General features: G+C 40.0%; 43 protein-coding genes (1 of these 43 running past the window's edge). 12 read left to right on the forward strand and 31 right to left on the reverse strand.

Annotation, left to right across the window (positions count from 1 at the left end; genetic code table 11):
- A partial coding sequence (locus C4S38_RS11970; protein WP_146059482.1) for an Lcl domain-containing protein occupies positions 1 to 1,473 on the forward strand: 1,473 nt, incomplete at its 5' end.
- Between the two features lie 289 nt (positions 1,474 to 1,762).
- On the opposite strand, the gene C4S38_RS11975 is transcribed toward C4S38_RS11970, so the two are convergent.
- The 4 genes from C4S38_RS11975 to C4S38_RS11990 all read right to left on the reverse strand — a co-directional run bounded on the left by C4S38_RS11975 (position 1,763) and on the right by C4S38_RS11990 (position 5,956).
- A complete protein-coding gene (locus tag C4S38_RS11975) occupies positions 1,763 to 2,254 on the reverse strand; it encodes a GNAT family N-acetyltransferase (RefSeq protein WP_103983909.1) in 492 nt (163 codons plus the stop codon).
- 19 nt (positions 2,255 to 2,273) lie between these two features.
- Positions 2,274 to 2,774, reverse strand: a complete 501-nt coding sequence (nrdG, locus tag C4S38_RS11980) for an anaerobic ribonucleoside-triphosphate reductase activating protein (protein WP_099464542.1) — start codon at positions 2,772 to 2,774, stop codon at positions 2,274 to 2,276.
- Between the two features lies 1 nt (position 2,775).
- Positions 2,776 to 4,983: an anaerobic ribonucleoside triphosphate reductase gene (locus C4S38_RS11985; protein ID WP_103983910.1), complete on the reverse strand. Its 2,208-nt coding sequence runs from the start codon at positions 4,981 to 4,983 to the stop codon at positions 2,776 to 2,778.
- Positions 4,984 to 5,176: 193 nt separating this feature from the next.
- Entirely contained in the window at positions 5,177 to 5,956 is a 780-nt protein-coding gene (locus C4S38_RS11990; RefSeq protein WP_103983911.1) for an inositol monophosphatase family protein, read from the reverse strand.
- A 118-nt stretch (positions 5,957 to 6,074) separates the two neighbouring features.
- On the opposite strand from C4S38_RS11990, the gene C4S38_RS11995 reads away from it, so the two are divergent.
- Complete coding sequence (locus tag C4S38_RS11995; RefSeq protein ID WP_103983912.1) at positions 6,075 to 10,694, forward strand: translocation/assembly module TamB domain-containing protein; 4,620 nt, start codon at positions 6,075 to 6,077, stop codon at positions 10,692 to 10,694.
- Positions 10,695 to 10,734: 40 nt separating this feature from the next.
- Positions 10,735 to 13,014: a translocation and assembly module lipoprotein TamL gene (tamL, locus tag C4S38_RS12000; RefSeq protein WP_234999365.1), complete on the forward strand. Its 2,280-nt coding sequence runs from the start codon at positions 10,735 to 10,737 to the stop codon at positions 13,012 to 13,014.
- 23 nt (positions 13,015 to 13,037) lie between these two features.
- On the opposite strand, the gene rocF is transcribed toward tamL, so the two are convergent.
- The 17 genes from rocF to C4S38_RS12085 all read right to left on the reverse strand — a co-directional run bounded on the left by rocF (position 13,038) and on the right by C4S38_RS12085 (position 34,495).
- Entirely contained in the window at positions 13,038 to 13,934 is an 897-nt protein-coding gene (gene rocF, locus C4S38_RS12005; protein WP_099464547.1) for an arginase, read from the reverse strand.
- A gap of 15 nt (positions 13,935 to 13,949) precedes the next feature.
- Entirely contained in the window at positions 13,950 to 15,161 is a 1,212-nt protein-coding gene (gene rocD, locus C4S38_RS12010) for an ornithine--oxo-acid transaminase (protein WP_103983914.1), read from the reverse strand.
- A gap of 194 nt (positions 15,162 to 15,355) precedes the next feature.
- Positions 15,356 to 16,519, reverse strand: coding sequence for a 1-acyl-sn-glycerol-3-phosphate acyltransferase (locus C4S38_RS12015; protein ID WP_103983915.1), 1,164 nt, complete (start codon positions 16,517 to 16,519; stop codon positions 15,356 to 15,358).
- Positions 16,520 to 16,602: 83 nt separating this feature from the next.
- A complete protein-coding gene (locus C4S38_RS12020; protein WP_103983916.1) occupies positions 16,603 to 17,595 on the reverse strand; it encodes a D-alanine--D-alanine ligase in 993 nt (330 codons plus the stop codon).
- Between the two features lie 2 nt (positions 17,596 to 17,597).
- Positions 17,598 to 18,689: an RluA family pseudouridine synthase gene (locus C4S38_RS12025; protein ID WP_103983917.1), complete on the reverse strand. Its 1,092-nt coding sequence runs from the start codon at positions 18,687 to 18,689 to the stop codon at positions 17,598 to 17,600.
- A gap of 8 nt (positions 18,690 to 18,697) precedes the next feature.
- On the reverse strand, positions 18,698 to 19,327 hold the full coding sequence (locus C4S38_RS12030) for a PASTA domain-containing protein (protein ID WP_099464552.1): 630 nt from the start codon (positions 19,325 to 19,327) through the stop codon (positions 18,698 to 18,700).
- Positions 19,328 to 19,476: 149 nt separating this feature from the next.
- Entirely contained in the window at positions 19,477 to 19,629 is a 153-nt protein-coding gene (gene rpmH / locus C4S38_RS12035; protein ID WP_099464553.1) for a 50S ribosomal protein L34, read from the reverse strand.
- A gap of 103 nt (positions 19,630 to 19,732) precedes the next feature.
- Complete coding sequence (locus C4S38_RS12040; protein ID WP_103983918.1) at positions 19,733 to 20,980, reverse strand: MFS transporter; 1,248 nt, start codon at positions 20,978 to 20,980, stop codon at positions 19,733 to 19,735.
- Position 20,981: 1 nt separating this feature from the next.
- Positions 20,982 to 21,836: an N-acetylglucosamine kinase gene (locus C4S38_RS12045; protein WP_099464555.1), complete on the reverse strand. Its 855-nt coding sequence runs from the start codon at positions 21,834 to 21,836 to the stop codon at positions 20,982 to 20,984.
- A gap of 1 nt (position 21,837) precedes the next feature.
- Positions 21,838 to 23,766, reverse strand: a complete 1,929-nt coding sequence (locus tag C4S38_RS12050) for a hypothetical protein (RefSeq protein ID WP_103983919.1) — start codon at positions 23,764 to 23,766, stop codon at positions 21,838 to 21,840.
- Between the two features lie 12 nt (positions 23,767 to 23,778).
- The gene (locus tag C4S38_RS12055; protein ID WP_103983920.1) at positions 23,779 to 25,128 is read right to left on the reverse strand and encodes a DegT/DnrJ/EryC1/StrS family aminotransferase; all 1,350 of its coding nucleotides are present in this window, start codon (positions 25,126 to 25,128) and stop codon (positions 23,779 to 23,781) included.
- A 20-nt stretch (positions 25,129 to 25,148) separates the two neighbouring features.
- A complete protein-coding gene (locus C4S38_RS12060) occupies positions 25,149 to 25,964 on the reverse strand; it encodes an N-acetylmuramic acid 6-phosphate etherase (protein ID WP_099464558.1) in 816 nt (271 codons plus the stop codon).
- A gap of 521 nt (positions 25,965 to 26,485) precedes the next feature.
- Positions 26,486 to 28,246, reverse strand: a complete 1,761-nt coding sequence (locus C4S38_RS12065) for a RagB/SusD family nutrient uptake outer membrane protein (RefSeq protein ID WP_099464559.1) — start codon at positions 28,244 to 28,246, stop codon at positions 26,486 to 26,488.
- A gap of 12 nt (positions 28,247 to 28,258) precedes the next feature.
- The gene (locus C4S38_RS12070; RefSeq protein ID WP_200817970.1) at positions 28,259 to 31,594 is read right to left on the reverse strand and encodes a TonB-dependent receptor; all 3,336 of its coding nucleotides are present in this window, start codon (positions 31,592 to 31,594) and stop codon (positions 28,259 to 28,261) included.
- A 231-nt stretch (positions 31,595 to 31,825) separates the two neighbouring features.
- Positions 31,826 to 32,839, reverse strand: coding sequence for a FecR family protein (locus C4S38_RS12075; RefSeq protein ID WP_234999366.1), 1,014 nt, complete (start codon positions 32,837 to 32,839; stop codon positions 31,826 to 31,828).
- Between the two features lie 75 nt (positions 32,840 to 32,914).
- Entirely contained in the window at positions 32,915 to 33,511 is a 597-nt protein-coding gene (locus C4S38_RS12080; protein ID WP_103983922.1) for an RNA polymerase sigma-70 factor, read from the reverse strand.
- A 24-nt stretch (positions 33,512 to 33,535) separates the two neighbouring features.
- A complete protein-coding gene (locus C4S38_RS12085) occupies positions 33,536 to 34,495 on the reverse strand; it encodes a tetratricopeptide repeat protein (protein ID WP_103983923.1) in 960 nt (319 codons plus the stop codon).
- A gap of 426 nt (positions 34,496 to 34,921) precedes the next feature.
- Here C4S38_RS12085 and C4S38_RS12090 point away from each other — a divergent pair, with 426 nt between their 5' ends.
- The 9 genes from C4S38_RS12090 to C4S38_RS12130 all read left to right on the forward strand — a co-directional run bounded on the left by C4S38_RS12090 (position 34,922) and on the right by C4S38_RS12130 (position 47,212).
- Positions 34,922 to 36,211 (forward strand): serpin family protein, encoded by a 1,290-nt coding sequence (locus tag C4S38_RS12090; protein ID WP_103983924.1) that lies wholly within the window; start codon positions 34,922 to 34,924, stop codon positions 36,209 to 36,211.
- Positions 36,212 to 36,450: 239 nt separating this feature from the next.
- Positions 36,451 to 36,723 carry an OadG family protein gene (locus C4S38_RS12095; RefSeq protein ID WP_103983925.1) on the forward strand — a complete coding sequence of 91 codons (273 nt, stop codon included), beginning with the start codon at positions 36,451 to 36,453 and terminating at the stop codon, positions 36,721 to 36,723.
- A gap of 22 nt (positions 36,724 to 36,745) precedes the next feature.
- On the forward strand, positions 36,746 to 38,635 hold the full coding sequence (locus C4S38_RS12100) for a biotin/lipoyl-containing protein (RefSeq protein WP_103983926.1): 1,890 nt from the start codon (positions 36,746 to 36,748) through the stop codon (positions 38,633 to 38,635).
- The gene (locus C4S38_RS12105) at positions 38,635 to 39,870 is read left to right on the forward strand and encodes a sodium ion-translocating decarboxylase subunit beta (RefSeq protein ID WP_099464565.1); all 1,236 of its coding nucleotides are present in this window, start codon (positions 38,635 to 38,637) and stop codon (positions 39,868 to 39,870) included. Before C4S38_RS12100 ends, C4S38_RS12105 begins: the two co-directional genes overlap by 1 nt.
- Positions 39,871 to 40,073: 203 nt before the next feature.
- Positions 40,074 to 41,036 (forward strand): phosphatidylinositol-specific phospholipase C, encoded by a 963-nt coding sequence (locus tag C4S38_RS12110; RefSeq protein WP_103983927.1) that lies wholly within the window; start codon positions 40,074 to 40,076, stop codon positions 41,034 to 41,036.
- Between the two features lie 82 nt (positions 41,037 to 41,118).
- On the forward strand, positions 41,119 to 42,294 hold the full coding sequence (locus C4S38_RS12115) for a BamA/TamA family outer membrane protein (RefSeq protein ID WP_103983928.1): 1,176 nt from the start codon (positions 41,119 to 41,121) through the stop codon (positions 42,292 to 42,294).
- The gene (locus tag C4S38_RS12120; RefSeq protein WP_103983929.1) at positions 42,281 to 43,981 is read left to right on the forward strand and encodes a lipid A phosphoethanolamine transferase; all 1,701 of its coding nucleotides are present in this window, start codon (positions 42,281 to 42,283) and stop codon (positions 43,979 to 43,981) included. Before C4S38_RS12115 ends, C4S38_RS12120 begins: the two co-directional genes overlap by 14 nt.
- A 107-nt stretch (positions 43,982 to 44,088) precedes the next feature.
- Positions 44,089 to 45,933, forward strand: a complete 1,845-nt coding sequence (locus tag C4S38_RS12125) for a DUF349 domain-containing protein (RefSeq protein ID WP_103983930.1) — start codon at positions 44,089 to 44,091, stop codon at positions 45,931 to 45,933.
- Positions 45,934 to 45,958: 25 nt separating this feature from the next.
- The gene (locus C4S38_RS12130; RefSeq protein WP_394340852.1) at positions 45,959 to 47,212 is read left to right on the forward strand and encodes a hypothetical protein; all 1,254 of its coding nucleotides are present in this window, start codon (positions 45,959 to 45,961) and stop codon (positions 47,210 to 47,212) included.
- A gap of 4 nt (positions 47,213 to 47,216) precedes the next feature.
- Here C4S38_RS12130 and C4S38_RS12135 read toward each other — a convergent pair whose 3' ends face one another.
- The 10 genes from C4S38_RS12135 to C4S38_RS12180 all read right to left on the reverse strand — a co-directional run.
- Positions 47,217 to 47,723 (reverse strand): cupin domain-containing protein, encoded by a 507-nt coding sequence (locus C4S38_RS12135; RefSeq protein ID WP_234999368.1) that lies wholly within the window; start codon positions 47,721 to 47,723, stop codon positions 47,217 to 47,219.
- A 32-nt stretch (positions 47,724 to 47,755) separates the two neighbouring features.
- Entirely contained in the window at positions 47,756 to 48,460 is a 705-nt protein-coding gene (locus C4S38_RS12140) for a LytR/AlgR family response regulator transcription factor (protein ID WP_103983931.1), read from the reverse strand.
- The gene (locus C4S38_RS12145) at positions 48,447 to 49,481 is read right to left on the reverse strand and encodes a sensor histidine kinase (RefSeq protein WP_103983932.1); all 1,035 of its coding nucleotides are present in this window, start codon (positions 49,479 to 49,481) and stop codon (positions 48,447 to 48,449) included. Before C4S38_RS12145 ends, C4S38_RS12140 begins: the two co-directional genes overlap by 14 nt.
- 13 nt (positions 49,482 to 49,494) lie before the next feature.
- Complete coding sequence (locus C4S38_RS12150; protein WP_103983933.1) at positions 49,495 to 51,687, reverse strand: outer membrane beta-barrel family protein; 2,193 nt, start codon at positions 51,685 to 51,687, stop codon at positions 49,495 to 49,497.
- A 103-nt stretch (positions 51,688 to 51,790) separates the two neighbouring features.
- Positions 51,791 to 53,179: an aldo/keto reductase gene (locus C4S38_RS12155; protein WP_103983934.1), complete on the reverse strand. Its 1,389-nt coding sequence runs from the start codon at positions 53,177 to 53,179 to the stop codon at positions 51,791 to 51,793.
- A 22-nt stretch (positions 53,180 to 53,201) separates the two neighbouring features.
- Positions 53,202 to 54,710: a 4Fe-4S binding protein gene (locus tag C4S38_RS12160; RefSeq protein WP_103983935.1), complete on the reverse strand. Its 1,509-nt coding sequence runs from the start codon at positions 54,708 to 54,710 to the stop codon at positions 53,202 to 53,204.
- A gap of 231 nt (positions 54,711 to 54,941) precedes the next feature.
- The gene (locus C4S38_RS12165; RefSeq protein WP_103983936.1) at positions 54,942 to 55,697 is read right to left on the reverse strand and encodes a LytR/AlgR family response regulator transcription factor; all 756 of its coding nucleotides are present in this window, start codon (positions 55,695 to 55,697) and stop codon (positions 54,942 to 54,944) included.
- Between the two features lie 23 nt (positions 55,698 to 55,720).
- Positions 55,721 to 56,743, reverse strand: a complete 1,023-nt coding sequence (locus C4S38_RS12170) for a sensor histidine kinase (protein ID WP_103983937.1) — start codon at positions 56,741 to 56,743, stop codon at positions 55,721 to 55,723.
- A gap of 178 nt (positions 56,744 to 56,921) precedes the next feature.
- The gene (gene folE, locus C4S38_RS12175; RefSeq protein ID WP_103983938.1) at positions 56,922 to 57,518 is read right to left on the reverse strand and encodes a GTP cyclohydrolase I FolE; all 597 of its coding nucleotides are present in this window, start codon (positions 57,516 to 57,518) and stop codon (positions 56,922 to 56,924) included.
- Positions 57,519 to 57,540: 22 nt separating this feature from the next.
- On the reverse strand, positions 57,541 to 57,671 hold the 3' end of the coding sequence (locus C4S38_RS12180; protein ID WP_103983963.1) for a cell division protein. Its footprint extends 370 nt past the window's final position; the window shows 131 of its 501 coding nt (coding positions 371–501); its start codon lies beyond the right edge, outside the window; its stop codon occupies positions 57,541 to 57,543.

Here is a 57,671-nt window from a genome sequence, read left to right on the forward strand (position 1 = left end):
AAAGTAACGGTAGTGAATCAGACCTTCTCCATACCCTACAGCTCACAAGGCGGAGGAAACATACCGCGCACAGGAATCCAACTCGTAAACGCAGGAAAAAAGTGCTTCGGAACAAAAAACAACTACGACGGAACAGGAAACAACACAAACCCTGTTGGCATAGAAAACTCCACCTCCCTAAACACAAACACCGCAACCTGGTATGTAGGAGAGAATGTACAATCCGGCTACTCGGCCACTAACGCCACCGAAAGAAACAGGCTGAAAGCACCCGATGCTGCGAGGGTAACGCTGACGGGAAGCAAAACCCTCGCAACAGACGATGCCTACACATGCCACTTCGACGTCTTTATAGGCAAAAGCAGCGATGTAAGCGACTTCTCGCTACGCCGACACACAAACTACACGCTGACAGTAAACGTAAACAATTCACTCGAATTCATTAGAAACTATGTAACGAATAGTAGTGGCAACCTATATTATAAGAATGACGATCCCCGGATATGGCACAGCGTGGCTTCTGTGTGGGTATCGGTTAATCAACCGTTGGCCAATACATATAAAACTTGGACAGGAAGTGATTTAACTAATTATCCACCTTTCAATTACGATGGTGGCGCTTCTTCCGGTACGACGGGTTCCGATTATATGGGCGTTTCTTCTACCGCTACTATAAGTACGCCTTATTCTTTCGAGGTTGAGAAAACAGAGCGTGGCAGTGCTTCTACTCATCAGCCTGCTACTGATTATTGTAAAGGATTAGGTACAGGTTGGCGTATTCCAACAATAATAGAGTTATTCGCTATGTATCAGAATAAGGCGGCATTAGAATCCGTATCTGGCTTCGCTGCATTCCTCAGCCAGTGGTATCGGAGTAGTTCGGTCTACAATGGTGATGACCTCGGACGCTGCATATTGTACTTCAACAATGGCAATTTCAGTGACAACAACGCGGGCTACGACCTCTATGTCCGCTGTGTCCGGGATAACTTGCCACCAAATAAGGTCACTATCAACCAGGCCGTAGCCGATACATATAAAACTTGGACAGGAAGTAACACCGCTTACCCTCCATTCAATTACGATGGCGGCGCTTCTTCCGGTACAACGGGTTCTGATAGGAACGGTAGTTCTTCTGCGTTTACAGTCAGTAAGGAGTATTCCATCGAGGTGTCTAAGACTCAGCCTTCGGGTACTTATTATTACGGTACTGGTGCAGCTAAGGCAGAATGTACTAAGCTCGGTAGTGGTTGGCGTCTTCCTACTCAGATCGAGTTGTTCGCCATGTATCAGAATAAGGCTAAACTAGAGTCCATATCCGGCTTCGCTGCGTTCATCAGCAACTACTACTGGAGTAGTTCGGTCTACAATGGTAGTGCCGGTAGCCGCTGCAGGCTGGACTTCAACGATGGCGGTTTCAATTACAACTACACGATCGGCAACGACTTTGTTCGCTGTGTCCGGGATATCTGATTGGTAGATAGAATATGGCTTTAGCCTGGTTTCAATTGCCGTCGGTTTCAACCGACGGATAGTAGAGCCATCCCCTTTCAAGGGCTTTAGCCCAACCGGAAAGAAATTTGGCTAAAGCCAACAGGAATGTACATCCCTTAATCCGTCCACTAAAGTAGACGGCAACCGAACTTAAGCTAAAGCCAACAAAGAGAATATACTTTAGGCCGTCCGCTTAACTTAATGACATTGCGCTTCAGCGGACGGTAACTAAACTTAGGCAATAGCCGTTTCCTTTCGGAGCAGGGTATCAAGCATGAAATATCAACTGCCAATCTCCCACATCCTGCCATTGGCCGAACTTAAAGCCTACTTCTTTATAATGGCTGACCTTCCGGAAACCAAATGCTTCATGTATCTTCACGCTCGATTCGTTCGGCAAAGTGATACATGCCATAACAGTATGGATTTCGTCCGGATCGACATTATCCAGCACATGACGAAGCAATGCTTTTCCTATTCCCTGCCGTCTATAGTCCTTATCTATATAAACAGATAACTCGGCACTCTTGCTATAGGCCTTACGGGCTTTCCACTGGTTCAGATAACAATATCCGACAACTTTCCCGTCAGCCTCATACACAAAATAAGGATACCCCTTCGTGACGATGCCTTCAATACGTTTCTCCATTTCCGCAACATCTACAGGCTCTGTCTCAAAAGTAATGGCCGTATTCAGAATATAATAATTATATATCCTGCTGATCTGTTGTGCATCAATGGCACAAGCTTTCCGTATCATACTATTTTATCAGATATATTTACAAAAAAGGATTGTATTCAAAAGGAACTACTTTGTTACGTTTTAACGATGCTTTGACATCGATAAGCCGCTGGTTGGCACTGCCCCGAAACAGCAGGTTCTCGTCACGCAAGGCCTGCTGGTATTTTCCGTCTACCAGAACGTCGATGTAATTCAACATCGCTGCCTGCCGGGGATTGTTCAATATATTCTCAAACTTATATCCGGTATAACACCAGATATTCTTACCGCTCCGGGTCTTTATGGCACGTGCCAGTTCGGTGAATCCTTCGGGCTGAAACATCGGGTCGCCGCCGCTAAACGTAACATTGGCAAAATCATCGGACATAACTTTGTCCAGCAACTCATCCGTAGACATGGCACGCCCTCTGTTTATGTCCCACGATTCAGGATTATGGCAACCCGGGCAGGCATTCGGACAACCGGCGGCATATATTGCCGTACGAAATCCCGGACCGTCTACAGTAGTGTCTTCTATAACGTCAATGATGGACAACATATCAATTATGTATTACTCTATCGTTTAACTCGGCCAGCTTTGCACTATTCCAACGGTCGGTTGTACCAACCAGGTAACCGGTAATGCGTTGCAGTTTATCAAGATGTTTACTGCCGCACTTCGGGCATACTTCCAGATCGGGAGCTGCATCTTCGTAACCACATTCCAAACAACGGTTGCGGTTGTGGTTTACCGAACCATATCCGATATTATATTTATCCATCATATCTACCACCTGCATGATTACTTCGGGGTTGTGGGTTGCATCGCCATCCATTTCAACGTAGAAGATATGACCTCCGCGCGTCAGATCGTGATAAGGAGCTTCGACTTCGGCCTTATGGCGGGCGCTGCATTTATAATATACTGGGATATGATTTGAATTAGTATAATAGTCGCGGTCCGTGATGCCCGGCAACAAGCCGAATTTCTTCCGGTCTTTACGAGTAAACCGGCCGGACAAACCTTCTGCCGGAGTAGCCAGCACACTATAATTATGTTGATACTGTTCGGAGAAATCGTTCACCCGGTCGCGCATATACGTTACAATTTTCAGTCCTAATTCCTGTGAAGCCTCATCTTCACCGTGATGTTTGCCGGTCAATGCCACCAGGCATTCTGCCAGGCCGATAAAACCGATACCCAGTGTTCCCTGGTTGATCACGGAAGCAATCGTATCATGCGGCCCGAGCTTTTCGCTACCCAACCAAAGGGATGACATAAGCAACGGGAACTGTTTTGCATAAGCCGTCTTCTGAAACTCCATACGTTCGTGCAACTGGCGGGCTGTTACTTCCAACATATTGTCGAGTCTGGCAAAGAAACAGGCAATCCGTTCCTCCTTGTTTTCAATAGGCATACATTCTATCGCCAGACGGACAATGTTTATAGTAGAGAATGAAATATTGCCACGCCCGATCGAAGTCTTCGGCCCGAATCGGTTTTCAAACACGCGCGTGCGGCATCCCATCGTTGCCACTTCGTGCACATAGCGCTGCGGGTCATCTTCCCTCCATTCTTCACTCCGGTTAAAGGTCGCATCCAGATTCAGAAAGTTCGGAAAGAAACGACGTGCCGTTACCTTGCAAGCCAATTGGAAAAGGTCATAATTACGGTCTTCCGGCAAATAGCTGACTCCACGTTTCTTTTTCCATATCTGAATCGGGAAGATGGCCGTCTCTCCATTCCCTACTCCGCGATATGTACTTCTAAGTATTTCACGGATGATACAACGTCCTTCGGCTGAAGTATCCGTACCATAATTAATGGAACTGAATACTACCTGGTTTCCACCGCGGGAGTGGATGGTGTTCATATTATGGATAAAAGCCTCCATGGATTGGTGCACACGGCTGACCGTTTTATTTATGGCATGCTGCACAATCCGCTCTTCTCCTTTCAGGCCATCTAAAGAACGATTGATATAATCATCCAGACTCTTTTTATATAAATGAGAATAGTCTTCCCCGTTTAAATCTTCCAAGTTCTTTATTTCTTCAATAAAACTATTACGTACATAGGGAGCCAGATAGAAGTCGAAAGCAGGAATAGCTTGCCCTCCGTGCATTTCATTCTGGGCAGTTTCCAAGGAAATGCAACCTAAGATACTGGCTGTTTCGATACGTTTTGCCGGACGGGACTCGCCGTGCCCGGCAGAAAAGCCATACTTTAAAATACGGTCTAACGGATGCTGTACGCAGGTTAAACTCTTTGTAGGATAATAGTCTTTATCATGAATATGAAGATAGTTATTTGCAACAGCATCTTTAACATCTTCGCTCAATAAATAGTCATCAACAAAGGGTTTGGTTGTTTCACTGGAAAATTTCATCATCATGCCGGCAGGAGTATCGGCATTCATATTGGCATTTTCGCGGGTTATGTCGTTGGATTTAATATTAATAATTTCCAAAAACATATCTCTCGTTTTAGCCTTTCGCGCTACACTGCGCTGATTACGGTACGCAATATATTTCTGCGCCACATCTTTACGGCTACTATTCATCAGTTCCAACTCAACAGCATCCTGAATAGCCTCCACTGTCATTTGCGAATTCCCCTTAAAAGAGATATGGTCTGTAATCTGCCGTATCAATTGCATATCTTCCCCCATATCGGTATGCAACATGGCTTTTCGTATGGCTGTGGCTATCTTCTCTTCATTAAAGCCAACAATACGTCCGTCTCTTTTGACAACTGTCTGAATCATGTCGAATAGTATTTATCTTATTGTATTATTTCCCAACAAAGGTATACACATACAACACATGTTATCCAAAAAGGAAAACTTTTGACGAGTTAAAATAAATTAATCATCAAGCAAACAGCATATTACAAAATATTTTGGAAAACTTTTTATACAATTTGGCAAAAACTGTTGACAAATTAGAAAAACAACCCTATCACAAAAGAGCTAATATTGTATCATGAAGACTTCCGTTGCTCGCTACTACCTGCTCTCCGGAAAACCAGTTATTTCCATTATTAAAGTCTGTCACTTTTCCTCCTGCCTGTTGAACAATAAGGCTTCCGGCTGCCACATCCCATGATCCCAGATATGCTTCGATACGTGCATCAAACCGGCCGGCTGCTACATAGCACAATTCGGCTGCGGCAGAACCCAACAAACGCGTTCCTCCGGCAAAACCATACAAATTCTTAATCAGACGATAAGCCACCGGACGGTAAGCATCCGAATTATAAGGAAATCCTAAAGCAATAAAAGCATCCGTTAAGGCCGAAACCTTCGAAACATGTATTTCTTTACCGTTTAAATATGCCGCACTATCGGCTGTAGCGTAAAAACATTCATCCCGGTGTACTTCATACACAACACCCAACAAAACGCCAGTCTTATCGCATAGTGCAATACTAACACAATAGGGAGCCATATCATGAATATAATTAGATGTCCCATCCAAAGGATCAATTACCCAATAATAGCCGCTATCATTCATACTGCCTGTTCCTTCTTCGGCAAGAAAACCGGCTTCGGGTAATAATGCAGATAATTTATCGACAAGCATCCGCTCCGACTGCTTGTCTACGTATGAGACGTAATTATGTGCACTTTTTTCTTCCACCTTATCAAAATCAAAAGTTTCACGTTCTTTTTTAAGAAAAGAACCCATCTCACGTGCTATAACCTGCACTTTCTGACAAAGAGATTCCATATCTGCCATAATTCTATGATTTATTTATATCAAAGGTACATTCTTTATTTGTACTTTTGCTAATAAATCATCAAACAAAACTCATTGTTTAAACGTTATGAATATAACAATATACCCGGAATTATAAATGAGGAGATGGATTAAACGGATAGGAGTTATATGTCTGATACCCGTAGCACTGGTTCTGCTACTTTCAATACTATTATACATACCTCCTTTTCAGGATTTTGCAATAAAACAAGCAACGAAATACGCTAGCAATGCCACCGACATGCGGATTGGAATAAAAAAGATACGTCTTTCATTCCCCCTCAACCTTACGGTACATGGTGTAGAGATTATTGCTGTGCCTAACGATACGCTTCTTACACTAAAAAGCCTGATGGTCAGTATCCATCCGTTGCCTTTATTGAAAAAAGAAGTACTTGTAGAAGCTATCGACCTACGAGGCGTAACAGCTAATACAGGAACATTTATTCCGGGAGTAGAAATAAAAGGTGCTCTAGGCAAACTTTACGTACGTGCCGACCGGATAAATCTATCCGATGAAAAAGCCCGCTTAAACGCAATTAAGCTATCTGATACATCTATAACCGTCTTATTAAATGACTCTACATCAGAAAAAGATTCTGCTTCCGCTCCGGCAAACTGGATATTTAATATTGACAAAGTAGAATTGAGTAAAGTGACTTTCGGTCTGCAGGTGATGAGCGACTCGCTGCGTCTGGCAACATATATAGACAATGCAAATCTGACAGACGGCATTGTTGATTTAGGCACTACGCGATATAGTGCCAAACGCTTCGGCTTATCCGGCTCACGCTTGAACTACGATAATGGCTACGATACTCCATCCGAAGGACTGGACCCTTCACACATTGAGCTAGTAAACATGAATCTGGCAGTCGATTCCATACTCTATCAAGATAAAAACATGAACGCTCTTTTCAAAGAGTTGACAATGGAAGAACGTTCAGGAATTGCCATTACGGAATTAGCCGGCAAAATCCAAAGTGACAGCGTGGCTATACATGTGCCCGAGCTAGCATTGAAAACAGCCTATTCTGAAATAAAACTGCAAGCATACATACCGTGGAGTACTCTTAGCAATACGCCCGAAGGAAAGATGAAAGTAGATTTCTCGACCCGCCTTGGAAAAGAGGATTTATTGATTGCCGCAGGACAATTACCGGACGACTTCAAGAAGGCTTTCCCAAACAAACCTTTAACTCTGACAACCAGAGCAGAAGGCAATCTTGCCTCGTTACATCTCCGTGACTTATCCGGAGAACTGCAAGGAGCCTTCAGCATACAGGCAACCGGAGATATGGAATCTGTTACAGACAACATACGGCGTTCCGGGCAAATCAAGTTATTAGCCCAAACCGGTAATCTGGATTTTATTCTCGACCTTTTGCCAAAAGCGCAACGCGAACAATTTAATATACCAAAAGATATCAAATTAAATGGTATTGCCACTCTGGGAAACGGAGAATACCGTACCCGTATGCTACTAACCGAAGGAGCAGGCAAGGTAGACTTAAATGCCAGTTATCATCCAACCCGGCAAACATACGCAGCATATCTGAATGTAGACAGCTTAGAACCTATTCATTTTATGCCCAAAGATTCTTTACTCTGGCTGACAGCTTCTATCCAGGCTGAAGGAAAAGGGACAGACCCGTTTTTGTCGTCTACCTGGAGTAAGTTGAATGGCAAAATCACGGATATAAAATACGGAACATCCTCTATATCAGATGTCACATTAAAAGGAGATTTAGAAAAGAATCTGCTGAAGTTTGACCTGATCAGCAAATATCCGCTAGCCCAAATGGACGTTTCGCTAAATGCTTCACTCCATAAAAATGAGGTGAAGGCTATGCTGATAGCCGACGTAGGAAATCTGGACTTATACGGCCTTCATCTTATACAAAAGCCGCTCGCAACCTCCTTCCAACTTTTTGTAGAAGGAAAAAGCGACCTGGACGAAAATAACAATCTGGATGTTTCATTAGGAAACTGGGAGCTTATTAACCCTGACGGGAAATACAGGCCCAAAATGCTGACCTTAAAAGCACGTAGCGATAAAGACACGACACAAGTTTCGTTCCACGCAGGAGATTTAGGGATTATCTTAACCGGAGATGCCTGTATACATACAATAAAAGATAAACTGATAAAAGTGTCCGACGATCTTTCTATCCAGTTAAAACGAGATTCCTCAATAAACTTGGCATTACTACGCCCATTGCTTCCCGAAATGCACCTCGAAATTAAAGCAGGGCAAGATAATCCGATATATAATTACCTGCAAGCTTATTATATGCAATTCAAATCGCTTGCCATAAATGCCTATACCTCTCCAGAGAGCGGATTCCGGATGGACGCCGGCTTATATGGGTTAATGCGCGACACAACCCTGATAGATACCGTAAAGGCCACTATCCACCAGGATTCGTTAGAACTTATTTATCATGCTGAAGTGATAAAGAATAAATATCGTAAACAAGAACCTTTCTCGGCTGGTATAGAAGGAAAAGTAAGGTACAAATATGCCGATGCACAACTGTTTTATAAAGACGGGAAAGGTAAATTAGGTTTGTTACTAGGGCTCGAAGCACATAAAATACCGCAAGGATTAAGACTCCACATGTTCCCGGAAGACCCGATTATCGCTTTCCGACCTTTCAAGCTGAATAAAGATAATTTTATAGAAATAAAAAGCGAAAAAGATATCAGTGCTAATCTTCGTTTATCGGGGGATGACAATGCTGCTCTCTGGATTCACTCAAAAGCAGAGAATCAAGGAATGGAAGAAGTTCATGCGGAGTTAAACCATATAAACCTGGACGTAATATCAAGTGGATTCAGCACTTATCTTCCGCCGATGAAAGGTATCTTAAACGCCGATTTTCAATACGCACCTTCGGATAGTGCCTTTATGGTAATTGCCGACGTCAATGTAGATGATTTATACTATGAGAACGACCGGGTAGGAGAAATCATGTTTAATGCCGTTTATATGCCAATGGCAGGTGGAAACCATCAGGTGGATATGCACTTCTTCCGGGACCGGGAAGAAGTTACCTCTGCGACAGCATTCTACCGGGTGGGAAAGCCGGATGCTGTAGAAGGAAACATAGATATTATGCACCTTCCGCTTGAGATGGTTAATCCGTTCATTCCTGATGACATGGCTAAACTTAGCGGTGCTTTAAACGGTAATATGAAGATAACAGGTTCAAGTGAAAAGCCAGTTATCGGAGGTTATCTGCAGTTGGACACAGCTTCCGTATTTGTAGGAACAATAGGAAGTTCTTACCGTTTTGACGAAGAGAAAATTGAAGTAAAAAACAACCTGATTACATTCAATAAATATAATATATATGCCGCCGGAAAAAACCCGTTCATAATTGACGGAACCATCGACTTCCATCAAATAGACCATATGATGGCCGATTTAAAACTACACGCCGACAACATGCAATTACTGGACGTAAAACGCAATGACCAGAGTATGGTGTACGGAAAATTGTTTGTCAATCTGAATTCTACGGTCAAAGGTCCTTTAAATGCTTTAATGATGCGGGGAGACATACAATTATTAGGTAATACAAACGTGACTTATGTATTGCAGGATTCTCCGCTAACTGCACAAGACCGTATGTCGGACATGGTTACATTTGTATCCTTTGCCGATACGATCCGCAGCCGCATGCCAAAGAAACCTCCATTGCCGCTGGGAGGAATGGATATGCTAATGACAGTACGTATCGATCCGGCGGTACGGCTGAATGTAGATCTCACCCCCGATCAATCCAACCATGTATATCTGGAAGGAGGCGGTGACTTATCATTCCAATATACCTCGCAAGGGGATATGGTATTAAATGGCCAGTATACTCTTTCGGGCGGTACGGTAAAATATTCACTTCCCATAATCCCGCTAAAAGAGTTCAATATACAGTCGGGTAGTTACGTCCAATGGACGGGAAATATCATGAATCCGACATTGAACCTTACAGCTACCGAACGCATTCGTACCTCGGTAAACCTTGACGGGCAGTCGCCACGTATTGTGAATTTTGATGTTGGTATCATGCTCACACAGCAATTAGAAAACCTGGGTATGCAATTCGTAATCTCGGCTCCTGAAGACATGGCCGTACAAGAACAACTCACCCGCATGGGACCTGAAGAACAACAGAAACAAGCCGTTAGCATGATAATCACAGGTATGTACATGGCCAGCAACGGAAGCGGGAAAACAAACATGAATATGGGCTCTGCATTGAACAGCTTCCTGCAAAGCGAGATTAATAACATTGCAGGAAGTGCATTGAAGTCTATAGATATAACATTCGGCATGGAGAGTTATGACGAAAACGGAGACGAAGGAGGTGGCAAACGCACGGATTATTCATTCAGTTTTGCCAAACGTTTCTATAACGACCGCATACGCGTTGTACTGGGAGGACGCATTTCCACAGGAGGCGATGTCAACAACGGACAAGCCCAACCGTTCATTGATAACATTTCCGTAGAATACCGGCTCGACACAAGCGGTTCACGGTACATAAAGCTATTCTATGACAAAAACTATGAAAGCCTTCTTGAAGGCGAAATAACAGAAACCGGTGCAGGTATCGTTTTACGAAAAAAGATGATGCACCTACGCGAATTATTCAATTTCAAGAAGAAAAAAGTAAAACCGGTTAGTGAAGAAATAAAAAATGCGAACGAATAACAAGTATAAACCGATAGCGAATAGAATTCTTTTCATTTTAATGATAACTTTTCTATTTACAGCCTGTTCCACGACGAAGAATCTTCCGGAGGGACAAGTGCTATATACCGGTATCAAGAAGATAGAGGTAACAGCAGAAGATAAAACCCGGGCAGGGCAAGATGCGCTGGAAGAAGTGGAAGGAGCCCTTGCCTATCCTCCAAACAATGCATTATTAGGCAGTTCATCCATACGTGTACCGTTACCTTTCGGACTATGGATATACAATGCCTTTGTAAACAAAAAAGGAAAAATAGGGAAATGGGTATTCAAGAAACTGGCTGCAAAGCCTGTATTCATAAGCACTGTTAACCCCGAAGTACGTACCAAGGTTGCACAGAACCTGTTGAATGAATACGGCTATTTCAACGGGGCAACGTCTTATGAATTAGAACCAAACCCCAAGAATCCCCGAAAAGCTAAAATACGATATAACATTGAGATGAACAATCCTTACACGATCGATAGCATTCGGTTTGCACGTATACGACACCGGGCTTACTTGCTGATCCAGGAACATATCGGAAAAAGCCTGCTAAAAAACGGGAACAATTTTAATGTTGTACAATTACAGGCTGAACGTCAACGTATTTCTTCCATGCTACGCAATAATGGTTATTATTATTTCCGACCGGACTTTATCAGCTATCAGGCAGACACGACAATAAATCCCGGCAAAGTGGCATTGCGCATTGTCCCGAAAGAAAACCTCCCGTCCACAGTGCTTCGTCCCTGGAAGTTAGGCGATATCTCTGTGTGGCTCAATGGATATAACAACGAAGCGCCTACAGATTCGATCATGTACAAAGACCTTAAAATCCATTATCAGGGAAAGCTACGCGTACGCCCATCCGTACTTTATAACCGTTTGTATTTTAAGACCGGCGATCTTTATTCGCAACAAGAACAGGAAAGGACTCATACAGCCCTTTCCCGCCTGGGCATTTTCAGATATGCGGAAATGCAATACTCACCCAAAGATACTACACGTAGACAAGATACCTTAAACCTCCGTATCAATACAGTCTACGATCTTCCTTTAGACGGAGAACTGGAGTTGAATATTACTGCTAAGAGCAATGACCAGATTGGACCGGGCGCTATTTTCAGTGTAACTAAAAAGAATGTATTCGGAGGAGGCGAAACGTTCGGCGTAAAACTGCGCGGATCATATGAATGGCAAACCGGAAACAGAATAGAAGGTTCTTCATCCACCATCAACAGCTATGAACTGGCATTAACAACAACACTGACTTTTCCACGTGTATTATTCCCCACTTTCGGGAAACTCGACACCAAATATCCGTCCAGCACATCTTTCCGGCTATACATCGACCAGATGAACCGGGCACGTTTCTTTAAACTATTGGCTTTCGGAGGAGATGCCTCTTATGAGTTCCAACCTACAACAACAAGCCATCATACCATAACACCCTTCAAGCTTACATTTAATTTACTACAACACAAGACACATGAATTTGACAGCATAACGACAGCCAACCCAGCATTGTATAAAAGTTTACAAGATCAATTCATCCCATCCATGGGGTACACCTACACATATGACGATTCGCCTATTACTACAAAAAGAAACCATCTATGGTGGCAGGCTTCTGTTACCCAGGCCGGACTTATTATGGACGGAATCTATGCCCTCGCCGGCAAAAAGTTTAACGAAAAAGACAAGAAACTGTTAGGGAATCCTTTTGCCCAATTTATCAAAGGAACGGCAGAGATACGTTACAACTACCTGTTAGGTAAAAAGCAGCATCTCGTAGGCCGCTTAATGATAGGGGCTGCTTATAGTTACGGAAACGCAGTCACAACTCCTTACAACGAGCAGTTTTATATTGGAGGTGCTAACAGTATTCGTGCTTTCACGATCAGAAGCATAGGTCCCGGACGTTTTCGGCCTGATCCGGACAACAAGTATGCATATATCGATCAGACAGGTGATTTAAAATTTGAGGCCAACCTTGAATATCGTTTCCCTATATTGGGTGATTTACATGGTGCCACATTTCTGGACAGCGGCAATATCTGGTTAATCCGAAATGACCCGAACCGTCCGGGAGGTCAGTTAAAATGGGGTAGTTTCTTAAAAGATTTAGCTCTGGGAACAGGTGTAGGATTACGCTACGTATTACCTTTTATCGTTATTCGTCTGGATATGGGGATAGGCTTGCATGTTCCTTATGAAACAGACAGGAAAGGTTATTATAATATCCCGAAATTCAAAGACGGATTAGGATTACACCTGGCAATAGGTTATCCGTTTTAATAAAACAGCATGCCCCTTCTAATCTACAATCTGGATGTAATATAATCAATAATTTGCAGACACAGAGAAGATGTTTGCTCATTGACGTCCAAATCCGGATTCAACTCTACCAAATCCAACGACTTCACCAGATTGGTGGACAACATCTGATCTACAAAACTTTTAAATTCATCGGGCATCAACCCTTCGCTAACGCGGGTGCCTGTTCCGGGAGCAAAGCGAGGATCTATGCTGTCTACATCAATACTAAAATGGATATTACGTATCTTACGTTCTTTCAATTTGCGTTTTATGTCTTCTGCAACGAAGCCGACCCCTTTTAAGCGGATAGTTTCCATTGTGTACACACTCAACTGTTCTCGACGAATCAAGTCAGACTCTCCTTCGTCAAGACTCCGCGTACCAACCAAAAACACATTTTGAGGATTGACCTTATTTCCCGGCGAATAAATATTAACCAGTTCCTCGCTTCCCATACCCATCAAAGCACTTAAAGGCATGCCGTGTATATTACCGCTCGGAGAAGTTTCACTTGTATTAATATCGCCATGCGCATCCAACCATATAATACCGAAATCATCAAAACATTTACCCACCCCGGAAGCACTGCCCAGTCCTAAGGAATGGTCTCCACCTATCACCAACGGAAAAGCACTCCCCCGTAAGGTATCATATACCAGCTCCGCCAGGTTATTATTAACCTCCACAATCGCATCCAGATATTTCAGACCCTTTCCGCGCGTAAACTTATCCGCCTCACTTACCGGCGGTACGTAAAGATTGCCCAAATCAAAAGCCCGGTGTCCGTTATTTCGTATTATTTGCATCAGGCCCCGTTCCCTTAAATGATTCGGAGCTCTCTCCACTCCCACTCTATCACAACCCAGATTTAAAGGGACGCCTATTACATTTATCTTCATACATTTAATTCTTAATTATGTAAACAAAGCAAATGTTTCACGTATAATATCCACAGCTTCTGTCATCTGCTCTTTAGTAATAACAAGCGGCGGAGTAAAACGGATAATATGGTCATGTGTAGGTTTAGCAATCAATCCGTTTTCTTTCAATGCCAGGCATATATCCCATGCAACCTTTCCACCATGGGGTTCGGTTACAACAGCATTAAGTAATCCTTTGCCCCGCACATTCTTTATCATAGGATTATTTATTTTCTTAATTTCCGAACGGAAAAGTTCTCCCATCGCGTACGCTTTCTCCGAAAGATGCTCATCTCTTACTACCTCCAAAGCTGCGACACCAACACTGGCGGCCAACGGATTCCCACCGTATGTGGAGCCATGTTCACCCGGGGCAATTGTCAGCATAATTTCGTCATTCGACAAAACAGCAGATACAGGTGTTACGCCTCCGGACAAAGCTTTACCCAAGATCAGAATATCCGGATGAACATTTTCATAATCACAAGCCAGCAGTTTGCCTGTACGCCCAATGCCGGTTTGTATTTCATCTGCAATAAAAAGGACATTGCGGGCATGGCAAAGATCATAGCATGCACGTAAATAACCCTCATCAGGCACCACTACCCCAGCCTCTCCCTGGATAGGTTCAACCAAGAAACCAACAATATCCGGATCATCCAATGCTTCTTTCAATGCTTCTACGTCATTATATTGTATTTTGATAAATCCGGGAGTATAAGGTCCAAAATCCAAATACGAACTCGGATCCGTACTCATCGATACAATTGTGATCGTACGTCCATGGAAGTTTTCACTGCATACAACAATCTTAGCACATTCCGAGGCAACTCCTTTTACACGATACCCCCAACGGCGAGCCAGTTTAAGAGCAGTTTCCACAGCCTCTGCACCGGTATTCATCGGTAATAATTTGTCGTAGCCGAAATAGTTGCAGACAAACTCCATATACTCACCCAGCACATCCGAGTAGAAAGCCCGGGAAACGAGTGTCAGTTTATCGGATTGTTCTTTCAGCGCTCTGATAATTTTAGGATGGCAATGCCCCTGACTCAGGGCGGAATAACCTGACAGGAAGTCAAAATAACGCTTACCTTCGACATCCCAAACAAATACGCCTTCTCCTTTTTGAAGCACCACAGGCAGCGGGTGATAATTATGTGCTCCGTACTTCCCTTCGCGGGTCATGTAATCTTCCGGTTTCATACTGTTATAGATTTAATTGTTTAGCATACTGTCAACAACACTGGCAGCCTTTGCTTCAAAGATAACAAATCCGACAACAATATGTCAGCAAAGAATACATGTTAAGAAACACACCGGTCTTGTAAAACAACAACGGTTGCTATCCCAAAAGATAACAACCGTTGTTGTTTTACAGTATCTATGTACTCTATTATTTATTCTTTATTAGCCCAATGGTTTTTCAATGGGTTTGAATACATTTCCAGCATTTTGGTACGAAGGAATGCTTCGTCTTTATTAGGCAATACAATTTTGTCCAACTGTCCCTGCAAGTAGTTTTCAAAATGTTTCTTGTCCTTCAGGCCATAGTTCTCACTAAACCGCTTGGTTCCTGTAAGCATGTCGTAAGCCACATAGTTACAAGGATAGAAACGGTAATGCTTGTAAATTTCCTTATCAATGACAGAAGCAACGGCGGCAATCAATTCGTTCTTTTCCATTGCAGGATCCAGTTCGGATAAAGAATCATTAATAGGATTTCCAATGGTAAAATGCACACGCCCTTTATTGTTTAATATGCCTGTTTCCATGCTCAGAAGATCATCCCGCTGGCATTTCACAAAATCAGGGTCATCCCGCTTCTGTTGGAATTCTTTTGCTTTCAAATAATCACAGGGGTCATATTCATAAGAAATAGCAACCGGCACAACATTCAATTCCATCAGGTTACTCAGAATATCTTTCTTCCCGCTCATATTAAGCATTTTCAATACACTTCCCTGTGTACGGTCGTCCGAATCCTTAGCCCGGCCTTCACGCTGTGCAATCCAAACAGATTCTTTCGTATCGGTAATAGTGTGGCGGATGTAAGCCGAAAGAGTACCACTCACCTCAAGCATCTGGCGTACCGATACGCCACGCTTCACAATAAAGCTATTGTTCAGACGCACCAATGTCTTGATCCAGGGACGAATTAACAAGTTATCGCCTATGGCAACCTGTGTCATTCCATATCCGACGTCATACAACATCACATTAAGGAAAGAAGCGTCCAGTACAATATCTCTATGATTAGACATAAAAGTGCAAGCAGGTTTACCTTCTGGCAAACGACTACGGCCGGAAATTGAAAGGGAGAACGTTGTATGCTTGGCTACTATCATTACCGCATCACGCGAAAGAGTGGATTTAAACTCCTCTTTCGTTTTGCATGAACGCATGGCAGCAACAAACTGATCCCATGTCAAATCGGACTTTATATACTGATAAGCCCTTTCAAAATCTTTATTTGCAACCAGTTCTTCTATTGCGTCCTTCACCTCATCATTATTCAGCGGACGGATGTCGTCGAAATTAGGGGAAACTGTTTCTGTATCCATATCTTTATAATTGATAATTGGGAATTGACAATTGGGAATTGAACGGACTTCTCACCTATCAATTCTCAATCTTCAATTTTCAATTAATTAAATTCGTTTTCTATAATATCAGTCATAACATCTTTTATATCTAATCCGGCGGCACGTACTTGCTGAGGGATAAAGCTGGTAACCGTCATTCCCGGCGTAGTATTTACTTCCAGCAGTATCGGTTCTTCATCAGCCGGAATAATATAATCTACACGTATCAGTCCTTTGGCGCCCAATATATCATATATCCTGGATGTTTCACGTTGTATTTTCTCCGTTAACCCGAGAGAAATACGAGCCGGTGTAATTTCTTGTACTTGCCCGTTATACTTTGCATTATAATCAAAAAACTCATTTGATGTTACTACTTCAGTGACCGGAAAAACAACCTCTTTTCTCAAATCACCATAACCACCGACTTTATAACATCCGCAAGTGACTTCCGTCCCTGCAATAAAACTTTCCAACAGAACTTCATTTCCCTCTTTAAAAGCTTTCTCTATAGCAGGTTGCAATGCTGATGCCTCTTTTACCTTTGTGACACCAAAACTACTGCCGCCATCATTAGGCTTTACAAAAACAGGAAGTCCCAATTCGGCTATCGCTTCTTCATCCGAAACAGATTGTCCCTTAAACAAGCGAATAGAACCGGCAATCTTCACGCCAAAGTTATGCAAATAATTCTTACAAGCATACTTATTAAATGTTATTGCACTAACTAACATTCCACATGAAGAATAAGGCATTCCTATCATATCGAAATACCCTTGCAAACGTCCATCTTCCCCCGGTGTTCCATGAATCGTTATATAAGCAAAATCAAAATGTTTTACAATCCCTTTTTCATGAAAACTAAAATCATTCTTGTCTATCGGCACATGTTCTCCATCAGGAAGTTGTACTGTCCATTCCCCTTTTTTAACGATGGCAATATATAAATTATATTTGTCTTTGTCAATAAAAGAGTAAATTCCTTCCGCACTTTTTAATGAAACAACAATTTCGGAAGAATCTCCTCCGGCAATAATAGCAATGTTCCTTTTCATTTCTATAATTCTTTAGTATTTGCATATAAACGCCATCTTTCTATCAATTGCTCCATATCGGAAGGTATTTCAGAATCAAAAAACATTTCCTCTCCGGTTGTAGGATGAATAAAACCCAGCGTCTTGGCATGTAATGCTTGCCGCGGGCAGATAGCGAAACAATTTTGCACAAACTGTTTATATTTAGTAAAAGTTGTTCCTTTCAATATTTCATGACCACCATAACGTTCATCATTAAACAAGGTATGTCCAATATATTTCATATGTACACGTATTTGATGCGTACGTCCGGTTTCAAGCCGGCACTCAACTAACGTGACATATCCCAAACGCTCCAATACTGTGTAATGAGTAACTGCATGTTTTCCCTGTTCTCCCTCGGGGAAAACAGCCATTTGCATACGGTCGCGTAAATCACGACCGATATTTCCTTCGATACGCCCTTCGTCATCCTGTACAATACCCCACACCAAAGCATTGTACTTACGTTTAGTCGTTTTATTAAAAAACTGCATACTCAGATTCGCTTTCGCTTCAGGCTTTTTGGCAACTACCAATAGTCCTGATGTATCTTTATCTATACGGTGTACTAATCCTAAGCGAGGATCGGAAGGATCATAATAAGGATCATCTTTCAGATAATAGGCCAGTGCATTCACTAATGTACCTGTATAGTTACCATGCCCGGGATGCACAACCAAACCTGCCGGTTTATTTACAACCAGCAAATCATCATCTTCATAAACTATATTTAATGGAATATTTTCAGGTATAATTTCCAGTTCACGGCGAGGACGCGCCATTACAAGAGAAACTACATCCAGGGGTTTCACCCGGTAGTTGCTCTTTACCGGTTTTCCGTTTACCAGAATACAGCCGGCTTCAGCAGCCAATTGTATGCGATTGCGAGTAGCGCTAAACATGCGATCAACCAAAAATTTGTCTACACGCAATAAAGATTGCCCTTTATCTGCTACAAAACGGAAATGTTCATACAGACCGGGGACTATTTCAGCCGGAGTTTCTTCACTGTCTTCAGGCAGCAACAGATCGTCCACCTGTTCGTCATCCATATCCTCCAAAAACTCGTCCATATCTTTATTTAAAACCAGTTTTCTTCTTCACTATTCAAATCTTCCACAGGGATTTCATCCAAACCTAACGAATCGGCTGGAATAACTTCCGCATCTCCGCTGCTAACTTCCAATAATAATTTTGCAGCCAGCGGAATTTGTTCTCCTTTATGCAGACTACGGTCATTCATCGATACGCCCAACGCCAGATCTTTAAAGTCTCCTGGGACATATTTTATTTCTATATTATTGAATCCACGCGCTTTAAGTAAAGCATAAGCCTGACGGAAAGATAAATCTTCTATTTCGGGAACCATTCCCATTTGTGAAGACAAGGCATTGATTGTTACAAATACAATACGGCCTTCCTTTACTTTCGAACCAACAGAAGGGACTAATTCGACAATCGTTCCTGGAGCTACGTCTTTGGAAAACACCGAATCTATTACGCTATACCGCAAACCATTATTTTCAAGAAAAGAAACAGCCTCTTCCATTTTCAACCCTTTTACATCCGGCACTACCACAGCTTCATTATGACGGGTATAGCCATCCAACCATACTAATACACCATAAATCACTACGCAAGTAATTACTACCATCAGCAGTAAATTTACGATAATCGGATTCTTTATTAGCTTAACCAAAAAGTTATTCATTTCAGTTTCGTATTTATAGGCGGGTCAAAAGTATGAAAAAAACCTCATATAGACATAATTCCATCGTATACATTACTACAAAAACAAAGAAAGTAAAGGCTTTTTAGCAAAACCTCTACTTTCCTTATAAATCTTACGAACCGGATTTCTTATCCGTTGTATTCGTCTGAAACTGTTAATTTAGCTCTTCCTTTTGAACGACGGGAAGCTAATACTCTGCGGCCATTAGCAGTAGCCATTCTTGAACGGAAGCCATGCTTGTTCTTTCTTTTTCTGTTGGAAGGTTGGAATGTTCTTTTCATTTCTCTATATTATTATTTATTATTTCATACCAATTCGGGCTGCAAAGATATAGGCTTTTTTTTAATAAACAAACAGTTGACATCTTTTTCTTTCTTCCGCGCTTCATCTTCCAATCCTATGTCCGCTTAAAGCATAAAATAAAATATACAAATAACACGGAACAAAAATAATATATGCTTCCTGATAATCGCAAGGGGTAACCGGCCCTACTCTTTTCACTATATCCAAAATAAAACCAAACAAAACAGGAATAACAGCTCCTCCCACCATTACCACAACCAACAAAGAAGATGCAGGTTTCGTAAACTTCCCTAAATTATTGATCGTCAGCGCCCACAGACATCCCCACATGATAGAATGTGCAAAACCAAGACCTGCTACACAATAAATAGCCCGTGCCGCCGGTAAAAAAACGACTAAAAGCGACATAACCAAAGCCAACAAAGCAAATAATGCCAAAGCTCTATTCTGTCGCATCACCTGCAAAACAAATATACTAACAACATATCCTGTAATCATACCTATCGGACCTATTGCCGAGTAACGTGCTGGATCGTCTACTCCTATCACATTTGCAAAATCAATAACTGATGCCATCGGAAGTGTTTCTACTCCAACATATAAAAACAGAGCGACTGCACCCAGCAACAGATGCGGGAACTCCCAGATACTTGTTTTTGCATTTGCCTTAGCTATTGCCTCCTTATGATTTACATCCTCTATCTGTTCATCAGTTTCTCCTTCTGCTTTTACTTCCGGCAACGGAAGAAAATATATGCATACAGCCAACAAGGCAATAACACCTCCTGCTATTCCAAAGGGGATATTAGCATTAGCAATTATAGGGTTCTTTATGTCAATAAATAAACTCAAGAAAATAGGACCTAAAAACCAGGCAGATTGATTCATAATGCCCATCATACACATCCGTTGAGCCGCTTTTTCCAAAGGGCCACATATTGTTACATAAGGATTTATTCCTGTCTGTAAAAGAGTATTTCCTATCCCTCCTATAAAAGACGCTACCAAAAACATGTAAAACCCAGCTATAGAAGTACTCATCCGGGCGGATAAAATAAACAAAAACATCCCCGCGCTCATTATGCAAAGTGCAACTAACAATGATTTTTTATATCCAATCCTTTTAATCACCCATCCGGCAGGAATGCCAAACATAAGAAATGCTGAAAAGGTTGAAGCCAATACCAAATATGACATTCCTTTACTCAACGAAAATGTACCCTCCAAAATAGGTACCATGATGCCATTGATACCAACTCCAAAGCCTATGATAAAAAACACAAAAGCTATAATAATTAATGGAAACAGATATTGTTGTGTTTGTTTCATATTAAATAGAATTAGGATTATTACTATGATACTCTACCAGCCCTTCCATGGGCTCTCTAATAATACGGCCCAATTTCATATTATATTCTTTTACTATTTCACATAAGATATCCTGGAATACCCATCCGATAGATCCTATACAATTAAAGGTAAGAGATTCATATCCGGGATATTTACAAACTATATTTTTAAAAAAATCACGGAACGCTTCCGCTACCAATTTTACGGCATATTCATTTTCTTTACATTGCATCGTTAGGAAACGTGTAAAATTTGCACAGTACCGGTTAGGCATCTTATCCATATATATACGATGCACCAGCTCTTCTCCCGATAACTGATATTGATTTTGAAAGAACCGTCTTATTTCTACAGGCATATCTTCTCTTATATAATCACGTATTATACATTTGCCTATATAGCCTCCACTACCTTCGTCACCCAAAAGAAACCCCAGCGAATCGATATTGTGAGTTACGTTTACTCCATCATACAGGCAAGAATTGGTCCCGGTTCCCAAGATTGCAGCAAAACCGGGTTTGTTTCCTAAAAGAGCTCTGGCAGATCCCAACAGATCCATTGCTACAAACAACCGAGCTTTTGGGAAAACAGGCTGCAGACCTCGGCGTATAATTAAAAACTCTTCCTCATAACAACCTGCACCATAAAAATGCACTTCTCTCACTTCATCCCATGAAAAACAGGGAGGTAGCGCCCCTCGCAATGAGCGGGTGATATAATCCTCGCCAACATAACAAGGATTATATCCTTCAGTGGAAAATTCAACGATTTTTTTTCCGGAATCTACCAAACACCAGCTTGTTTTCGTTGATCCGCTATCCGCAATTAATATCATATCAATAATTATTTTCTTTTATTTTGTTTATGATAAACGGAAATGTTTCCTTCGAGAAACAGGTAGGCTGCGCATACCAGAAAAAAGATTCGTATCCTTCATAGTCTTTTGCCCGGATATGCGGTGGTGTAGCCAAATAGCTGGAAACATCATTTGAATATGCCACCACAGATACCTTCTGTTCCGGCCAGATAGCACGTATAGCTAATCCATATTCCGTAGTAACTTCTCTGGATAATGCCACTAATTTCCAATCACCCACATTCAGTGTTTGGTAGTAAACCGGCATTTCCGGCAACTTTCCGTTTTCTTCCAGAGAAGCCAACTGTATATTTGCCCAATTCACATCCCGTTCTGCTGCTATATCATTCTCAATTTTCAGACTTCGCTCTCTAAACTGTAAAATCTGTTCCTTTGTCCAAGGAGCAACAACCGGCGGTATAATCGTATCAAAACTATAAGATACAGCTCCTTTTATTGGTTTTAAATCAGCCTTCATTATAGTTGCAACAGCACCTGCCAGTTTTCGAGCCGTTGTCCGAAACGGATCAACCGGATTGACGTCTCCTGCAAAAGCTTGTAGAAAAATACTATTCCGTATATCCCCATCCTGTTCCAGTAATTCCTTTGTATAACCCGGATAATTTGCATTCAGGGTATACCTACCCACCTCCGGATCAGGAAAAACAGGATGGCAACCGGCCATAAATAAAACTGTCTTTTTCTTATCTTTATCGGCTACAGAAACAATAACATCTACCACATTATCATAAATAACATCTTCTCCAGTCAAGCTTCTGTTTCTTCCGATACTACATGTGTCTCTGCCAAAATAAAGTGAAGAAGGTTCCATATTATCAAGCGACTCTTCGATAGCTTGTACAATTCCTTTATACACTACATTCAGTAAATAAAGACTATCAGGGTATTGATTCGGCTTTTGCCATGTAGCCCAACTTTGAGTAACAGGAGCGTAATGGGTATGTGAAGCATTGATCAATATGGCATTCTCATCGACTCCTCTTTTTCTTCTTATTTCAGCTTTAATGTCATCTGTCAATGATTTATTAAGGCCACAAACATCGACACCTACAATCACAACGGTTTTACCATCTTTTCTTATGCTCATGGCTTTTGCCTTTATATCACCTACGGAAGAATGTTTATTGCTATACAAAAAACCATCATCAGATACGACATATAAATGACCATCCAGACAATTAAGGTGTGCCACATCAATAGTAAATGTTTCATTATTTTTGTAGCCTATCCGTTGCCAACGTTCATCCGCCTTATCCAGCGATCGTTGGTATAAAATAGTATCTTTTGTCAAAACATACAGTCGCTTATTATCAGATGCTATTTCTACAATTTCCGGAGCAAAACCTATATCATTCCATTCAATAACAGTTCCATTCAGAACACCTTTGTATAAATGATCCTGCAAGTCTACTGCATACAGATTACCATTAGAAGAAGTTATACCTTTCACCTGTGGTACAAACCGTACGTCTTCCCATACAGCAATACCACTCTCCAATAATGTTCGTACCAAACGATTGTTCATTGTTACGCCATACAAGTATCCGTCACAAAACGCAATTTGTTTTATTGAGGGGGCTTTGCCAATTTCCCGAGCAGGCAGCAATTGCTTTTTGTCTCCATAATACAACCTCTTTTCTCTGTCAAGAATCACAACCGAATCTTTACAAGCTGTAACCGACAAAAGTTTATTCTCCCCTAAACAATCCCAAGTAAGAGAAAAGCGACCTTCCCAAGGACTTGCATAGCCCCCCAACGTCACAGAAACAGTTTCATCTGTCGGCTCCAAACTTACAGAAGATGTACCAACTTCATATCCGGAACTACAAGCTCCCGCAAATAGCACCACCATTAACAGGATGCCTATATTATTAATAATCGACCTCATGCCCCCTCCTTTTTATTTATTCAATTGCTTTGCATATTTCTGTATTTTACGGATAGCTTCTACGATCTGGTCCATATCCTCCCTAGAACCCAAAAGCATGTATTGAAGAAGCCATACACCTTGTTCAGCCAATTTGTCATTTTGTGGACATTCATTGCGCTCCAGCCATTCTTTCATAGCTTTTTCACCGTATATCTTCAAATAATGTTTATTTGCAGCCAACTTCTGTACATATTCACTCTTGTTCATCGAACCATAGCCAGCGGAACAAGGAACTCCTTCTTCAGAAAGTGCTTCCAGAAATTTCTCACGGCTCATACCTGCAAAATGAGACGGATCATATCGGAACATATACAAATGATAAGCTCCCATAGTTACACCGTCATACAACTTTGCAGGAGTAATTCCCGGTATTTCACTTAACGCTTTATTCAAATAGGACGCATTCTTATCCCGTATCCTCGCTTGTTCTTCCAAACGACTCATTTGGGCAAGCAATAAGCCCGATTGGAATTCCGTCAATCGCATATTAACACCACGGGTACCTTCACCACCAACAGCAAAAGAAGTACGGGCTCCTCCTTGGCCTTGATTATGAAAAGCATAGCAACGTTGTATAAATTCTTCATTATTAGATGTAATGGCTCCTCCCTCCGCACAATTCAGATTCTTTGAAGATTGAAAACTAAAGGCTCCTCCTAAACCATAAGAACCAACTTTTTTACCTCTCCATTCTGCCAAATGAGCCTGGCAAGCATCTTCAATTATCGTAATATTATGCTTTTTGCCAATATTCAATATAGTATCCAAGTCTGCAGGAAGGCCACCAATATGTACAGGCATAATCACTTTAGTCTGAGAAGTAATAGCAGGTTCTATTTTGCGTGCGTCAATCTGGAATGTTTCAATATCAGAATCAACAAATACAGGCAATGCATAGTTAAGAGTTACAACATTATAAGTCGCAACAAAAGTATAAACCGGAATAATCACTTCATCGCCCGGACCCAGATTTAGTGCCCCAAGCATTGAATATAAAGCAGCCGTACCGCTAGATACACCTAACGAATGTTTTACACCCAGCATTCTCGCATACTCTGTTTCAAAAGTGGCAGTTGTATTCCCATCAAGACGTCCCCATTTTCCGGTTTTCAGTGTATTTACCAATGCTAATTCTTCAGATCGGCCATAAATCGGCCAACTTTGAAATCCTTTCGGATGCGCTTTAGCTCCTCCCAGCCTGGCAGGTTTAACATCCGATTTCAAAGAACCGGCAATTGAAAATGACGGAGCAAACAATAAACTTCCTCCTAAGAGGCTTGTAGTCTCTAAAAATCTTCTTCTGTTCATTTTATTTTCCATGGCATGTATATTTAAATGTTTTATTTAATAGTTTTCAGGTAATCAAGCGCTTTGCGTACATTCTGATATTTAAGGATCAATTGTTTGGCTTCTTCATAATCAGTTAATCCCGCTTCTTCCATCAGCATCCGGACAGAGCGGTCCACAACTTTATTATTAATAAGCCGGACATTTACCATTTTATTATCCTCCACTTTCCCTAACCGGATTAAGACTGATGTACTTATCATATCAAATATCATTTTTTGAGCCGTCCCACACTTCATACGTGTACTACCAGTCACAAACTCCGGTCCTAAAATCAATTCAATCGGATAATCACAATTAGCAGCAATTGGCGAATCAAGGTTGTTTACCAAACATCCGCAAGGAATACCCAGTTCCCTGCATCTTTTCATTCCTGCCAGAACGTATGGTGTTGTTCCACTGGCAGAGATACCCAACACAAAATCACTCCCGGAGACTTCAAATAAATCCAACTGCCGCACAGCGTCTTCTTCGCTATCTTCCATTGCTTCCAGCACTTCCAGCAAGCGTTCTTCACCTCCGGCCAGCAAACAGTTAAATATTCCATGTTCAATTCCATAAGTATTAGGCAATTCTACTTTATCCAAAACAGACAACCGGCCTCCGCTTCCGGCTCCCAGATAGAACATCCTTCCTCCCTCTCTTAATTTAAGCTCAATCATCTCCACAACTTTTGCAATCTGAGGCAATACCCTTTGAATAGCAACCGCCACTTTCTGATCTTCTTTATTTATATTACTAACCAACTCCATCACCGACATTTTTTCCAGATGATTATATAAAGACGGCAACTCTGTAATCTTTTCCATTTTATTTCAGTATTAATTTATTCGTAACATATAATTATTTATCCAGTAATTTTCCCGAAACTTGCAGGGCATAATTTTCGACAGCCATAATAACCAGGCACAATCTCATTCTTCATCATGAATGACAAAAATTATCAATAATAGAATGGAGATAGAAAATGTATGTCCGACTGGAGCTTAAAACAGAAAGGCCGTAAATTTTTAATGTTCAGTTTTTCAATTGTCCAAATCCAGATATAGTAATGGCTTGCCGCTCAATATGTATATATTTGCAGTCCCTTATTAAGCTATTAATATCAGGTATTGATTTATCTGAAAACCAGGAATGTTGGCCCATACCCCAGTCATATGCAATCTAATTATTTCTGTTTTTTATCCATAAGCAAATGAGATTTTAGTTTAACAATTGTATTCTTTCTCTTTCTATAAATATGACAACTCAGAAAAGAAATCAGGTGAAAAAACTTGTTTTTTTTCACCCGATTTACATTTAATATTAATCAATAATTTTCATTATCCTGTTATTCAATCTGAGTTAATGGCGGTACATTATTGTCAGCTCCGTCATATCCTATATTCTGGTTAATAACTCCTTGTGTATTGGCCGTAATTACACTTTGAGGTATAGGCCAAAGCACGTGATGAGGATCCATTACCACATAATTTGCCAACACATTAAGTTCCGTTTGATAATACGTATTATACTTCATTACCCTATCATAAAACCAGCTCTTTTTACTAAAATCCTGCAATGTATACCCGTTCATACCTGCTTTTGCCATCATATAAGATACGCGTACCAATTCGGAATGCCTAGGTTCTTCTGCGAATAACTCACGAGCACGTTCATCAAATATAAAATCAATCGTTACTTCACCTGCAGTGACAGGTTTAGCCTTTGCCCTAAGTCTGACTTTATTTATATCATCTGCGGCAGCTCCCATATTTCCTTGCCAATAGTATGCCTCCGCCCTCAGCAAGAATGTTTCAGCCAGTCGGAAAATATACCAATCACCGTTACTTCCCATAGGATTTATTGCCGGGTCGGGAGCCGGAACATACGTTATATAATGTGGAAAAGCAAATGTATAATAAAATGTATCTGCTAATGCCGCAAAATATTCGGGGTTTACCGGTTTCCCATAATCTACCGATTTTGGGTTATTATATTTCAACTCATGCATATCCACCCAATTTTCATCAGCCCGACGCATATCGGATGTGTTTTCCCAGGTATCTCCCTTATAAGACCAGATATCAAACCTATAATAGGGTGTATTTACCAGATTCGGATTTGCTTCTCCATATAAAGCCTTATATTCGCCTCCATAAACCATACCCTGCTTTCCTTCACTATCTAATACAGCCGGATACCACCAGCCACAATTGTAGTTTCGCATGGTACGAAGTCCGGCAGTTTTAGCCTCAGCCGGGGCCTCAAAACGGTCGATACAAGCCAGGATTGTTTCAGTATTTTCACTCAAATTAAAATTTTCAGGACGATGCAAATCCCACATTAAGTTATATTCCGGCATATCCAGGTCTTTTCCAAACCGATGCTCCATTAATGCATACGAATAGTCATTAATGACATGATCGGCAGCTTCTATGGCTTTATCATACTTCATATTTGCCAGATAAACCTTTGTCAGAAGGTGGTACCCGGCTCCTGCAGAAACACCACCTGCCGGCGTAGATTCCGGTGTTGGAAGATATTTAACTGCAAATTCCAGATCTTGTTCCAACTTTTCCAGGATTGTCCATCTGCTATATGTTGCAAAATCCAGTTTCGGCCCGAACAATTCTTCCAGAATCAAAGGTACATCTCCATAGTTGTTCACCAACCGATAATACCAATAAGCCCTATGCCACAAAGCTTCAGCAACTAATGCATTTTTTTCGTTTTCGTCTTTCCACTCAATATTATCAATACGGGATATTAAGACATTTGAATTTTTAATAAATTCATATGCACGGGTAAACATTGTCAGGAAAGGATAATAAGTAGAACTGCTAGGTGTCAATTTCCTAAAATCCAATTGAACCAATGGAACACCTAAATCGGACGCAGCCATCTCAGAACAAATAAAATGTCTCTCTCCTGTGTTATCAGCCCTCAAATCCTTACGCATGGTCAGGATCAAAGATTCAAAACCGCCCTTGTCTGTATATACATTTTCAGGTGTGTAGAAAGAATGCGGCTTAGGGTCCAACCATTCGTCCGAACAAGATGTGTGGAAAAAAGCAGCAAAAAATGATAAAAATATAATTATACGTTTCATATTACTCTGTTTTTAAAGTGAAACATTCACGCCAAAAGTATAAGTCCGGGGAAGAGGAGTATTCAATGATTCAGGATCCCATCCCATCCAGTCTGTAAAGCAATAAAGATTACGGATAGAAAATGAGAAACGTGCACTATTTACAAACAGCTTTTTCGCAATCGCTTCCGGTAAATTATAGCCGACCGAAACATCTTGTATCCTCAAAAACGATGCAGGTTTATAAACCTGGAAATCTCCCCCGTATGAACTTGTACTCATCCTGAGTCCACCCCATTCCTGATTACGATTTTCCGGTGTCCAATATGGAAAATCAAATTCATTAATACGATTATACTCATAACCATCTCTACGTTCGGCCAAAGATGCACGGGCTATATGGCCTAAATCCGCACGAAGAAAAATTGAAGCCGTAAAATGTTTCAGAAACGTGAAATCGTTACCAAATCCCAAGCGAAAACGTGGACTGGTATACCCGATAAACTGTTTATCCATCTTATCTTCGTATTTTCCGTTATCATCCAGATCTTCACTCTTAAAATCGCCCGGTGCCAAATTATACTCTTTAGCAGCCTCAGCCTCTTCCATCTGCCATACACCTACGATATTATATCCCCATACCCGGTCGATAGACTGTCCTGGAAACAATCCATTTGTATAATCAGGTAATTCGCCATTGTGTTTTTTCCCCATCAATATATACTCGCCATAATCGCCAAATAACTTTTTAATTTTATTTCGATTTAAGGAAAAAACCAAGTTACTATTCCAACTAAAGTCCGGATTGTCTATATTCTGTGTATTTACAGTTAATTCAAAACCTTTGTTACCCAATTCACCTAAATTTGTAGTAATATTGGAGAAACCTGTCAATTCCGGAAGCTTACGGTCCATTAACAAATCGGTTGTTGTCATTGAGTAAAAATCCGCAACAACAGAAATTTTATCATTCAACAAAGACATATCTATTCCAAAATTGAAAGATTCCGTACGTTCCCATTTCAAATTCGAGTTTGCCAGGGAGGTATTGTATACATTTGAAACAGCATTTTTCCCATCATAATACAAACTGGAAGTTACTGTAGCCAATGCAGAATATTGTCCGATGGATCTATTTCCGTTTACTCCCCACGAAGCCCTTAGCTTCATTGCATTTACATATGGGACTTTAAAAAACTTTTCGTCAGATACTCTCCATGCCAAAGCAACTGCAGGGAAAACAGCGTACGGATTTTTTTGTCCGAATGCAGAATATCCGTCCTTTCTAACAGAAGCTGTCAACAAGTATTTCCCCATCAAAGTATAGTTTAGTCTGGCCATTGCAGCATTTCCCGTCAATTCTGTATCATTATTTTTCACTGAAACTTTTTGTGCCTGTTGCAAAGCGCTCCATCCAAGATTAGCATTCGGGGCAAAAGTTTCTCCGGTCATATCCGACCCCCAATCCCTGAATCGCTCAGCACTATATAATAATGTCAAATCAAAATTGTGATCACCAAACTGTTTATTCCAACGAATGATATTATCTAACATCCATTCAAATTGGGAATACTCTGAACGAGTACCGTATCCTTTAGAATAAGCTATTGATCCGACATAAGTTTCGGGACCCCAGAAATTATAATCTTTCGAAAATTCATAACGAGGCTGAAAATTCATTTCATATTTGAAGCCAAAAGGAAGGTTTATTTTCGCAAACAAAGACGAGAACAATGCGTTTGCCTTTTTATTCCGTTCTTGCTCTTTACTTAAGAATGGATTTTGTACGCCCTGATAGCCAGACGGATACCACACCAGCGATTCATCTTCTTTATAAATAGAGCAGAATGGGCTAACTCTGGCTGTATATGATACTGAAAGAGGACTCTCATCTCTACTTGTAAATTGTGTATTTAAACCGACCGTCAGCCATGATGCAATTTTAAAATCCACATTCAGGCGAGTTCTCAAAGCCGAAAAACCTCCATCCCGAAGAATCGTTTCGTTATCATCATATCCCAAAGACCAGTAATAGTTTGTATTGTCCGTCCCTCCCGAAATACTTACATCATAACTTTGCCTCAACCCATTCCGAAATGCCATATCTGCCAAATCGATTGTATTCCCAGCCATAAAATTCTCATACTCAGTGGGAAATAGATTCAGACGTGAACCCCATTCCGATTTATTGTCTGCACTCGGATTAGCACTTGCATTTCTCCATTCATCCAGTGATGTATCAGCAGGTAATTCATCCGGGTTATAATAGAAATACGGATATTTATTCGGGAACCAGGCAGTCATAGCATCTCTTCTATATTGCAGGAATCCTTCGGCATCATACCCTTTGAACTTCCGGTTTGAAGGTTGCGCCACGCCTATCTGGGCAGAAAAATTAATCATAGGTTTACCCTTTACACCTTTTTTTGTAGTGATAATCAATACTCCTGCAGCTGCTCTCGACCCATACACAGCAGCAGAGCTTGCATCTTTCAAAATATCAACAGCCTCTATATCGTTCGGGTTTATATCGCTTAGATTACCATTATATATAACACCATCCAAAACTATTAAAGGAGAAGTAGATGCTTTCAATGAAGTAGGACCTCGAACCTGCAATTTTGAAGCCCCATCACTGGCTGCACCCGATTGCTGTGCATAAAAACCGGCAACTGTTCCCAACAGCATATCAGATACCTGGGTTTTAGCCTGATCTTTATATTTTTCAGCATTTAACCTCACAACAGATCCTGTCAGATCTTTTTTTCTTACACTTCCATAACCAATAACCACTACTTCATCTAATTGTCCGACATCTTCCGACAAAGAAATGTTGAATGTATTTTTGAGACCGACAGTTACTTCTTTGGGCAAGAAGCCAATATAAGTAACAACTAGAATAGCATCCGGGCTGGTTTCAAGAGAAAAATTCCCATTCTCGTCAGTTATCGTTCCGTTCTGAGTCCCTTTTTCAACTACATTTGCCCCTATAACGGGTTCATTCAGATGATCTTTAACAATGCCGGTTACATTTTTCTTTTGCATTATCACCGGACTACCGGAACTTTCCTGTTTTGGTATAATCACAATATGGTTACCAACCAGTTTATAAGTTGCATTTTCACTTTGTAATAATTGTTCCAATATGCTGCCCACTGATTTCTCTTTGACTTTAACTGATACAATTTTATCTAAATTAATATCCTTTAAATCATACCAAAAAGAATAGTTGGTTTGTTCTTGTATACCCTTAAATACTTCGTTTATACTGACATTTTCCATATCTAATGTCACACGAGCCTCCTGAGAATACGAGGTTGCCGAAATAGAAAATACCGCTACAAAAAGAAGTAATATGGATATTTTCATAACATTTATACTTTTTTTATTGCATAAGATCTCGTATAACAGATCCCTGCTGCATAATTTTTGATACATTTGCAGTTAATTATTAAGCTGTTAATAATCGGTTTTCTGATTGTTGACAAATCTGAATTGAGGAATGTTGGCCCATTCCTCAATTTCTTCAAACATTAACTAGTTAACTTATATTTTCACTCATAGGCATTAGATTTTTTTAGGTTCGACAAGATTAACAAATTAATAGATATCTATTCTGTCATTAGTGGTTTTGTACTTAAACTTACCGCTGGACGACATAATTCCAAGTATTTCTTCTATTGATTTATTATTGCGGAAATCGCCTCCAAAACGCTTCTTTTTCAAGTTCTCGTCATGAATAACAATTTTCACATTAAAATTACGCTCTAATATTTTTGTAATTTCTTCAAAAGTTTCTCCATTAAACACCAAACGCCCGTTTATCCAACTCAACGCATTGGCAACCATCTGATGATCTATAATAATCTGTCCGGACACCCTATTATAAACTCCTGTCTCCATCGGCTTCAATATAATCGGTTTTACACTTCCGTCCTTAGACAGAGATACTGAACCGTTAAGTAAAGAGACTTTCACATCTTCATTCTCCGGATAAGCATTTACATTAAATACCGTACCCAATACAACAACATCCACTTCTTTGGTTTTCACCACAAAAGGCAGTTTTTCGTTTCGTTCAACTTCCAAATAAGCTTCCCCCGAAAGCAATAATTGCCTGTTATCTTTTCCAAAACCATTATTATAGCGAACCGTACTACCGGAATTAAGCCATACCACAGTGCCATCAGCCAGTTTCAATTTTGTCTTTGAGCCGTTTGGGCTTGTTATCTCTGACAAAACCAAACCTTCGTCCCTACTACTTTGTATGTTAAAATATAAGATCGTATAGTAAGACAAAAGAATAAACGGAATCAATACAGCAGCTACTGCAACTGCTTTACGCCATAATGGCATACTATGTTTTATTTTTTGTCCATTTGCAGAATGAATTCTTCTCTCAAAAAGAATAAATGCTTTTTCATAGTCAAACGGAAACTGGTCATCTGCCACCGAAGATGCGTTCCATATATCTTTCATACTTTCATAATATAACCGATGTTTCTCCGATTCATCCAGCCATTTATTCAGCACAGCTCTATTATCATCTGTTATATCATTTGAAAAACAGTCGATTAACAAGTCATCCCAGTATTCTTTATCCCGAATTTGCATATATATATAGTATGTCTATATAGATATGACAAACGAGAAAACAAATCAGGTGATAAAAAATGAATTATTTTTTATTTAAAACGGGAAAAATATAAACAGAAAAGTAAACAAATAATCTTTTAGATCTTTTCTCAGTTTACTAAGCACCAAACGAATGTGATATTTCACAATATCGACAGTAAGTCCTTTTTGCCGGGCTATTTCTTCATACTTCATTTTATCATTACGGCTCATCCAAAAAATTTCCCTGGACAATTCAGACAAAGAAGAGATAGACTTCTCAATTTGCTCTTCTAATTCCTTTTCAAGCAATGAGCACAGCGGATGTCCATCCTGATTGTAATAAGTTTGTTGCTCACTTGTCAGTTTACCAGACAATGTTTGAAGCAAATCATTATGCCGTGAGCAATGAGCAAGATAGTTTATACAGGTATTCTTCACAGCTTTCATCAAATAAGCCCGCAAAGATTGATTGATAGTCAAAGTACCGCGACCTTCCCATAGATTAAAAATGACATCACTGACCAGTGATTCAGCAATAAAACTATTATTTACATAACTATATGCAAAAGCACAAAGAACCTTATAATGAAGTCTGTAAAGTTCTTTGTATGCAGTCTCTTCTCCATTACGCAACCCTTCTACCAGTTCATATTGCTGTATATCCTTCATCTACATATCAGGCATATCTATTCGTCAAAAAGGCATATATGATTTATTCTCAAAATTCGTGTGTTGTCCGTCCATTTTCTTTGCCTCCTCGCCCTCGGGATTCAATTCAATAGACTTTTTCAAGTCTTCAAAAGCCCCCTCTTTGTCGCCTTTCATATTTTTTGCCCGTCCACGTTCGGCATAAGCCTTTCCAAACGCAGGATTCATATCGATAGCATCATCGAAAAAAGAAATAGCCTCATCTAATTTATCCTGAACGATTAACAGCTTACCAATTAAAAGGCTTGCATCTTCATTAAAGGGATTCAGCTCAAGAACTTTTTCAAAATCGGCCATCGCCCCCGTTGTATTCCCCTGTGCTTCATAAATACGGCCTCTCAACAAAAAGGCTGATTCTTCTTCCGGAACAGATTCGATCACTTTTTCAACATCAGCTAAAGCTTCCTGTAGCTGCGACATAGACAATAGAACTTCTGCACGGAGCAAATATGCCTCGAAGAAATCATCTTTCAAAGCAATCGTTTTTGTAAGGTCGACAACGGCTCCCAGTAGATCTCCGGTCGTCTTTTTAGCTTTTGCCATCAAATAATGGGGCACATGGTTTGTTGCGTCTAACTCTATTACATGTTGGCAAACCGAAATCGCTTCGGCATCTTTATCCAACAAAAACAAAATATTAACCCGTGTAAGCAGCGTATTAATATGGTCGGGTTCCAGTTCAACCATACGGTCTAATACAGCCAAAGCCTTTTCCTGTTCGTTGGCTACAATATATGCACTGACAAGGTATGTCATAGTTTCAAAATCTTCCTGTATATTCAATGCTTCCGTAAAACATTTAACAGCATAAGCAACCCGCCCCATTTTTTGGGCACGCACACCATCGTACTTTAATATATCAAAATTCTTTTGGTTGTTTTTTACTTTTTCTTCTTCCGGATTTTCCGCTTTGGCAGAAGAAAACAATGATTTAAGAAATCCCATACTTTCCCGATATTAGTTTCGCAAATGTAAACAAATTACTCATACCACCACAAACGATTCATAAAAAAGGATCATCCCGATCATTTTTCCAAATCCCCCTGATGATTTTCAAAAAACATCCCGATGATTTTATCAATACATTCCGTTCTGACCGGAGACAAGATATTTTGCGAAAAAAACGAGATTCAATTACAATACATTAACATTGTCTGAAAAACGATAAGAATCAAAACAACTAGTTAAATAACGCACTTCCTGCTTTTTATAATTCAATCAAAAACGGCTTATAGTCATATTTTATACCTATATTTGTTTATATAAGAATTTATTTAAAAAAAAGTACATATAATATTGTGTAGTTTTGCAACGCCTCGTACTTCAACAGATCAATAAACATAATCAATATCAAACGCTAAAATAACAATTATGAAGAACTTTTATTACACATTCATATTAGCCGGTTGCATGCTTATAGCCTGCGACAAAGAAAACAACAACGTTGATCAACCCGTTCTGCCACCTGAACCAGACCCGGCACCCGAAGTTCCGTCCATAGAAACATATCCACGGATAAAGATAGAACTAAACGAAACCGAACAACAAATAGTAAATACGACAAACTCATTTGCTTTCAGTCTGTACAAACAATTACAAAATGCACCAAGGGAGAAAAAAGAAAACATACTATTATCACCCTTTAGCCTGAACATTGCACTGGCTATGCTTGCAAACGGGACGCAAGGAGATGCACTGAAAGAAATAACAGATGCAACGGGACTGAAAGGCTTCTCCATAAATGAACTAAACAGTTACTATCAGAAAATGACGGAAGGACTAAAGAAAGCAGACGGAGGTGTTGTTTTCTCGTCTGTTAATTCGATGTGGAGCAACAAAAACATCAAACTGAAAGAAGATTATGTAACCGCCAACAAAGCGGTATACAATGCCGAATGCTTTGAAGTAGACTTTGCAAACCCTTCCACTGTAAACGATATTAATAAATGGTGTGCAGACAATACGAACGGAAAAATTGACAAAGTATTGGAATCGACAAGCGTAAATGATTTATTATATCTGATAAATGCCTTGTATTTTAGTGCAAAGTGGACCAATGAGTTCCAAAAAGAGAGTACTAGGGAAGGTGAGTTTACACAAAAAGACGGTTCCGTGGCAACAGCTAATTTTATGCCACAAAAGGGTGAACGTCCTTATTTTAGAAACAACCTGTTTGCTTCCACCAAGTTGGAATACGGCAACGGAGCATTCTATATGCAACTGATTCTACCAAATGAAAATTACACTACAGAGCAAGTGATAGACCAACTGAAGGAACCCGGATACTGGCAGGAGTGTAATAAATTCTCCACCTACATTGTAGATTTAGCTTTACCACGCTTTAAAGTGACCGGAAAAGAGAATCTTATTACCGCTTTAGAGGCTTTAGGAATAAAGAGGATATTTACGAATAAAGCTGATTTTTCACTCATAACAGATTATGATGTAGTCGTTACTAAAGTAGAACAGCATACTTACTTAACCGTAAACGAAGAAGGATCGGAAGCGGCTGCTATTACCTATGACAGCCTTGGGCCTACAGACTTAGAGCCCGCAACACCGCCATCTGCAGACTTCATCGCAAATCGTCCGTTCTTATTTATGATATGCGAAAGCTCTACCAACACGATTTTGTTTATGGGGGAAGCAAATTCAATATAATACATATACGTTACTCTACGATTCTAAGACAGCCCGTTTTGTTTCAAATTAAAACAAAACGGGCTGTCTGCACTTAGAAATACAAACATAAAGATAACCAGCTATTCCGTTTTTCAATTTTTTAAAGAATTTATCTTACAAAGTATAAGAGTATTTATTTATTTTTGCACTAGTTTTCAATTTGTATTCAGACGGATATACCTCTGTAAATACCTTAAAATAAATACCATTAAAAAAATATGGAAAACTTAGAGACAGGACTACTATTGATGGTAGTCGGAATGACTACTGTATTTGCCATCCTACTAATTGTTATTAACTTGGGGAAAGGGTTGATAGTATTGGTGAACAAGTATGCACCCGAAGAAGCATCTATCCAAAAACAGACTCCCGCAACCCGCATATCCCCTCAGGCCGGATCAGCATCAAATCAGGAAACAGCCGCAATTGTTTCTGCCATAAGTGTTATAACGGGAGGGAAAGGTAAAGTTGTTAAAATAGAAAAAGTATAACATTGTTACATTATATAATATCATGAAAAGAGAAATTAAATTCAGTCTGGTTTTCCGCGACATGTGGCAATCAGCTGGAAAATATGTTCCCAGAGTTGACCAACTGGTAAGGGTAGCACCTGCCATTATAGAGATGGGATGTTTTGCCCGTGTAGAAACCAACGGCGGTGGCTTTGAGCAGGTTAATCTGCTCTTTGGAGAAAATCCCAACAAAGCCGTTCGCGAATGGACAAAGCCCTTCCACGAAGCAGGTATTCAGACACACATGCTAGACCGTGCGCTTAACGGTTTGCGTATGAGTCCGGTTCCGGCAGATGTCCGCCAGTTGTTCTACAAAGTAAAAAAAGCACAAGGCACCGATATAGCCCGTACTTTTTGCGGTTTGAACGATGTGCGCAATATCGCACCTTCAATCAAATATGCCAAAGCAGCAGGTATGATCTCACAATGTTCGTTGTGTATCACCCATTCACCTATACATACTGTAGAGTATTACACCAATATGGCGCTGGAACTGATCGAGCTAGGTGCAGACGAAATCTGTATCAAAGACATGGCCGGTATCGGACGTCCGTATTCATTGGGACAAATCGTAGGTAACATCAAAGCTAAATATCCCGAAATTCCTATTCAATATCACAGCCATGCCGGCCCCGGTTTCAATGTAGCTTCTATTCTGGAAGTATGTAATGCCGGTTGCGATTATATAGACGTGGGTATGGAACCGCTTTCGTGGGGTACAGGCCACGCCGACCTGCTAACCGTACAGGCAATGCTGAAAGATGCCGGCTACAAAGTACCGGAAATCAATATGGAAGCCTACATGAAAGTACGCAGCATGGTACAGGAATTTATGGACGATTTCCTCGGCTTATATATCAGTCCTAAAAACCGTTTGATGAATTCGCTACTGATCGGCCCCGGACTGCCGGGAGGTATGATGGGTAGCCTTATGTCTGATCTGGAAAAGAATCTGGAATCAATCAACAAAGGACGCACCAAGAATAATAAGCCTCTTATGACACAAGATCAGCTTCTGATCAAATTATTCGACGAAGTTGCTTTTGTATGGCCACGTGTGGGTTATCCTCCACTGGTTACCCCATTCAGTCAATATGTAAAGAATCTGGCGTTGATGAACGTCATGCAGATGGAAAAAGGAAAAGAACGCTGGAGCATGATTGCCGATGACATCTGGGATATGCTTTTAGGCAAAGCCGGACGCCTGCCGGGTAAACTGGCTCCCGAACTTGTAGAGAAAGCCAAAGCCGAAGGACGAGAGTTCTTTGAAGGCAATCCGCAAGACAATTATCCGGACGCTTTGGATAAATACCGCAAGTTGATGAATGAAAAACAATGGGAATGCGGTCAGGACGACGAAGAGTTATTTGAATACGCCATGCATCCGGCTCAATACGAAGCCTACCGTTCAGGTAAAGCCAAAGTGGAATTTTTGGCCGACGTAGCACATCGCAAAGCGGAAAAAGAGGAAGCCAAAAAGCCGGCACCCCATGACGCACCTGCAACAATAGCTATGCCAACAACACCTCAGGTGATGAATGTAGATGTGAACGGACAAACCTATCGCGTAACGGTTGCCTTCGGTGATACTACCAACGCTGCTGCACCGGTAGCTTCTCAGCCAGCCTCCGCACCTGCCGCTCCGGCAGCAGCAGGAAACGGAAAGGAAGTCCTTTCTCCGCTGGAAGGTAAATTCTTCCTTGTAAAGAATGCCTCGGAAGCTGCGGTTAAGGTAGGGGATACCGTAAAAGAAGGCGACGTATTATGTTACGTAGAAGCCATGAAAACATACAATGCCGTCCGTGCAGAATTTGGCGGAACGGTAACAGCTATCTGCCTGTCTCCGGGCGATGCAGTTTCAGAAGATGACGTATTAATGACAATCCGGTAATGAACGAAATATTTCAAAATCTATACAATATGACTGCGTTCAGCAACATTGTTGCTGAACCGCAGTTTCTTATCATGTATGCCATTGCTTTCATTCTGCTATATCTCGGAATAAAGAAGCAATACGAACCATTGCTGCTCGTACCTATTGCGTTCGGCGTGTTGCTGGCCAACTTTCCGGGTGGAGACATGGGTGTTATTCAAGCCGACGAAAACGGAATGATCAATGTACATGGCGTAATGAAAAACATCTGGCAAATGCCTTTGCACGATATTGCACACGAACTGGGATTAATGAACTTTATCTACTACATGTTGATAAAGACCGGTTTTTTGCCACCTATCATCTTCATGGGTGTAGGTGCACTGACCGATTTCGGTCCCATGCTCCGCAATTTGCGTCTTTCCATCTTCGGAGCGGCAGCTCAATTAGGTATCTTCACTGTCCTACTTGTTGCCATCCTGATGGGATTCACTCCCAAAGAGGCAGCCTCTTTAGGTATCATCGGAGGAGCCGATGGCCCTACAGCGATCTTTACCACCATCAAGCTGGCTCCTCACCTGCTCGGCCCTATCGCCATTGCAGCCTATTCGTACATGGCTCTGGTTCCGGTTATCATACCATTAGTGGTTAAATTACTTTGTTCAAAAAAGGAGCTTTCCATCAATATGAAAGAACAGGAGAAGAAATTCCCTTCATCCGTAGAAATCAAAAACCTGCGTGTATTGAAAATTATTTTCCCAATCGTTGTAACAACGGTTGTAGCCCTGTTCGTGCCCAGTGCCGTTCCATTGATCGGTATGCTGATGTTCGGTAATCTGGTAAAGGAAATAGGAACAAACACATTCCGTCTGTTCGATGCGGCATCAAACAGCATTATGAATGCTGCAACCATCTTCCTCGGATTATCGGTAGGTGCTACCATGACAGCAGAAGCATTCCTTAATTTCACTACGATAGGTATCATTATCGGTGGTTTTCTGGCATTCGCTTTATCTATCAGCGGAGGTATTTTCTTTGTTAAGATATTCAACCTGTTCACTCAGAAAAAGATCAATCCGCTGATCGGAGCAACCGGACTGAGCGCCGTTCCGATGGCCTCCCGGGTAGCCAATGAGATCGCTTTGAAATATGATCCGAAGAACCATGTATTACAATACTGCATGGCCAGCAACATATCGGGCGTAATTGGTTCAGCCGTTGCAGCCGGTGTATTGATTTCTTTCTTGGGATAATAGCTGCACAAAAGCGAATGCAGATGGCACAGACAAGCGCAGATTCACGCCGATTTTTTAAGACATAATATTTCTGCGCTTGTCTGTGTCGTTTGCATTCCATAAATACAGATTCCGGAACTGTTCAAAACATATGCCCGCACTGAAATTTCCAATTATTTACGTATATTTAGCGTCCATAAACGATCAAAAGAGAATCATAAATGAGAGTTTTATACGGAATCATTATTAGCCTGCTCTGTGCATTTACAGCCTATTCCCAAGCTGTAAAGCAAACATCCCTGGAAACAAACGACTTTCAGAACTGGATGTCGAAACTTGCGGATAACACCCGCCTATGCCTGATTTCCATACCGGGAAGTCACGACAGCGGAGCCTGTCGCAATGGCGGCATTTTACTTCAAACACAAGATATAGACATTGCCTCTCAATTAGCAGAAGGAATACGTTGCTTTGATATCCGGTTGCAGGCTATGGAAGACGGCAAACTAGGCGTTTATCACGGACCTGCATTTCAGGATATTTATTGGGAAGAAAACGTTCTGGCAGACTTTATCCGTTTTCTACAAAAGAACCCTTCCGAAACTTTGATCGTATCGCTTAAAAAAGAAAATGGGAAAATATCCGATTATGCCCGGTCTTTATCTTCCACTTTAGAAAAACCGGAATATCAATCTTATTTCATTCAGGATTTTCGTCCGGACATTACGTTGGGAGAATGTCGTGGTAAAATTTTATTTATGCATCGCGACCATGCCATGAAGAACTATCCCGGAGTTGAATGCCTGGGATCGGTATGGGGAGACAACGCCACATTCAACATGTCTATGCGAGATAACAACGGGACAGAAGGACGTGCTATTGTAGAAGACGAATACCTTTATCCGTCAGATGAAAAAGCCGGCTATAAAACGCAAGTATGTATAGACAATATCAATAAAAGAGCATCCGAACCTGCCAACTCTGACCTTTGGGCTATTACTTTCGTAAGTGCAACTGCTGTTCCGGTCTCTGGCCCGATACATTTTGCCGAAAAAGTAAATGAACCTGTAGCCAAACATATCCGGAGGTTAGGGAAAAGCAGTTGTGGCATCGTTTTAATAGATTTTGCAGGTTCTGCAAAAGGGAAAATGGTAACGGAAGCACTTATTCAAAGCAATATGTAAATAAATGTACGAATATTGATTATATAAGAACAATTCAGCCTCACTATTTTTTATTAAATCGCAGATGTTAAAAAAATAGGAGATGAAGCAACAATTATCGATATTTTTTATTGGTGTTATATTATTTTCATGTGTCCGGTCCGGCTTTGCCAGAAACGGCTTAAAGGCAAACGACAATCATTATGCGCAGAAAGATTCAGCTGAACGCCGTTCTCTTATCAAAAAAGTATTAGATTATTTCGAAGATTCCAATAAAAACACAAAAAACAAACCGTTTGACTTCAGTATCATCGGCGGTCCCCATTATTCAAGTGATACCAAAGTAGGCATCGGGCTTGTCGCCGCAGGACTTTACCGTATGGACAGGAGAGATACTCTTCTTCCCCCCTCCAATGTCTCATTATACGGCGATGTTTCGACCGTAGGTTTCTTTCTTTTAGGAATACGGGGGAATAATTTATTCCCGCAAAATAAATACAGGTTAAACTATAACCTTTACTTTTATTCTTTCCCCAGCAAATTCTGGGGTATTGGATATGACAACGGTAATAACAACGACAACGAGAGTAAATACAAACGTTTTCAAGCACAGGTAAAAACAGATTTTTTATTCCGTCTTGCAACAAATTTATACCTTGGTCCAAGCATAAGTTTTGATTATGTACATGGTATGGATTTCAGAAAACCGGAATTACTGGAAGGAATGGCAATGACGACTTCCAATCTTACGGGAGGTATCATATTGTCTTATGACTCGAGAGATATGCTTACGAATGCAACAAGAGGATATTATCTAAAAGCAGAACAAAAATTCAGTCCCGCTTTTTTAGGAAACAAATATGCATTCAGTGCCACAGATATCCGCACCAGCATCTACCATACAGTATGGAAAGGAGGCATTTTAGCCGGAGAATTCCACTCTTTATTTAATTATGGGAATCCGCCTTGGGGATTAATGGCTATATTAGGCAGTTCGTATGCCATGCGGGGTTATTACGAAGGTCGTTATCGTGACAAAAATATAATGGAGATACAAGTTGAATTACGCCAGCATATATGGAGAAGAAACGGAGTTGTCGTATGGGTTGGTGCCGGCAATATATTCCATCAATTTGACGAATTACAATTTAAACATACTTTGCCGAATTATGGTTTTGGTTATAGATGGGAGTTTAAAAGAGGTGTAAACGTACGGCTGGATTTAGGATTTGGAAAAAATCAAACCGGATTTATATTTAATATCAATGAAGCATTTTAAGAATATATACCATGCTGTTTTTGATCAGCAAGTTCTATTTTTCTTTTTTTTATTTGTACTGATAGTACCCAATATATTCTTTCTGTTTACAGAAAAAATGTCTTTCCTTGCTAATTTATGCAATATATTGGTACCGCTATCTTTCTATTGGTTCCTGATGTCTTTATCCGCCAAACCGGGGAAAGTGCTTTGGATATTATTTCCTTTTATATTCTTCGGGGCATTCCAATTAGTACTTTTGTATTTATTCGGCGAATCGATTATAGCCGTAGATATGTTCCTGAATCTGGCAACAACAAACTCCAGTGAAGCTATGGAATTATTAGACAATTTAACTCCTGCCATCATTGGTGTCTGCTTCCTATACTTACCAGCATTGGCTTTAGGGATTGCATCTATCTATCGGAAAGAAAAACTAACCGATAATTTTCTCCGCAAAGAAAAAACGGTTTCTTCTATTATTCTATCCATAGGTATTTTATTTACGCTTTTTACTTACCAGGTAGAGCCCGGATATAAGATACAAACAGACATGTTCCCCTTAAATGTTTGCTATAATGTCGGCTTAGCTATTCAACGCCAGCATAAACTCGAACTATACAAAACAACTTCTTCCGGCTTCACTTTTCAGGCAAAACCATCCCATGCCCAGGAAGAAAAAGAAATTTATGTTCTCGTCATAGGAGAGACATCAAGAGCCTTGAATTGGGGACTATATGGCTATGAACGCAATACAACCCCCCAACTTGCCCGGATAAACGGTCTGACAATTTTCAAAGATGCGCTAACACAATCAAACACCACCCATAAAAGTGTTCCCATATTGTTGTCGGCCGTATCTGCCGATAATTATGATTGCATATATAAACAAAAGGGTATCGTCACTGCTTTCAAAGAAGCAGGTTTTCATACTGCTTTTTTTTCAAACCAAAGGCCTAATCATTCATTTATCGACTTTTTCGGTGAAGAAGCCGACATATACGACTTCATTAAAGAAGACAGTCTGGATTCCAAATTCAACCCATCGGATGATGTGTTACTAGATATGGTTGAAAAAGAAATCTGGAAAAACTACAATAAACAATTCATTGTATTGCATACATATGGGTCACATTTCAATTACCAGGAGCGTTATCCTACTACTAAAGCGGCTTTTTTACCAGACCAGGTGGAAGGAGCAGAAGTCAAATACCGTACAAATCTCATAAATGCATACGACAATACGATTTGCTACACCGACGACTTTCTGTCCCGGCTCATAACAATACTGGATAACACACTGGCTTCGGCTGCAATGCTTTACACTTCCGATCACGGAGAAGACATTTTCGACGACAATCGGAATCTATTTCTCCATGCATCTCCCGTACCCAGTTATTATCAATTGCATGTACCTTATCTGATATGGATGTCCCAGCCTTATCTGGAAAATCATATTTCCTTATATAATACGGCAAAAGAAAACAGTTCAAAAGCCATATCCAGCAACTCGGTTTTTCATACTATGCTAGATATCGGAGGAATAAATACGCCTTATAAAAATGACTCGTTATCAGTAGTTAGCAAAGATTTTACAGAGCAAAAACGATTATACCTGAACGATCACAACCTTCCTATTTTACTGAAAGATATAAAGTTAAAAGAGACCGATTTTAATATGTTTCGTAAAATGGGGATTAAATATTAACTTTTGCATGCAAATAATTGCTTGTAAATGCTGTTATCACAAAATATTTAGCTTAATTTGTGACTTGATATAGGAAATATATCCTTTTCTTAAATAAGTGATTGTATATGAAGGACACCGTTGAGACTAATCTGCCTGTAGAAGAAACCGGCAAATTGGAAGAAGCTAAAGCTCCGGTTATCGGATCGGAAGAAACTCCGAATAATGTTGAAAACACAGTTTCGGAAGAAGAAGTTACTGCTGTCAGCAAGTTAACCAAAGAAGAAATTGTCAATAAACTAACAGAGTTAGTTGAAAAATCGGCAGAAACTTCCCGTAGCGAAGTAGAATCTTTGAAACAGACATATTATAAGATTCGCCGCAGCGAGGTGGACGAACTAAAGAAAGTTTTCCTTGAAAATGGGGGAGAAGAAAAGGATTTTGTAGCTCCTGAAGATGAAATAGAAAATCAAATCAAGAATTTACTGGCTACATATAAAGAAAAAAGGGCAGCTGTTCTTGCAGAAGAAGAACGTATAAAAGCAGAGAACTACACGCTTAAACTTCAACTGATTGATCAACTAAAAGCGTTAAGCGAAAGTCAGGAAGACTTCAACAAACTATATAACGACTTCAAGGATATTCAACAGAAATGGAAAGATATCAAAGCCGTTCCACAAGAGCATGTAAACGACTTGTGGAAAGAATATACAACTTACAGCGAAAAGTTCTACGATATTATAAAAATCAATAACCAGTTCCGTGACTACGACTTCAAAAAGAATCTTGAATTAAAGACAGCTCTTTGTGAGACGGTAGAAAAACTGGAAAATGAGCAGGATGTTATTTCAGCTTTCCACCAATTACAGAAACTGCACCAGCAATGGCGCGAAATTGGTCCGGTAGCGAAAGAGTTGCGCGAAGATTTATGGACTCGTTTTAAAAATGCATCTACAGTTATCAACAAACGCCACCAGGAACATTTTGAGAAGCTGAAAGCAAAAGAACAGGAAAATCTGGAAGCTAAAACTGCAATCTGTGAAGAAATTGAAGCAATAGATTTCAGCACTTTGAAATCATTCAAAGACTGGGAGGAAAAAAACAAAGAAGTCATCGCCTTACAGGAAAAGTGGAAAACCATCGGTTTTGCACCAAAGAAATTCAATGTAAAGATTTTTGAACGTTTCCGCGCCGCTTGTGACATTTACTTTAATAAAAAGAGTGAATTTTACAAGGCCATCAAAGAGGAGATGGAAAAGAATCTCGAACTCAAAAAGGCATTATGTGAGAAGGTTGAAGCCTTAAAAGACAGCACAGATTGGAAAGAAACAACAGAGAAAATGATTGCATTACAGAAAGAATGGAAAACCATCGGTTCCGTAGCCCGCAAACATTCAGATACTATCTGGAAACGTTTTATTTCTGCTTGTGACTATTTCTTTGAACAAAAAAATAAAAATGTAGTCTCACAAAAGAGCATCGAACAAAATAACCTATCTGCAAAAAAAGTATTAATTGAAAAAATTAACAGCCTAAATGAAACAGACCCTGAGGAGGCTTTGGCAACATTGAAAGGTCTTATGTCCGAGTGGGGTTCCATAGGTTTCGTCCCATTCAAAGAAAAAGATAAAATATACAAAGAATATCACGAAGCTATAGACAAACAGTTTGACCGTCTGAAAGTAGACAAGAACGACCGTAAGATGCAAAACTTCCGCAGCAATCTGAATGATATGGCCAGCGGCGAACACAGCAAAGGCAAACTTTACGGAGAACGTGAAAAGCTAATGCGCATGTACGAACGCATGAAAAATGAACTGCAGACTTACGAAAACAACATCGGCTTCCTTAGTGTTTCATCAAAAGGTGGTGGCGGACTGTTGAAAGAGATGGAACGTAAGATCGAAAAGCTGAAGGAGGATATGGAGCTTACAATCAAAAAGATTGAAGCAATTGATGAAAATCTCGAATAAACCAAATTCAAAGACATAATAATTAATGAAGCCGTCCTCTCAACAAGACGGCTTCGTTATTTTATCTGCTATGACCAGAAAAATTCATTACTTTAATCCGGGCCATGAAACAGCCATACTTTTAGGAACAGAAAACTATACTCCGCCAGCCAATGTACAAAGAATGACAAAAGAGCTGGCTTTCTTGCCCGCATGGTATGCAAATCCGGAGGATTATGTACTAATAGATGAAATAAATTCTCTTCACTTTCTATCTTTACAACCCGAAGTATTTCATCCGTTTGCCACTCCTGTAATACCCAAAGAAATAAACAAATTTATTTCTTCTTCCGAAAAAACAGAAGCGGCTCCCTGGGGATTATCACCTCATAGCATCCAATTATTTGAAAAACTAAAAAAGAAATTTGCACTAAACATAGCTGTCCCAAGCTGGAAAGAAGAATACAAACGCTTGGCCGGACGGCAAACAGCAGCCGAATGCCTGGAGATGTTACGTAACTTATTACCAGGCATTTCAATTCCTTCTACCCCGGCATTTTGCACCCAAATTGATGAAATAAAAAAACACCTTACATTACACCATGCGCCCTTTATTCTGAAAACCCCATATTCTTCTTCCGGAAGAGGATTGCATTGGATAAACAGGCCTGAACTGACCGACAAAGACAAAGCCTGGATAAACGGGGCTTTCAACAAACAACGAACCATCAGTATAGAATACGGCCTGGATAAAGTACAAGATTTTGCTATGGAATTTTATTCCGATGGAAAAGGAACGGTAGAATACAAGGGTCTGTCTGTTTTCAACACAGAAGAGAAAGGTTCTTATTCCGGTAATATTTTACAGAATCAGGAAGACATGAGAGCCCTACTTTGTCGTTATTCGGACAAAGACAAGTTTCAACAAATTCAGAATGCTGTTTGTCTGGCATTACAAAAAATATATGGCAATATATACACGGGGTATTTAGGAGTTGATATGCTGGTATATAAAGAAAAGAACGGAAGTTATTCCATTCATCCCTGTATTGAAATCAATATGCGGTATACAATGGGAATGGTAGCCATCCGATTATTTGAAAAGTATATAGACTTCAAAAAGAAAGGTGATTTCTGTATTACCTACAACCATCAGATCGGTGAAGCATACGAAAACCATCATTTCATGGAAAAGGCTTATCCGCTAAAACTGGAAAACGGTAAGATTACAGAAGGTTATCTCTCCCTTTGTCCGGTTACAAAGGAAACCCGCTACAGGGCTTATATATTAATGACATAAATATCTATTGCCGGCATAATTGCTCTATTATTTCTATATCCTGTGGATATGCAGCTTGCAACTCTTTCTTCTTCGCCAATTCAAAGTCTGCATATTCAAAGCCGGGAGCCACAGCGCAACTTACCAAACTAAAACCATAAGGCTCTTTCAAACGAGCGGCAAACCATACTCCAGGCTCAATAGTTATCTGTAATTCCCCATCTTCCCTATCTGATAACTCGCGGACAACCAAACAACCTTGCTCAAACGAATAAATGAATAAAGGCTCTCCTTTATGGAAAAACCAGCTCTCGGGCGATTTAATACGGTGAAAAGCAGAAAAATCCTGACCTTCCAATAAATAATAAATTGTGGTAAGAACCCTTTTATCAGAAGGATACCCTTCAAGTGGTTTCCAACATTCAGGACGATATACCTCTCTACAATAACCTCCTTCCGGATGCGGAGTCATACCTAAACGTCCGATCCAATATTCGGCCAGCGTCTCATTTTCCATCATACCCATATTCATACCACAAACTATTTATCAGATTAATATAGTTCCTATAAAACATCCGTCAAAATTTGTTTAAATACCACCTCCCTGAAATTACGAGCTACCGGTATTTTATGTATTCCAATAAACAACTGGTTCCCTTCCAGACCTTCTACCATCAACTTATTCACTATATAGGAACGATGCGTTTGTAAAAACTGGACTCCAGGTAATGATTTCATGATTTTTTTCATGGAAGAGTGCACAGTAAACTTGCCGGAAGGTAAATAGATAACAATATAATTCTCCATTCCTTCAATAAAAAGGATGTCTTTCAAAAATACCTTGATCATCTGTTTGTCACTCTTTACAAACAAGTATTTATCAAGATTATTAGCCATATTCATCTCTTTTTGCAATATGTTGTAAACCTTGTTAACTGCTTTCAGAAACCGGTCGAACGAGATTGGCTTTAACAAATAATCTGTCACATCCAACTCATACCCCCGTAAAGCATATTGTTCGTAAGCAGATGTAATAATTACCTTCGGAGGATTTGCCAGTGTTGCCAAAAGATCCAGTCCGGAAAGGTAAGGCATCTCAATATCCAGCAAAAGCAAATCCGGCTGTTCCGTTTTCAATAACTTATCCAATTGAATAGCATCTTCGCATACACCGGTAAGTGTAAGAAAATCTACTTTCTCCACGTAAGAAACCAATCCTTTACGGGCCATTGGTTCATCATCGGTAATTACACACTTAACAGATTGCATCTTCTAACACAATAAACAATTTTACAACAAAAATATTATCTTCTTTACTAATTTCCAATGTATGTTTGCCAGGATATAACAGGGCAAGCCGCCTCCGCAGATTATCTAAACCGATACCGGCACGTTTACGAGTTTGGATAACAGAAGGCGGTATAGAGTTTGTTACACTAAAAAAGAGTCCGTTCTTTTCTTTTCGTGCAGTAATATCTATTTTATAATCACCTCCTACATATTTAAAAGCGTTCTCCAACAACGGTAATAATAGTAGAGGAGAGACTCTATACTTCTGCAAAGACGGATCAAAAAATGTATTCAGTTCCAGCCTCTCGTTTGCGCGGAGCTTCTGTAAGGCAATATAGGTATTCAAATAATCAAACTCTTGCTCCAATAACACTTTGTTATCTTCCGAATACAATTGATAACGCAGCAACTCCGACAACATTTCTATAGTACGCCGCGGCTCTTTATTCTTTTCATCTATCTGGAAATAAATCGTATTTAAAACATTAAACAGAAAATGAGGATGATATTGAGATTTCAAGAATTTCAGTTCCATTTCCAATTGGTCAGTTCTTATCTTTTCCAGTTGTAAAGTTTGCCGATGATAATCCGTTTCCAGCTGATTCGTACGAAGAATAATATAATAAATTAAAAAAAGTGGTATGTAAATCACATTGGCTACTACATAATCAGTAATAATATTCCCCATATATAAAACACCTAGCCGGTCACCTACAAACATTATCAAATTCATAACAACCAACAAGTTCAGTATTATCAGCATACATTCCGAAACAACAGATATTTTCAATTTCGGCCTTACCCGGGAAAGAAAATACCGACTGGCAAAATCAAAAGCGTAGCACATTACAATCGTAGTACATAAAGCAAATAGATGGTACTTCATAGGACCACTGCTCCACGGTATTTCATATCGCAACAAATCTGTGGTAAACCGAATACAGTTAAACATCACGACTCCAAGAAACAAAGGGGACAGAGCACGAAACAAAAACTTCATATATATTATTTTATTACAAATTTATCCTTTTACTTTCATCTATACTATTTTTTGAGCGACTCTCTTTTGCATTATATCCACTATTAAAACGGTAAGAAAATGAGATGCCGATAAGAGACTGGCTCTCGTGTTCTTTTACAGAGGCTTTCTGATCGGGTGTAACCACATCCATATTTCGATTGTACGTATTAAAAATATCTCTCGCATATAATTGTATGCTCCCTTTACCTTTCAGTATTTGCTTTTTGATACCCGCATCCATCTGCCAGACAGGAGCCATTAAAGCCTGTCCCGCAGCTATCTTGCTTCTATAAGAGACATTCAACTCGGCCGACCACCCTTTTCCAAAAGAAAACTGATTATTGAATCCTCCTACAAAAGCCAATCGTTTGCTTACTTGTTCCTCTCCGTCTGCCAACCACCGAAAATGATTATAAATAGCAGATGCATTTACATTTATATCCCAGAAAGATGTAAACGGCAAATTAGAGGTACTGATACGCGGCCCCAAACTAAAAGCCGAAGAATAATTGGCCGGCGAAACCAGTATCCGGTTATCGTCCATCAACGAAAAGCTCTTTACTATTACATCATGAATGTGCGTAAAGAAAAAGCTTGCCTTAAACAACGTTTTATGAATATACGCAAACTCCAGGTTATTGGATAACTGGGGCTTTAACATAGTATTCCCTTGTTCATAAGTATAGTCGTCGAAGATGTAAATAAAAGGATTCAAGTCGCCGTAGTCAGGACGTACAATCCGCCGGCCATAAAATAAAGACAGACTACTTTCCCTAATGCTGAACAGCACTAACAGCGTAGGGAATACGTTTGTATAATGTTGTGTGAAAGAAGAGTCTCTTTGAACTGAGTTTCCCGATTGTTTTCCGGTAACCCGCGTGTTTTCTACCCGTAAACCGGCTTCTACATGTATCGGCTTGAAATCTGCTTTCAGCTGCAAATAGCCCGCATTAATGTTTTCTTCATACACAAAACAATTACTGATAGAAGTATTATAAATATACTCTCCATTTAGTACATCTGCATAATTTGCACTATTATCCAGTTTTACAAATGATGTCTTTGCACCTGCATCCAACGACCATTTATCGCCATGAGGTAAAGCCAGGTTCACTTGTCCTGTATACAGGTTTAATATCCCATTCATATGTCCTTGCAAAGAATCTCTTTTTTGTCGATCAAAAGTTGCATCATGAAATACGTCGTGCTGGAACTGATTATCATTATATTTAAAACGGAGGTAGTCAAAAGATGCATCCAACCTTTTTCCTTCCGAATCGAATTTATGAGTAAAATTTATTCCGACCGTCAGATTCGTAGTTTTCTTCCGGCTGTCATTCCATGTATACCGGGTTGAATCCGATTGCTCCCTTAAAGTTTTAAAATAGGAATCCATTGTCCCAATCCGGTGTTTATCATAATGATTACCATCAAAAGTGAAACCTAATGTACTACGATTTGTCAGATAATAATCAAGCCCTACACGATAATAGTGCATTTTGTTGAGGTCGCGCCGATAAGAATTCTGGTGCAGATTTAATCCGGTATCTTCACCTGTACGTGGATCAACAAACACACGGGCAATATTCATTTCATCATATTCTTGCCCCTGGTAGTAAGAATAAGTTGCAAACATATTAAACTTTTCATTCCGGTAATTCAGTGACGCACTACCATATCCGGTAGAATAACGCCCTTGAGTAAAGTTTCCGTTAAGCACGATATTCATTCCCCGGAGTTTGATCTTACGCGTATGAATGTCAATGACTCCCGAGTTACCGCTAGCGTCATAGCGTGAGGAAGGATGCGTAATAAGATCTATCTTTTCTGCTGTTGTAGCGGGTGTGGACTTCAATAGGTTTACCAGTTCCTGTCCGCTCAGATAGGTAGATTTGCCGTCCATCAAAATATTGATTCCGGATTGACCATTCAATATGATTGTCCCGTCATTATTCACAATCACACCAGGTAATCCGCGAAGGGCATCATACAGACTGCCCTGGTTACGAGCTACAGAAGCATCTAGCCGGAAAGTTGTTTTATCAGGCTGTATTTGTACTGACGGAAGTTTAGCTATTACAACTACTTCCTCAATCTTTTGGTCTGCAATTGTATCGGTTTGTGCCCACAACGAGCTTACCGAAAGATATATTATACTTAATAATAAAAGATAAACTTTACACATAGCACCTCTACTTTTGATTTTGATTCAAAAGTAGAGGTGCCACTTTCATTCTTCAAATAAATATGACGAATGGAATGGTTTTGTTGACTAATGGTTAAATCATCTACCCGGGAAGTGTCTCCTGTTTCAATTGTTCAACAAATTTATCTATCCGCTGCATTTCTTTAGGAATATCAATACCTTGCGGACAATGCTCGTTACACTGGTTGCACCCGGTACAGTGGTCTGCCTGGCGAAGTTTAGGTACACTACGATCATAACCAACCAAAAAGGCACGGCGAGCTTCCTTGTAGTTTGCATCTCCTTTACTTTGTGATACGTTACCTTCATTCACACATTTATTATAATGCAAAAGGACTGCCGGAATATCAATTGCATAAGGACAAGGCATGCAATATTTACAATCATTACACGGAATTGTAGGATATGCAATTATCAATTCTGCCATTTCCTCCAGAAAATCTTTATCGTCATCAGCCAGAGGTACAAGTGGAGCATATGTACGGATATTATCCTGTAAATGTTCCATATAAGTCATGCCACTTAACACCGTAAGAACATTCTCCGGCGAACCGGCAAAACGAAAAGCCCATGAAGCAACACTATCATCAGGACGACGTTGCTTTAGCCGTGTTATAATATGATCCGGCAAGTTGGAAAGCCTGCCCCCCAATAGTGGTTCCATAATAACAGCAGGGATTCCGCGTTTTTCAAGTTCTCCATATAAATATTCGGCATTGACATTTTGGGCAGTAGCATGCTTCCAATCGACATAATTCAATTGTATCTGCACAAAGTCCCATTTAACCGAATCATGCATGGCCAGGACCTGATCAAAAACGGTCACATCCCCGTGGAACGACCATCCGAGACGACGGATACGACCTGCCTCACGTTCTGCAATCAAAAAATCCAATATTCCATTGTCAATATAACGCCTGTTAAAAACCTCCATTCCACCACCACCAATAGCATGAAGCAGATAATAGTCAAAATAATCGGTTTGCAAATCTTCAAATGATTTCCGGTACATTGCTATAGAGTTCTCTCTTGATGAATTAGCAAAGTTGGATAATTTGGTAGCAATAAACAACTTCTCACGTGGATGCCGTTTCAGAGCAATACCCGTAGCCTTTTCCGACCAACCTTGTACATACACAGGAGATGTATCAAAATAATTCACACCATGTGCAATTGCATAATCCACCAATTCATTTACCGCATCCTGATCAATCAGATCACCATTGCCATCAGGAGAAGGTATTGTCGGCCAACGCATACATCCATACCCTAATAAAGAAACTTTATCTTCATTACCTGGCAGAACACGGTATGTCATCCGGTCTGTAGGAACAGCAAGAGAAGCATTTCCTACAGAACTTTTCTCCGGTTTAGAAGTACAACCATAAAGTGTAGCCGTTGTAGTAGCTGCAGTAAGTCCTACAATATTTAAAAATTCGCGACGATTTATGTTCTTATCTTGTTCTTTCATGTTGTTAGTCTTTATAAATAAATTATATAATCCGGTGAACCAAATGCCCCTCCACATAAATAGCAGGATATGGACGCGAAGGGCAAAGATTTTCGCAGGCGCCACAACCTATGCAACGCTCTGTATTAATAACCGGAATCTTATGTGAAGTTTTATCATCCTGATTAATTGCAATCATTTGGATTGCTTCTGTTGGACAATGACGTGCACAATTTCCGCACTCTACCCCATCTGTATTAACCACACAATATTCCTTTAACCATACGGCATGTCCAATCTGGATCGCTGATTTATCAGCTTTTGTTATCGGGCGTATGGCTCCAGCCGGACAAACTTCTGAACATTTGACACACTCAGGCCGGCAATAGCCGCGTTCATAAGACATTTCCGGTTGCATCAGAGTCATCAAGCTATCTGAAGGACTCAATACTTGATTCGGACAAACCGTAACACAAAGCTGGCATGCCACACAGTGCTGCGTCATATTACGAACGCTTAACGCCCCCGGAGGCGCAAGTGGTGTTTGACGCAGAGGAGCTTTCCGTTCTTTAATCGGCGCAAGTCCTCCATCCTTCTTCATCTCTACATTTTTTATCTTTTTCTCTTGTGCTTTCAAGGTACTCGCCATTGCCGTCAAGATTGTTGCAGATAAAGCTCTTCGGCGAGACAAGTTTATCGTCTGTTCCAACTTTTCGTCACTCTTCTTCCTCTCCATCCATACAGGCTTGTAAGTTATCGCTTCGCGCTGGCAATTATCTACACAATTCATACAAACCACACAACGGCTATTGTCTATTTTATGTTCTCTCGAATTGATACATGCCGCTTTACAGCGACGCGCACAAAGCCCACAATTATTACATTTATCCGTATCTATTGTAAAACGAAACAATGAGAAACGAGAAACAAAACCAAGTAGTGTCCCAACTGGGCATATGGTATTACAATACGTACGACCATTACGAAATGCCAATACGACAAGAATTAAGAATGTTACCAGAGCAATTACTAACGTCGACAAACTCTTCATCCAAACCTCTGTTTCATAAAATGCATAACTGTTTGCACGTTCCGCTAAATAAGCCAGCATATTATTGCCCCATAGCCAAAGCGGATTAAACAAATTATTAACAATCCGCCCGTAAGAACTATAAGGAGCCAATAATGCTACCGCCGAATTAAACCCCATTACCATTGCAAGGATAAACACCGCTAATACACCGTAACGCAACCATGACATCTCAGGCGAATATGAATACGGCAATCTCTTTCCTGCCTTTCCTATACGGGCTAATATATCCGAGAATACACCCAGAGGACAAATAACAGAACAGTAAATACGTCCAAACATGAATGTAAGAGCCAGCAGAAACAAAACAATTCCAACATTGAGAGCCAATAAAGCCGGAAGAAACTGTATCTTAGTCATCCAGCCAAACCATGCATGTATTGTTCCTGTAAAATCAAGAAACAGAAGAGTAATAATTGATATGAACGCAACAGCCAATATCAATCTGATTTTTCGTAGCATACTGTAGATATTATTTATTATTAATACAAAGATTACAGAACAAAATTAACAAAAAAAGAGCTTTTTCATTAAAACGAAAAATAAAGAATTTATCACGAAAAAGGAGACATCCTTCATCGGGCATCTCCTCTTTCTTGTGTGGTTTTTACATTTTAAAGTCACAAAATAATTTCTGATCTACATTTATATAATCTTAATTTTGGATAACTCAAAACAACCTAAAAAGAGTTATTATACATTATTCACCATCCAAGATTTAAACTCGGAAGCTTTATTTTTACTTATATAGACACGCTCCGGAACTTCTACATCCAATGTCACAAGAAGGCGGCTATCAAACCATATCGTTATATTCGTGACGCTATCCCTGTTAAGAATATATTGTTTATTTGCCCGGATAAAAGTTGCCGGACTCAATGTTGGCATTATTTGCTCCAATGTCTTGGAGTATGGATATTTGCTTCCGTCTCTTAAATATATATACGTGCTTTTATCTGACGTATAAAAAAAAGAAACTTCATTCAGATTTACTGGTAACAGCCTGTCTTTATATGGCACTAACAGTTTATCCTTATATTTACGTGCAGGAGCAAGCTGCGCCAATCTAGACAAATATTGGATGACATCAAGATGTGTCAATTTACTATATTTTTCCAAAGCATGCTTCACGTCTCCAACCTTCACAGGCTTCAGCAAATAATCTATACTATTCACCTTAAATGCTTCTATTGCATATCTGTCATAGGCTGTTGTAAAAACGACAGGGACTTCCAATTTTATTTTATCAAAAATAGTAAACGCTGAACCATCCGATAAATGAATATCCATAAATATTAAGTCCGGTAACAGATTAGACTGCAACCAGCAAACTGTTTGAGTAACACTCTCTGTATTGCCTGTTATTTCAATATCCGGTGCAACTTCCGAAAGAATACCTATTAAATTTTCGTAGGCCGCAGTTTCGTCTTCAACAATCAACACTCTCATATTCGCTGTTTTTAAAAGGCATATTATTTTAAAGGAAGATAAACACGAAACGTTTTCTCATCACACTCTACCCGTATTTGTTTGTTCATTAATAAACTAAAACGGTTCTCCAGATTTTTAAGTCCTGTACCATTCGTATCTGATTGAGAGAGCTTGGGATAAACAGGGTTTGAGACTACCAGCTCATCATAATCATTCAGATAAATTGAGATCAACATTTTATGTTCGCTATCTATCATATTATGTACAACTATATTGTCTACCAGTGGAAGCAGTGAAAGAACAGGCAACATCAACATATCTTTTTTTTCTTGATTCACATTTATTGAAAAAGCAAGTTTATTCGCAAAACGAACCTCCATTACATATTGAAAAGATTGTATAAACTCCAACTCTTCCCTCAATATTACCAGACCTTTCCGGTCACTTTGGAGCAGATAGCGAAAAATATCAGACAATTGATGGACATACATCAGTGTGTGGTCATCGTTCTTTTTCCGAATTAACGACTGTATTCCATTCAATGAATTGAAAAAGAAGTGCGGATTAATCTGGTTCGCCAACGCATTACAACGGCTTTGCAGGTTTTCAAAACGAAGACGTTCAATCTCTTGCTCTTTTTCTCGCTGGCGAGAATACATCATTGATATATAACCGATAAAAGTACATAAAGTACATAAGGTAAAGAACTGGGAAATCAACGTGCTGCCTCTAAAATCCGTAAAGAAACCGAAAGAAGATATCCAAAATGAAACCGAAGCAAAAACCAGATATGCTACAAGAGAATAGATAAAATTACGGATAAACCTTTCTTTAAACTGGGCAGAAGGTATTTTCCTCAAATTATAGCGTATCAACCAATATATTAATCCCCAGAAGAAGAATATACGATAACTAAAATAGAGAAAAAAGACCATATAGCCAGACTCATTCAGCAAATCCAGCTGCCACGGAAGACAAGATATGTTTGGATATATAATGAATACTGTGCTAACTAAGCTAGCCCATGGAAGATTCCGGGTGATATATGCATCAAATGAGTCCATAACCATCTATTTTCTTACTTACAAAGAAAAACAAAATAATTTCTACTTACCTGCTTTAAATAAGCAAAACGAAAAAAGAAGGTATAATAACGAAAAGAAAATAATATTGCAAGCATAAAAAAGCCCCGTGTACAAATATACGGAGCTATGCACTTAAAAATTAGAACTTATGACAATTTTAGCGGTTATGCTTAATAAGGTTCATAAATTCCTCACGGGTTTTAGCTTGTTGAAAAAAACCGGTAAAGTCGGAAGTCGTAGTCAAAGAGTTCTGTTTTTCTACACCACGCATCTGCATACACATGTGCTGTGCTTCAATAACAACCATTACCCCTAAAGGATCGAGTGTTTTCTGAATACAGTCTTTAATCTGCATCGTAAGGCGTTCCTGTATTTGTAGACGACGGGCAAAAATATCTACTACACGAGGTATCTTACTCAGGCCTGTAATATACTTTTTAGGAATATAAGCAATATGTGCTTTTCCAAAAAACGGAAGCATGTGATGTTCACAAAGAGAAAAGAAATCAATATCCTTAACGATAACCATTTGTTTATAGTCCTCTTCCTGAAACATTGCCGAACGAAGTACAGCTTCGGGATCCTCACTATAACCTTTAGTTAAAAACTGCATTGCTTTTGCTACGCGGAAAGGAGTTTTCAACAAGCCCTCACGCTTAGGGTCTTCTCCCAATAAACTAAGGATTGCGTTATAATGAACAGCTAATTCTCCCTGGACACGGGATTTTTCTTCTTCACTCTGTTTTAAAACCATCTCTTTTGTGTTATGCTTCGTATTAGTTCAACGGAATCTTAATTTCTTCTTTTACTATATACATCTCTTTTCCATATGAAGGAAATGCATCCATTAAAAGGCGCATCATGTGATAAGCTTCTTCATGTGAACGAAAATCCCCGACACGCAATT

This window comes from Parabacteroides chinchillae (genome assembly GCF_900108035.1).
Taxonomy (GTDB): domain Bacteria; phylum Bacteroidota; class Bacteroidia; order Bacteroidales; family Tannerellaceae; genus Parabacteroides; species Parabacteroides chinchillae.

Bases quoted from the DNA above. Each gene is read 5' to 3' on its own strand.
- C4S38_RS12140 (WP_103983931.1), bottom strand. From the start codon at position 48,460: ATGCAATCTGTTAAGTGTGTAATTACCGATGATGAACCAATGGCCCGT.
- C4S38_RS12170 (WP_103983937.1), bottom strand. From the start codon at position 56,743: ATGGACTCATTTGATGCATATATCACCCGGAATCTTCCATGGGCTAGC.
- folE (WP_103983938.1), bottom strand. From the start codon at position 57,518: ATGGTTTTAAAACAGAGTGAAGAAGAAAAATCCCGTGTCCAGGGAGAA.
- C4S38_RS12065 (WP_099464559.1), bottom strand. From the start codon at position 28,246: ATGAAACGTATAATTATATTTTTATCATTTTTTGCTGCTTTTTTCCAC.
- C4S38_RS12120 (WP_103983929.1), top strand. From the start codon at position 42,281: ATGAAGCATTTTAAGAATATATACCATGCTGTTTTTGATCAGCAAGTT.
- rocF (WP_099464547.1), bottom strand. From the start codon at position 13,934: ATGAAGATAAATGTAATAGGCGTCCCTTTAAATCTGGGTTGTGATAGA.
- C4S38_RS12030 (WP_099464552.1), bottom strand. From the start codon at position 19,327: ATGAATAACTTTTTGGTTAAGCTAATAAAGAATCCGATTATCGTAAAT.
- C4S38_RS12100 (WP_103983926.1), top strand. From the start codon at position 36,746: ATGAAAAGAGAAATTAAATTCAGTCTGGTTTTCCGCGACATGTGGCAA.
- C4S38_RS12125 (WP_103983930.1), top strand. From the start codon at position 44,089: ATGAAGGACACCGTTGAGACTAATCTGCCTGTAGAAGAAACCGGCAAA.
- C4S38_RS12040 (WP_103983918.1), bottom strand. From the start codon at position 20,980: ATGAAACAAACACAACAATATCTGTTTCCATTAATTATTATAGCTTTT.
- C4S38_RS11975 (WP_103983909.1), bottom strand. From the start codon at position 2,254: ATGATACGGAAAGCTTGTGCCATTGATGCACAACAGATCAGCAGGATA.
- C4S38_RS11995 (WP_103983912.1), top strand. From the start codon at position 6,075: ATGAGGAGATGGATTAAACGGATAGGAGTTATATGTCTGATACCCGTA.
- C4S38_RS12155 (WP_103983934.1), bottom strand. From the start codon at position 53,179: ATGAAAGAACAAGATAAGAACATAAATCGTCGCGAATTTTTAAATATT.
- C4S38_RS12045 (WP_099464555.1), bottom strand. From the start codon at position 21,836: ATGATATTAATTGCGGATAGCGGATCAACGAAAACAAGCTGGTGTTTG.
- C4S38_RS12145 (WP_103983932.1), bottom strand. From the start codon at position 49,481: ATGAAGTTTTTGTTTCGTGCTCTGTCCCCTTTGTTTCTTGGAGTCGTG.
- C4S38_RS12060 (WP_099464558.1), bottom strand. From the start codon at position 25,964: ATGGAAAAGATTACAGAGTTGCCGTCTTTATATAATCATCTGGAAAAA.
- C4S38_RS12070 (WP_200817970.1), bottom strand. From the start codon at position 31,594: ATGAAAATATCCATATTACTTCTTTTTGTAGCGGTATTTTCTATTTCG.
- C4S38_RS11990 (WP_103983911.1), bottom strand. From the start codon at position 5,956: ATGGCAGATATGGAATCTCTTTGTCAGAAAGTGCAGGTTATAGCACGT.
- C4S38_RS11985 (WP_103983910.1), bottom strand. From the start codon at position 4,983: ATGATTCAGACAGTTGTCAAAAGAGACGGACGTATTGTTGGCTTTAAT.
- C4S38_RS12130 (WP_394340852.1), top strand. From the start codon at position 45,959: ATGAAGCCGTCCTCTCAACAAGACGGCTTCGTTATTTTATCTGCTATG.
- C4S38_RS12075 (WP_234999366.1), bottom strand. From the start codon at position 32,839: ATGCAAATTCGGGATAAAGAATACTGGGATGACTTGTTAATCGACTGT.
- C4S38_RS12095 (WP_103983925.1), top strand. From the start codon at position 36,451: ATGGAAAACTTAGAGACAGGACTACTATTGATGGTAGTCGGAATGACT.
- C4S38_RS12020 (WP_103983916.1), bottom strand. From the start codon at position 17,595: ATGAAAAGGAACATTGCTATTATTGCCGGAGGAGATTCTTCCGAAATT.
- C4S38_RS12085 (WP_103983923.1), bottom strand. From the start codon at position 34,495: ATGGGATTTCTTAAATCATTGTTTTCTTCTGCCAAAGCGGAAAATCCG.
- C4S38_RS12050 (WP_103983919.1), bottom strand. From the start codon at position 23,766: ATGAGGTCGATTATTAATAATATAGGCATCCTGTTAATGGTGGTGCTA.
- rpmH (WP_099464553.1), bottom strand. From the start codon at position 19,629: ATGAAAAGAACATTCCAACCTTCCAACAGAAAAAGAAAGAACAAGCAT.
- C4S38_RS12080 (WP_103983922.1), bottom strand. From the start codon at position 33,511: ATGAAGGATATACAGCAATATGAACTGGTAGAAGGGTTGCGTAATGGA.
- C4S38_RS12055 (WP_103983920.1), bottom strand. From the start codon at position 25,128: ATGGAAAATAAAATGAACAGAAGAAGATTTTTAGAGACTACAAGCCTC.
- nrdG (WP_099464542.1), bottom strand. From the start codon at position 2,774: ATGTTGTCCATCATTGACGTTATAGAAGACACTACTGTAGACGGTCCG.
- C4S38_RS12015 (WP_103983915.1), bottom strand. From the start codon at position 16,519: ATGGATACAGAAACAGTTTCCCCTAATTTCGACGACATCCGTCCGCTG.
- C4S38_RS12105 (WP_099464565.1), top strand. From the start codon at position 38,635: ATGAACGAAATATTTCAAAATCTATACAATATGACTGCGTTCAGCAAC.
- C4S38_RS12115 (WP_103983928.1), top strand. From the start codon at position 41,119: ATGAAGCAACAATTATCGATATTTTTTATTGGTGTTATATTATTTTCA.
- C4S38_RS12150 (WP_103983933.1), bottom strand. From the start codon at position 51,687: ATGTGTAAAGTTTATCTTTTATTATTAAGTATAATATATCTTTCGGTA.
- rocD (WP_103983914.1), bottom strand. From the start codon at position 15,161: ATGAAACCGGAAGATTACATGACCCGCGAAGGGAAGTACGGAGCACAT.
- C4S38_RS12165 (WP_103983936.1), bottom strand. From the start codon at position 55,697: ATGAGAGTGTTGATTGTTGAAGACGAAACTGCGGCCTACGAAAATTTA.
- C4S38_RS12110 (WP_103983927.1), top strand. From the start codon at position 40,074: ATGAGAGTTTTATACGGAATCATTATTAGCCTGCTCTGTGCATTTACA.
- C4S38_RS12025 (WP_103983917.1), bottom strand. From the start codon at position 18,689: ATGGACGAGTTTTTGGAGGATATGGATGACGAACAGGTGGACGATCTG.
- tamL (WP_234999365.1), top strand. From the start codon at position 10,735: ATGATAACTTTTCTATTTACAGCCTGTTCCACGACGAAGAATCTTCCG.
- C4S38_RS12135 (WP_234999368.1), bottom strand. From the start codon at position 47,723: ATGAATATGGGTATGATGGAAAATGAGACGCTGGCCGAATATTGGATC.
- C4S38_RS12160 (WP_103983935.1), bottom strand. From the start codon at position 54,710: ATGCTACGAAAAATCAGATTGATATTGGCTGTTGCGTTCATATCAATT.
- C4S38_RS12090 (WP_103983924.1), top strand. From the start codon at position 34,922: ATGAAGAACTTTTATTACACATTCATATTAGCCGGTTGCATGCTTATA.